The following is a 57,671-nucleotide window of genomic DNA, read 5'->3' as shown; positions in this document are numbered from 1 at the left end:
CAGCCGATCGCCTCGGACGACGTCGCCGACGTCATGGCCGAGGTGGCGCTCAGCACGCCTGTGAACGGCACGATCGAGATCGGCGGGCCGGAGAAAGTCCGCCTCACCGAAATCGTGACGAGTCTCTTCAAGGCGACGAATGATCCGCGGCAAGTGATGGCGGATCCGCATGCCCGCTACTTCGGCGTGGAGCTCGAGGACAATTCGCTCGTGACCGGCGCCAAGGCGCGGCTTGGCCAGATCCGCTTCGACGACTGGCTGAGCCGACAGCCGCCCCAGAAGAAGAGCGCCTGACACCGGGCGCCAGGCGACCCTTTCCCATCAACTGAGGAGACCAGACATGCTCAAAAAAATGATCTCGGCAGCAGCGCTTGCGATTGTCCTTGCCGCCGGCACTCAGGCTTATGCCGCAGGCGGCGACGCGAAGGTTCGCGTCGTTTTCGACCAGAAGCTTCCCAATGTTCCCGGCAAGAGCATGCGGGCCGTGCTCGTCGAATATGCACCGGGCGGCTCGTCGCCCGGCCATACGCACCCGGCCTCGGCCTTCATCTACGCCACCGTTCTCGAAGGGGCGATCACCAGCAAGGTCAATGACGGGCCGGAGAAGGTCTATAAAGCAGGCGAAAGCTTTCCCGAATTTCCGGGCGATCATCACGCCGTCAGCAAGAACGCCAGCAAGACAAAGCCGGCGCGACTGCTTGCGGTCTTCGTGCTGAACACCGACGAGACGGAACTGACGACCGACGACAAGTGACGTGACCCACGATGCCCGGCGCCCCGCCGGGCATCGATTTCTCCCGCCCCATCAGGCGCCCTGCAGCGCCAGTTCCAGATCCGCCACCAGATCATCCGGATGTTCGATGCCGATCGACAGCCGGATCGTCGATTCCAGAACGCCGATCCGCTCCCGGATATCGGCGGGCACGCCGGAATGCGTCATCGTTGCCGGGTGGCTTGCGAGCGATTCCGTGCCCCCGAGGCTGACCGCGAGCTTGAATATCTGCAGCGCGTTCAGGAATTTAAACGAGGCGGGCTGACCGCCGCGGATGTCGAAAGAGAAGGTGGAGCCCGCGCCGGTGCATTGCGCGATGAAGGTCCGGCCGGCCGGCGATTCCGGATCGTGGTAGGGCAGGTAGTGAACCTTCTCGACCTTCGGGTGATCACGCAGAAAGTCGGCAACGGCCCGCGCATTGCTGTTGGCCCGCTCCATGCGAAGCTGCAGCGTTTCCAGCGAACGGCCGAGCATCCAGCAGGAATGTGGATCGAGCTGCGTGCCGATCGCGCCGCGCAGGGCCTTGATCTGCTTGATCACCGCCTTGCGACCAAGAACGGCGCCGGCGATCAGATCCGAATGTCCACCGACATATTTGGTCAGCGAATAGAGCGAGATATCGGCGCCGTGCTCGATCGGCCGCTGGAAGACCGGTCCGAGTAGGGTGTTGTCGCAGACAATGATCGGCATATGGCCCTGTCTTGCACCAATCATGTCGGCCACGCGTCGGATCATCGCGACATCGACCAGACTGTTGGTCGGATTGGCAGGCGTCTCGATCAGGATGACGGAGACGCGGCCCTTGGCCATCGCCTCTTCCGCCGCCTTTTGCACCGATCCTTCGCTGACGCCGTCGGCAAATCCAATGGCGGCGACGCTGAAGTTCAGAAAAGTCTTGGCCAGCAATGTTTCGGTTCCCCCGTAGAGCGGCTGCGAATGCAGGATCGCATCCCCCGGCCGGACGAAGGCGAGCAGAGTAGTGGCGATCGCCGCCATGCCGGATGAAAACAGCACGCCGCTTTCCGTCCGTTCGAAGACGGCAAGCCTGTCCTCGACGATCTCGCTGTTGGGATGGTTGAAGCGTGAGTAGACGAGGCCGGCCCCCTTCCCCTCAGGCGGCTCGCGGCGGCCCGACACATAATCGAAGAAGTCCCGGCCATCCTCGGCGGTATTGAAAACGAAGGTGGAGGTGAGAAACACCGGTGGCTTGACCGCCCCTTCCGAAAGTTCGGGATCGTAGCCGTAATTCAGCATCTGCGTCTCGGGATGCAGCGCATGATTGCCGATATGAGTTTTGGAAGGATGCGGGGCGGTCATCATCGTCTCCTGTGTCGGGACTGCAGAAACGGCAGAATACATCAAAACCATATGAGAGGAGCAATCATCGCGGTCAGCTCACAGTCTTGCCCAGAGTGTCCGCGACATAGGCCCCGCGCGATCCCATCGGCAGCGGCGCTCCCGTCGTCGTGTCCTTCGCGGTCTGATGCTCCAGTTCGGCGTTCAGCTCCCCTCCGACGATGAGAATGACGACGGAAAGCCAGATCCAGATGAGGAAGCCGATCAGTGCGCCGAGCGTTCCGTATGTCGCGTTGTAATTGGCGAAATGATCCAGATAGTAGGAGAAGCCGAGGGACATGGCGGTCCAGGCGACCGTGGTCAGAGCCGCGCCCCACGTCATCCACCGGAGCTTGGCAGGCTCCCTGCTGGGGCCGAAGCGATAGACTGATGTAACGGCCGCCGCGACGACCAGCAGGAGCAGCGGCCATCGCATGAGAAGGGCCATGTGCTCCTTGAATTGATCGAGCCAGAGATAGGAGAGGACAATAGGCATGATCCCGACGAGCGCCACCATGACAACTGTCAAAAGCATCGCGCACAAGGTGAAGCAGAGGCCGATCAGGTTCAATCGGACAAGCCCCCGCTTCTCTTCCTCCTCATAGGCGACGTTCATCGCGTCGAAGATCGCCAGCGTACCGCTATGCGTGCTCCAGAGGGCAATGCCGAGGCCGACGAAGAAGGTGATGCCGAGCGTAGCGTCGCGCCGATCGACGAGTTCCTTGATCTGATTGGCAAGAAGATCGAACGCTCCTGATGGCATGAGGCCAGCCAATTCGCGAAGATGTTCGGATATGGTGGTCGGATCTGCAACCAGCCCGTAGAGAGAGACCAAAGCCGCCATGGCTGGAAACAGCGCCAGCAGCAGATAGAAGGTCACGCCCGCGGCAATCAGCGTGACCCGGTCGGCGAGGACCTCGTGGAAGACGCGCCAGAACACGTCGCGAAGGCCGCTGAACGGGATAGCCTCGGGCGTGCTGGCGCTGCGGCCATGATCGTCAGCTGCGCGGCGGGTATCCGCAGACGGGGCGACCGACCTCCGCTCAGTTGCCTGCATCAAGACAAATGCGCCAATCGCTGCGGCCATCACTGTCGCCGCAATGGGGAATCTCCTGAAGTGAAGCACATCTGGCATGAGGATGTTCTCCGATCTGGTGCGGAGATAACGCAGGGTGCCGCTAAAGGATGCAAGCCGTTGCTTTCCTGCGGACATTAAAGGTGAGCCGAGGTCAATCCGGTTCCCCCGGTCGGGTCAGGCAGTAGCGATTGGGAACGATTGAGGCCTCGTCAAGCCGCGCCGCCACTGCGCGCTCAGTATCGCTAAAGCCGCTAAAGCGCTAAAGGTAACTGGAGCAGATCTGGTGGCAGAAGGGATTCCTGTTTTTTGTGAATCATGATTCACTTCCTTTATGACGAAGCGCCGCCTCCCCATGGCCGAGCATGCCGACACGCTGTCGCTGAAGGCGCTGCGGGAGTTGGTGACTGGTCTGGTGGAGCGGGCTGATCGGGCAGAAATCCGGATCGAGAAGCTTGAGGCTGACAACCGAAAGCTTCGTGAAGACAACGACCTGCTCAGGGTAGAGAACACGCGGCTGAAGGTCGACAACCAGCTTCTGCGCGACGAGATTGCGCGGCTCAAAAACCTGCCGCCACGCCCACCCTTCAGGCCGTCGGGTATGGACCAGGCAACGAGTGACAAAACGGTTGCCGGCAGCCGAAAGCCTGCGCGGCGTCGCGGGCCGAAAGGCGACAAGAGCAGCGTCACGCGCGAAGAGGTGCTGCCTGCCAACGCACCACCCGGATCGCGCTTCAAGGGCTACAAGGATTGCGTGGTGCGGGATCTGGTTGTGCGGGCCGAAGTGGTGCGCTATCGCCGCGAATGCTGGGTGGCTCCGGATGGACGCACGATCGTCGCGCCGCTGCCTGCGGGGATAAAGGGCGGCTACGGCGCCAGTCTGCGTCGCTTCTGCCTGATGCTTCATAGCCATGGGCAGGTGACGACGCAGCGATTGACGACCTTGCTGAACGATGTCGGTATCGAAATTACAGCGTCATCGCTAGCGATGATCGCGACCAAACGCCAGGTCATCCGGTTTTTGACAGAGCGGCTGGATGGCTTTCATGCCGAGGATGCTGCCGTGCTGCATGCGGGCCTGATCTCGGCTCCCTTTGTCACGGTTGACGACACTGGCGCCCGTCATGCCAACCGCAATTTCCACACGACACAAATCGGCGGCGAACATTTCACTGCCTTCCGCACGGCGCCGTCGAAGTCGCGGCTGAACTTTCTGGCCCTGCTGCGCGGCAACTATCAGGACTATGTTCTCAACGATGCCGCCTTCACCTTTCTGGAAGACCGTCAGGTCGACCCCGCCCTTCTGGCGCGGTTGAAGACACGCCAACCGCGGCGGTTTGCCAATCAGGTTCCGTTTCTCGAGTATCTGGCCGCCAATGGTATCGACATCTTCGACAAAGAAATAATCCGCCCGTTTGCCGAGGCCGGCATCTGGGGCGCCATCCGCCATCATGGTCTGGTCGGCAATGCGGTGATTGTCTCCGACGATGCCGGACAGTTCCGCGTCGGCACCCATGCGCTGTGCTGGGTCCACGCCGAACGGTTGCTGCACAAACTGATGCCGGCGACACCCGGCCAAGTACGGCATGTCGAAACCCTGCGGGATCTCATCTGGCGCTTTTACAAGGCCCTGAAAGCCTATCAGCGAAGACCTGATCCGCGTGCAGCCCGGAGCCTTCAGGCCCGGTTCGATCGGATTTTCTCGCTGCGCACCGGTTATGGCGACCTCGACAAACTGCTGTTTCGACTGAGACGCCGCAAGGCAGAACTGCTGCGGGTTCTCGAGCGGCCTGAAACCCCGCTCCATACCAATGCGTCGGAAAGAGATCTGCGCGGATTTGTCATCAAGCGAAAGATTTCCGGCGGCACGGTCAGTCGCAACGGTCGCCAAGCGCGTGACAGCATGCTCGGCCTGATGAAGACCTGCCAAAAGCTCGGCCTGTCGTTCTGGCACTATCTCGGCGATCGGCTGGGGATCAGTGACGAAGATCATGCTGTTGCACCCCTCGCCTCCCTGGTTGCAGCTCGCGCCTGAACGCTCTCGGCCCTTCGAGCACCCTGCTCGGCGTCAGACATGCTGATTGTGTCGGCATGGCCACCAAATCAGCCCCGCTTACCGCTAAAGCAAGGAATACTAAGTGGTTTAAAAAATCACAAACCATTGATATTACTGAGATCGCCTCCTGCTACGGAAGCGAATCTGGACTTTAGTTTCGTTACTGCGTTGCTGGGTGTCTTTTTCGCAGGTCTACCGATAGAGCGGCTTGGCGGCCGCGAGGCGGCATATTGGCGCGCAGCTCGCATCGGGAGCGCGACTTGGACCTGAATTCCGCCTGCTGCCGTCCGATGCCGGAGACCGGCACCTGCAGTCGATGCGCTGTGCAGCAAGCCAACAAAACAATAGCGTCGGTGGCAACGGCCTGCAATAGCCGTTTGCGTTATCAACGGCAAATGCCGGGTTCGCCCTGCGAGCTTTTGCTCGGCGCCATGGCCAAGCGTCGTTGAGACCGAGACACTGCCCTGCCCCCGGACGCGATCTCGATGGCCATGGTGGTCGCTTGATAGCGTCTCGGCAATCGACAGTACGAGCATCACGATCGACCAAGTCGCAACGCGAAAGCAACTGCGCGGCAAGGCGGTGGTGACATGATGCGCGCTGCTCCGGACGTCGGCAAGCTCGCAGCTTGGCGTTATGTGCCATCGGCGGCCCCTCCCCCGGCCGTCACTGGAGCCGCTGCTTCAGCAGTTCATTGCTGGGCATCTCCAGCACCCCTTTCGAAGGCGCAGGATCATCTCCCGGAATATCGGCCGGGACTAACTAACGCAGGTCGTCCACCTTGCCTGAGAGCGAGGGGCTGCGCGTCATCAAATAACGTGCATCAATGACGGGCGCCGCCCCATCTGACATGGCGGCGAGGCCGTGGCGCCATGGGTGCATATCCCAGAACAGAACTGACCGGAGGCTACCGTTTCCACATATGCTCGGCTCGCTGCCGCAATCAGATCGGCGATAGCCGCCGCTGGGTCAGGTGCGCTTACGGACGGCCGATCTATATCTGTGGGCACCCCGTTCGCAATGGGCTGATGCACCCGAAGGATTCGGTCGTGAACCGCCGATCCTGCAGGATCGAAGGACGGCCCCTCCCCTTCCGCAAGATCCTTCGGCTCGGTCGCATGAAGAACCGAATGCGGATGACGGCAAGGCAGCCGCGTTGCCATCTGACTGCAGCACAGAAGCCGGCTCCATGGCGTTTGGGCAGCCGACTTCGTGCGCTATTTCAGGCGAATCCGTAAACCCCAATTGCAGGCCGAATGTCGTCTCACCGTGCCGTTGTCCGCGGACAACCGGATGATCAACGTGATAGCCGCCAGGTTGTTTTCACCCAAGCCGACCTCCGCAGCAATTGGCTACCGCGGCCGGGAAAATAACGCTGATATCGCCCCGCCGATGCCTGCCATGGACTTGCGGCATTACGGCGGCCCCGATGGCTCTGCCTGGTGTTGTAGAACAGCGGGTTCATGCGCGTTGCCGAATAGGCTTGGGCGTATTCGGCTCCAAGGGTTCCGAAGGGCTCCGTCGGGTCTGCCGACAGATCCGCGATGCCAAGAACCTGCTCCCCGTTTAGGGGGAGCGGAGCGCCGTCCATTCGAGGAGGGACTGCGGGCTGACGGCGCTGCGGCGTCGCTCACCGAAAGGGATCCGCGGCAAGGATGGCATGGCGCCGAGGCGGCGTCATCCCTCCTATTCTTGCGCCTCCTTGATGAGGCAATCGAGGCCGCCCGCCGCCCGGCTGAGATTGCTTGGCTGGCGGCTACGCTTCAGTCTTAACCCCGGGCAGATCTGGCAAGCGCGGCGCCGGACGGCCCCGTCCTTCGAGGTCTCTGGGGGGCTCTGGATGAGGCTGGGGAGAGGCGGCGCGTGATGGCGGCGAACCCAACCGCCTGTCAGTTTGCGGTGCATCGATCGGCTCGTCCGTCCAGTTATGCCGATTGGTCCTTCTTCCCGGGGTCTGTAGGCTAGAGGCCGATGCCTGTGATCATGCAGCGGATGGCTGAAAGCCGACGGCAGCATCCGCATGTGCTGTGGCGGATGGTTGGATGTTTTCGCCGCCATTGGTCATCGGCGCCAGATCGGCCAGAGTGGCGATTGCCTTGTTCGGTATCTGGGCCAATTCGGCCTCAGTCAGGTGGAGGCAAGCGAGGCCACGCCCTTAGGCGGGGAGGGATTGGGCAAGGCAGCTCCAGGGCGGATCGTCGTCGATCATTGAAGCAATCTCCATTCGTGCGCGCGGTTCTTGCTGCCCTATGCCCTCACCAATCATCTCCTGGTGGGGTAGATCGGCCCGCTGAAAGCTGTTGAACTTCCTTCACCATGATTGCCGCCCGGCAAGTTGTCCGCGGACAACCCCTCGCCTAGCCCTGATCGCGTGCGGGTGAAGGCCCGTCGTCTGCGACATCCTGCAACCGCCAGGCTTGAATTTGCCGCATTGCGGCATTACCTCGTGATGGACCGAAGCACTTCCCCTCCTAGCCGCTCCGGTCCGACGGGCAGCGCTTCTCCTCCCAGGCTGTCGGTCACTATCGAAGCCCGGCGCATCTCTCCCGCGCCGGGCTTTTGTCATTGTGGCAACCCGCGGCCGAACAGGCTACGCACCTCATTCACTCGTCTCGATCCGACCTCGCGAGACGTGTCGAGATCAGGGAGGCTTGAGCCGGCGATTGGTTGTCTGCGCCGTCGATTTGTGCCGCGACCGCCGCATCGCCTCCAGCAGGAGAGCCGCGCATACTTGTCTCGTGAGATCGCTGGCGAGCAAGCCATGCGCCGAGAGCGCCACTGACAGACGATGGCGCGGCCGCCGCCGCTTGCTGATCTCAGCCGCCGGTCTGTCGGCGCCTTCCAGGAGGAGGTGCCGAATGCCCTAGTCAGTCGCGCCGGCCTATCAGAGCCGATCAACTCAGCTGTTGCTGCGCCATATCTGACCTGCGCCGGCCGCTGCATTTCAACGCGCCGTCTGCGGCCAATCTCATCTTGATCTCAGTCGGTATGCCGTGGCTCCGATCCTTGGCGCGCGCTGAATCCGAGAGATGATGGATGTCGATTAACACGGCAGGCTCTCCGCACCGGGCAGGGAAGGGTGCCGGTGACGAGCCTGGGCTAAGCTTCGAGATAGCCAGATCCGAGGTCGGCGCTCAGTGTGTTGTCGTCCACGCCTTGCGCCGGATGTCTGAGGGTTGCGACGTCATCGTCGGTCAGAAGTGCGGCTAGCTGATCGCGCCGGTCGAAGGAGGGATGGTGTCGAGAACGTCAAGCTCTTCGGTGCCGCGGCGTGCTACGTCACTCCCGTTCCCCGCAGAGATGGGCGATCGGTGTTGCCGAGCCGGCGCGGATGGCTCAGACGTCGTCATAGCAGAGCGCCCATTGGTCGCCGATATACCAGCAGCGCCCTATCCGCGGCTCTGTCTTCCAGAGCAGGCTTTTGACGAACTCGATGCCGCCGCGCTTGAAGGCGGCGGTCAGCGCCTCGATCTCGTTATCGTCGATTGTCAATCCGCCGTTGGCGCAGACGAAATAGGCTGTGCTGATCCAGCGCGCCGCAAATCCACCCTCGCCGCGCTCGATACGAAGTGCAGCACCATGGGACGCATGACGGCCGCCTTTCGGCGGTCGGTCTTGGCGTGGTACGCCGAGTGGTAGCACCAGACGCCCTCCAGGTCGCAGCCCTTCGATCCAAGGTGCCGCCGGCCGCGCGACGGCGAAATTCACATAGATCCCATCCACCTCTTGCTGCGGCCATTGACTGCCGTCGGCGTTAACGACGCTGACATTGGCCCGATCAGCAAGCGCTGCTTGAGCGTGGGCAGCCAGATCGGGATCCATCTCGACGGCGTAGACATGACCGGAAGTGCCGACTAACTCTGCGAGAACGGCGCTGTAATAACCGGTGCCGGCGCCGATATGCGCGATGCGGTCGCCGATCTGTATGTCCAGCTCTGCCAGGAGTCGGGCATGCAGGGAGGGACTGCCATTGTTGACGCCCTTGTCGGACTGCAAGGCGAATAGCACGTCCTGATAGGCCAGAACCAAGTCGGAGGAGGGGAGGGGGCGATACCCGCCGCCCAGGTTGGCGATCTGCCATGGCGGCGCACCGAGGAATTTTTCACGCGGGACGGTGGCAAAGGCAGCTTCGATCCGTGGGTTCGTCGTTGCGGCGGTTGCCACCACCTGATGGGCGTAAGCGCGGCGGATCACCGCCAGTTCGTCGGCCGTGAACATCGCAGTCGGCATGGGCAAATCTCCGGGCATGGCTTTGACCTGTTCCTTTTTTACGTCTTTGTGGCTCCAAATCCATCTCTATCCCGATGCTTGACCCCTATGGATAGTGGATAGTCTTCTCGAAGAGGGAACTCATGACGGAAGCTAATTGCTGATTTGCTTCCATTACAGGAAAGTATGTTGTTTCTTCATGAGGTTAATATTCCCCAGGCTGCAAAATTTAACTTCGTCGCCGCACATCAAAGTGTGGCCTGCAAAGAGGCAGCACCGGCCTGTCGGTCCCCGACAGCGGGTGACGCTGAGCAAGGCTGAACCGGTCCGGCCCTTGGATGCCAGGCACTCCCACAGCGCCATCGACATGTTTCAGGCGTCGGGTATCGTGTGGTGCCTGGCGTCCACTCTGAAACGCTTCTTGATCCTGTCGACGGGTGTTCCGTCCTGAAGCGGAACCTGGACGAGCCGATCATAGGTCTCGAATCCCATCTTCGCGTAATAGCCAAGACCGCTGACGTTGTCGGCGCGAATGTTGGCATTGATGAATTCGAGCCCGAGCTCTTCCGCTGCCGCTCGGGTTGCGGGGAAGAGAGCGCTGCCGACGCCTGGGGTTCTTGGGTTCATGCGAGCAAAGGTCGCGATGTCGGCGAAGCCTTTCGGCGGATCGCCGTATAAGCTCAGCGACTGAAAACCGACGAGCGACTGCTCGTGCTCTGCAACATGGCAGGTAAGAGGAAACTCGCCATCGATGAACCAGTCCGCGAACTCGGCAGCCGAAAGCGGCGTCTCGAGTGCGGTTGTTCCGCCGGCCCGGATGATTTCGTTCAGGAGACAGCTCAGCTCCTCCGCGTCAGCAGAGACTGCCCTTCGAATGCGCATGTCCTGGCTACCTCGTCTTCGACCAACAGCCTATTGGCGAGATTAGAGAGTACAAGGCACTATTTGGTCTGCAAGGGCAAATTCCGGCTCCGCGTTCGACGAACCTGCTGACGCGCCTTATTCAGGCGCTCAAACGCTGCTGTGTCTCTCGGTCGAAGAAATGAACCTTGGCGGTTTCGAAAGAGAGCTTCACCCGCTGCTCCGGAACCAGGTCGACACGTTCGCGAACGACCCATGTCAGTTCCCTGCCTTCGAGCTCCACGGCGACATGGGTTTCCGATCCTGTCGGTTCGACTACCTTGACGACCGCATCCACGCCGTTCTCACCGCCGAAGCTGATGTCTTCGGGACGAATACCCAGCGTCAGCGGTCTGTTGGCGGAATTGGCCGGAGCCCGCGAGAGGGGCACGCGGGAACCGCCCGGCAGCGACATTAGAGGCGTCCCGGTACCGTCAATGGTCCCCTCGAGAAAGTTCATCGCGGGGGAACCGAGGAAACCTGCGACAAAGATGTTGCGTGGTCGATCGTAGAGTTCGAGCGGACTGCCGATCTGTTCGACGCGACCGCCGTGGAGCACGACGATCTTGTCAGCCATGGTCATGGCTTCGATCTGGTCATGGGTGACATAAACGATCGTGGTCTTCAGGCGCTGGTGCAGAGCCTTGATCTCCGCCCTCATCTTCACGCGCAGTTTCGCATCCAGATTGGAGAGTGGCTCGTCGAAGAGAAAGACTTTCGGATCTCGCACGATGGCGCGGCCCATCGCGACGCGCTGTCGCTGTCCGCCCGACAGCTGAGCCGGCTTTCGATCGAGAAGCGGCTGCAATCCGAGAATTGCGGCCGCCTCACCGACCTTCTGTTCGATTTCCGGTCGCTTGACTCCGGCGAGCTCGAGCGCAAATCCCATGTTCTGGGAGACCGTCATCTGCGGGTACAACGCATAGTTCTGGAAGACCATCGCGATATCGCGATCCTTCGGCTGCAGATTGTTTACGACCCGGCCGTCGATGCTGATCTGGCCGGCGGTGATATCCTCGAGCCCCGCAATCATGCGCAGCAATGTCGACTTGCCGCAGCCGGAGGGGCCGACGAGAATGGTAAATTCACCATCGGCGATCTCGACGTCGACACCATGAATGATGTCGACCGTGCCGAAGGATTTCTTGACGTTTCTGATGCTCAAGCCAGACATTTCGTACCCCTTGCCATCTTCTAGCGCTTCCTGCGCACGCGCAGAGCCTGGTATGGCTTGCGCGGGATCTTGACGCCGAAGGCAGCGTCCGGCTTGCCGCCGCGCACGACCGAGCCATGGCGCGTCGGATGCGGAACGGGCGCCTCCACCTTCTCGACCGGCGTGATCGTCATCTCCCACGTGTCGATGAGATCGACATCATAATCGTCGCCGTCGACGGGCAGGCCCGTGGACCAGATCACCGGCTGATGCTCGCCGAAATAGATCAGGCGAAAATCGCCGTCGCCGTCGCGGGCGCCCGACACGCGGGACCAGGGCCATTCGCCGATGATGCCGAGCGGCTCGAGGCCGTGCCTGACATCGGCTTCCAGGATGTCTCGGAGGAAGGCGATGCGCTTCCACGCTTCGCCGCGCAATTCCCCGCCCTTGGCCCACCAGATCAGATCCTCCGGATGGGAATAGGTTTCGCCATGACCGGCATAGCCGCCACGCGCCATGGTGATCCAGAAGCGATGCACGAGCTCCTGCGCGTTGAGATTGCCCCATGACTGCAGGATGTCGCCCTCATATTCCGGCTCGTCGTTGACGACAGGCTTGCCGTAGGCATCGCGCCATTCCTGCGTCCGCTTGACGTCAGGGTTCTGAATGCAGGTGTGCGTCACCCATGGCTTGCGATGGTCGAAATTCGCCGTCACGTCGCCATTATGGATGGAGCGCAGGTGCTGGTAAGGGTCGTTCTCTTCCAGGATGTGGAAGTAGCGATCCCACTGCTCCATCGGCTTCGTATCGATGAGGAAATCATATTCATTGGCAAGTGACCACCAGACGTTCCGGTAGGCGGCGAGACGAGCGGCCAGATATTCGACATAGCGAAAATCCTGTTCGGCCGACATGTCGGCATAGCCCCATCGGTCATAGGGGTGGAAGATGATGATATCGGCTTCGATCCCCAGCTGGCAGAGTCCTGCGACCTGCTTCTCGAAGTGCTGGAACGAGGCGGGGTTCGGGCGGTCGAAGTCTTCCTTCCCGTCCGCTCCGCGTTCGAAGCAGGCGTGCAGCGGCTCGTTGACGTTATAGGGATAATCCTTCGGAAACACGCCCATCCGCATCTTGTTGAAGCGGGCCTTCTTGAGGGTTTCGAGGGTCTGCTTCTGCATGTCGAGCGGCTGGTGCGTCCAGGCGTAGCAGGTCGTTCCGAAGGACAGGAACGGGGTGCCGTCCGCATAGGCGAAGTGGAATTTGTTGCGCACGCGCACCGGGCCGTGATTGCCGGCCGAAGGCTCGGTCGCGGTCAATGCGCCGGTCTTGCCGTCGAGTGCAGCAGTCTTGGAACGGGTCAGAAACGACCACTCGCCTTCGATGTCCGGCATGAAGCGGATACGGTAGGTGCCGTTGCCGTCATAGAAGCCCGGCACGCGGACTTCGCGGCTCTTATGGGTGAACACGGCATCGAATGCCACGTCGAGATAGGGATTGCCGCCGGAGGGTCCATCAAAGGAGGCCTCGAACACACCCCATTTTTCGACTGCTGCATCAGACATAGAATATTCTCCTCGTGAAATGCTTTTCGTGGCCCTAGCCTTTGACGGCGCCGGAGGTCAGGCCAGTGACGAAGTAACGCTGGAAGATGAGATAGACGATCGTCGCCGGCAGGACGGTCATCACTATGGCCGCATTGAGCTGGCCGTAATTGCTCGAGAACTGCCCCTGAAACGACATCAGGCCGAGCGGTAAGGTCCACATGTGCTGATCCTGGAGCAGCACCAGCGCCATGGCGAACTCGTTCCAGGTGGAGACGAAGTCGAGGATGAGCAATGCGGCGAGCACGGGCAGGCACACCGGCAGAAAGATCCGTCTGAAGATGATGAAGTGGCTCGCACCGTCGATCAGCGCTGCTTCCGACAGCTCCTTGGGAATGCTCTTGAAAAAGCCGTGCAGGATGAAAACCTGATAGGGAACCCCGAAGGCGATGTAGGGAAGGATGACGCCCGGATAGGTGTCGATCAGGCCGAGTGAATTCACCAGGGTAAAGAGCGGCGCAAGCATCACCTGGAAGGGGATCATCGTGCCGAACACCACAAGCAGCAGCAGGGCCTTGGTGATCTTCAGCTTAATCTTGGCAAGGGCATAGGCGGCCATCGCCGAAAGGAGCAGTCCGAGCGGCACCTTGATGATCGTTATGATGACGCTGTTGAAGAAGGAGCTTGCGAAGTTGCCCCGGCTCCATGCAGCGCTGTAGTTTTCGAAAGCGACCTCGGTTGGCGGCACGAAAGCGCCCGTGCCCGTCACCGCCGCCGGCGTCTTCAAGGAGGTGAAGACGATGAAGACGAATGGCGCGACCCAGACGAGCGCCACGACAACAAGCGTAATCCAGAGGCCGATCAGAATGGGATCCCGCTTCATCGACGATGGTTCGACCTGCAAATGCACTGCGGTCTGGTCGCTCGGCACTGCTGTCACGATTCAACCTCCTCGTGCTTCTGGGTCCATTTGAGATAGGGAATGACGACGGCCATGGTGATCAGCAGCAGCACGACCGAAATTGCCGCACCTCGTCCGAAATCGAAGATCTGCATCGCCTGCGTGAACGCCCAGAGCGCCAGCATCTGGGTAGACTGCGCCGGACCGCCGCCCGTCAGGCCGTAAACGATGTCGAAAGCCTTCAGGGACGAGATGACGGAAAGAACGAGGACGATCGTAATCGTCGGGCGCAATGCCGGCAATGTCACATGCTTAAACACCGCCCAGCGGCCGGCGCCATCGATGCGGGCGGCCTCCACGAGTGTTTGAGAGACATTCTGCAGGCCGGCCAGGAACAGGACCATCGAGAAGCCGACCGTCTGCCAGAGATAGGCGACGAAGACCGAATAAAGGGCGATATCCCGGTTGCCCAGCCAGTCCTTGATCCAGCCCTGCATGCCCCACGAGGTGAGCAGCTGGCTGAAAAGACCGAAGAATGGGTCGTACATCCATTTCCACATGGTGGCGACAGCAATCGGCGCGATGATGACCGGCAGATAGAAGATGGCCCTGAGGCCATTGCGGCCGAATATCTTCTGATTGAGACTGAGCGCCAGCAGCAGTCCGACCATCGGCGGAAAGATCAGGCTCATCGCGGTCCAGATCACGGTGTTGCGCAACGCAACCCAGAAAACCGGATCTCTCGTGAAAATCGCCGAGTAGTTTGCAAGCCCTACGAATTGCCGCTGCGGATCCAGCCCGTTCCACTTCTGGAAGCTCAAGATGACGACATTGAGCATCGGATAGAGGGCGAACACGGCGTAAATTGCCAGGGCCGGCACGAGCAGGATGAGCGCTTGGACGCGCGGATCATGTGTCGACTGTCGAAGTGACATGCTTTCCTCCTAGAGCGCCGTGCGTCCTCCCGGAACGCACAAACGACGTTCTAACTCTTTGAACCTAGGCATCATGCTTTCCAAAAATGGATTCCGATTTTCGGGCCGATGCGCTGGCAGTGAAGCCGCTGCCGGCTCATGAAAAGGTGTGCCAGCCGCCGACACGAGGATCGGCTGACTGGCGCCTTGGAGGAATCAGGTTCTGCTTGCTATGAAGCTCTGCAGCTGCTTGGCCGCGTCGGCCGGCTCGGTGTTGCCGGAGGCAACGTCGTTGATGACGCGGAAATACTCCGTCGTGACGTCGAGCGGGAACGCCTGGTCGCCGTTCATGTACACTTTGCCGTATTTCTGGAAGATACCCAACCATTCCGCCTCGAGCGGCTTCTGGTTGGCATATTGTACATTCTTGTTGACGGAGGTCGAACTCAGCTGGCCGAGCAGATCCTGCTGCACCTTGGTCGAGAGGAAGTAGTCGAGGAATTTCGCCGCTATGTCAGGGCTCTTGCTCTTGGTGCTGATGTAATTGTACTCGGCAAAGCCATAGAGGCGGTCGGTATTGGTCGGGAAGGGGAAAATGCCGTAGTCGTCGAGATTGGCGCCGGAGCCGTCGAGCTGACTGACCAGCCAGTCGCCTTCGAGCATCATCGCCGCACGACCCGCGGTGAAGAGGCTGTAGGACTGTTTGTTGTCGATACCCATGAACGGCTGCAGCGTATAGTCCTTCGTCCACTTGGCGAACTCCGCGAAGGATTCCGTCGCGCAGGGTTCCTTGGTCCAATCCAGCGTCATCGCCTTCAGCGCATCGTGCTTTTCAGCACCGCACTTCGTTTCAAGGATAACGTCCATAAGACGCATGACGTGCCAGTTGACCGTGCCGCCGAAGGTGAAGGCTGGAATGCCTGCAGCCTTCAGCTTATCGGCCGCGGCAAGGAATTCCTCGTAGGTCTTCGGCTCTTCCTTGATGCCGGCCTGTTCGAAAAGCTTCTTGTTGTAATAGACGGCCTCACCCTTGAAGGTGAAGGGGACGCCGTGCTTGCCGCCGGGATAGAGGTCGGCGAAAGCCGCTGCCGAAGGCAACAATTCGTCGTTCCACTTATACTCGGCATAGTACTTGTCGAGGGGCAGAGACAGACCGGCCTTCACATATTCGCCACCGAGGCCGAGGCCGGCCCAGCTGAAGTAAATGTCTGGCCCCTTGTCGGAGCCTGCAGCGACGCGCAGGGCCGTCTTGTGCTCGTCGACGGCACGCTGGACGATTTCGACATGCGTTCCGGGGTTTGCGGCTTCGAAATCTGTCGCCACCTTCTTCAGGGCCGTATTGGCAGCATTGTTGTCGAAGTTGAGGGTCCAGAGCGTGATGTCTTCAGCAAGAACCGGCGTGGCCGATAGTGACGCCACGGCGATCGCAACGAGGCTCGCAGTCTTCAATTTCGCGGAAAGGGTCAGCATTACCGTCCTCCTCTTGTAAAGCCGGGCCCCTTGTTGCAGATAGTCATCGACATGTCAACTGGTATGACGAGCTAACCATCACGACGCTGGGCGAATTTGGCCATCGCGGCGATGATGATGACGGCGGACGCGGCGCCGGGATCGATGTGCCCGATCACGCGGTCCCCCAATCGCGAAGCCCGTCCCTTGGCCGCCGTCATGTTGCTGGTCGCTTCACAGCCTGCGCGCGCTGCCCGCTCGGCCGCCCCGAAGCATTGGGGGAGGGGCTTTCCCGACTGCCGGGCATCGAGTGCTGCGTCAGCCGCGGGCTTCCAGGCGTCAACCATCGTCTTTTCACCGGGTTCGGCCTTTCCGCGTTCCTGGATTCCCCTTGCCATTGCCGCAAAGACGCTGAGGAAGTCGTCATCGCTCAATGTCTGCTTGTCTTTGGCGGCCGCTCCGGCGCGCATGAAGGCCGTGGCATATAGCGGACCGGAGGAAGCGCCGACCGCATTCAGGAATGCCTTTGCCGCGACGTTGAATGCGGTTGTCGGGGCAATCCCGGCGTCAAGTTCGCCGACCGCTTTCGCCGCGGCCTGGCAGCCTGCATCCATGGCAAGGCCGTGATCCCCATCGCCAATGGCACCGTCCAGCTCGCAGAGATGGTCGCTCTCTGCCGCAATATCCTCGGCAATCCCGGCAAACAAGCGCCGCAGATCTTCGGTCGTAAATGTCATCGATCACCTCGCAAACATGGCGCAATCACAGGGGTGGTCGATCAATCGCTGAAGCTCGTCGTCAAGATGCATGACCGTGATCGACGCGCCGGCCATTTCGAGCGAGGTGCAGTAATTCCCGACGAGCGACGTATGGATGACGAGCCCGGCATCGTCGAGCCGGGACTTCACGCGCCGCATCATGATGTAGAGTTCCATCATCGGGGTCGAGCCCAGCGAATTGACGAGTACCGCGACACGATCGCCCCGGTCTGCTTTCATTTCGCGAAGAATGCTGTCCATGAGTTCGTCGGTCACCGCGTCGGCCGGCCTCAGCGGCTCGCGCGCCACGCCAGGCTCCCCATGGATGCCCATTCCGATCTCCATCTCCCCTTCGCCGATCAGGAAATTTGGCCGGAGGGTCTGGGGCAGCGAACAGGGGGAAAGCGCCACACCCATCGTATAGGTTCGCGCATTGGCATGGCGGGCGACACGCTCGACGTCGTCAAACGAGTAGAGAAGATCGCAGGCTGCGCCGGCGGCCTTGAAGATGAAGACGTTGCCTGCCACGCCCCGTCGTCTTTCCCTCTGATCAGGAGGGGCGGACGCCACGTCATCCGTGGTCAGGACGGTACGTACCTCGATCTCGTCAAGCGCCAGCATCTCGGCAGCCATGTCGAAGTTCATCACGTCGCCGGCATAATTGCCATACATGAACAGGACACCGGCGCCACCGTCGACCGCCATGGCGCAGGCGACAATCGGATCGGGTGGCGGCGACGCGAACACATTGCCGATTGCGGCCGCGTCCGCCAGCCCCTTGCCGACAAACCCCAGAAATGTCGGTTCGTGCCCGGATCCACCGCCGATGACCAGCCCGACCTTACCCTTGCGTGGCCCGTTTCTGGCAATGATCGCGCGGGGCATGTCCTCTACCGCGTAGAGATGGCGCGGATGTGCTGCCAGGATACCCTGCAGCATCTCATCGACGGCATCTGCGCCGGAATTGATAAGCTTCTTCGTCTTCACATCGATCCTCCCGAGAGCGAGTTCCGATCGCATAGATGCAGCAGGACTGCTGGAGGTCAATCCGCCAGCACGTCGCGCTGCAGCGGCAAGACGGCGACAGCCAATGGGGAAAGCAGCAGATCCCCGCTTGAGTCCTTCCCGGTCGGCCAGCATGCGCCGCAATCGACCTTTCGTTCTTCGCTCGTCAGATTGACGACGTAAAGCCTGGCGCCCGTACTATCCCTTGCAACGAAAGACAGGACCTCGGAAGGAGAGGAGGAGACGCATTCCCGCCAGGTTGCACCAGCCAATCGACACAGTGTCCGCACGGTATTGAACAATGGGCGCCGGGCGCCTTGTTCGGCCGGTTCTCCCGGGCCGGCGATCAAACCGAACGGACCGTTCAGGGCCGATAGCGTCAGGCATTCCAGATCGGCATCCAGCACCCGTATCGCGTAACCGAGCGCGAAGGCCTCCGCGAAACGTCCATTGTGACGTGGGTCGCGATCGGCCATGGGGATGCGTGAGCCAGACGGATTGTCCATCGTGCGGCTGCCATAGGGGTTCTGCCGCATCGGGATCGTCGATGGGCCGATCCGGTAGGGCTTGTCGCCGTAGATCGCACGCACCGACCGCGTGATGAAAGGCAGCGCTTCCAATGTCTGCATGACGCTGAGATCATCGGCCGCGTGCACGATCGGGTTGGTGCAGTGGCTGACGAAATCGAGCTGTCCATCCGGGACGCGCTTCCGGTTGAGCTCGGTGAAATAGCTCAGCATACCGCCGCCGATGCGAATACCGGGAAAGGCGGCGCGGGCGGCGGCATAGACCTCATCCAAAGGCGGGCAATCCGGCCAGGTGCTGCCGGGCGGCGTCGACTGCCGGTCAACCGAAGGCGAGATCATGATTGCATCGGGCTTGAATTCCGCCAGCTGCATCTGGCGGGCGATCTCGGCGGTCTCGCTTGACGGCGACGATTTGCAGGGAAGGGCGATCTCTAGCGTCGAGCGGCCGTGATGGGCCGCGGCGAGTACGGCGAACTGCGCGAGCGCGTCAACGCCGTGCCCGGCACCCGGGTCGAAATGGAAGAGGAGTTCCTGGGGAGCGATCTCCGGCAGGACGGACTTTGCCGAGAGGGTCGCATCGGCTTCTTCGGGTGTAATGATCACGCCGATATCCGGCATGGTGCCGGTGCGCGCACCGAGTTCAAGTTTTAAGGCGCCGCCTGACACCCGAGGAGGATGCCGTGTCGAACCGCTGATATCCCTGATAACAAGCGACGTCTTTTGCCGGACAGGCTGATTGGCGGCAATCTGGTAGGGCCAGGGCAGGGCGAGCGGTCTGACATATGTCTTATAGGATGCGTCCGACCAGTTCCTTTGATCTTCCATTTCAAAAGTGTCGCCCTCCATCCGGCATTCCGCCTGAACGTCAGGCATGACCGCGTGGGTGATGGCGCGCATGTCCTTGAATGGCTGCCAGGGCTCGATGAGATCAGGAAACCGTGTCGCCACGATCTCCCCGTCGACATGCTCGACCGTCGCCGCTGAACCTGCTACGCCGACGATCGGATGCAGGATGCAGAAGCCGCAGCGGTTGGTCTCGAAGCCGGTCGGGGTGATGGCCTCAGCCTCGAAGTCGAGCCGATCCGCGCTTGCGGTGATGCGAACGTCGATGACAAGCCTCGTATCGTCCGGTCCCTCGCAGCGGGCGAGGTAGGCGACCTCGAAACGATCGTCATTCTGCTCGATCCGGAGGTCGGTGATATCAGGGCTGTACGTCCCCCAGTCCCGGTCGCGGACAAGGTAGGAGATCGCTCGCAGCACCTCGGTCCCATCGTAGCGGATGGTGCGGAGGTTGCCGTTGGCGAGATCGGCTTCCAGTTTTCCGGCTCTCAGCCGACCCGGCGACGGATCGACGAGACGAGTGCCGTAGAGCTGGAACGCATCGACCGTCATCGCAGCATCGCTCCGACATCGATCGTCTGTCCCCTGGCCGCACTGTCATAGGCGGCCTCGACGAGCGCGAAGGTTTTCAGATTGTCGGCCCCTGACGTCGAGTGTTCCGCGCCGCGCTCCAACTGGTCGACCCAATGCTGCTGGATCGCGTAGACGCTCTCCTGGATGTTGTGCCAGGGCCGCGAGGCCCATGACAGCAGCCTCGGAGACACGTCCGTGGTCGTGGTGCCCTTGGCGTTGGTGACCTGAAGGCAGTAGCCCTGGGTCAGGCGGATCGTGCCCTCCGAACCGTCGAGCTCGATCAAGGTCTCGGGAAACGGTTCCCTGGAAAGCTTGGTGGCGTAGCTGACGTCGACGACCGACGTGGCGCCGTTTTCATGGTCGAGCAGAATGGTCGCGACATCCTCGCCCTTGATGGCGGGATTGACTCGCTTCGTGCGGGCCGTGAGCGATCGAACGTCGCCAAGGATATAGCGGGCGATATCGAGCGTATGGATGCCGAGGTCTTCGATGATGAACCGCTCGCCCTCGGCCAGATAGGGCTGGCCGGAGAAGACGTCGTAGGCTGAGCGGAAGGAGAAGCGGCCCCAGAAGGGCGTGCCGATGGCATCCGCCTCCAGCGCGTTGCGCACCGCCTGGATCGGCGTCTGCCAGCGAAAGTTCTCGTGCACCATAAGGGGTATGCCGGCATTGCGACACGCCTCGACCATCGCCTTCGCGTCCGACAAGGTCTTGGCGAACGGCTTCTGGCAGATGGCCGGCACCTTGTTCCGAGCTGCCATTTCGACGAGAAAGCGGTGGCTTTGGACAGTCGTGGCAATATCGACGAAATCAAAACCGCCATCGGCGAACAACGCCTCGGCATCGCCATAGCGGCGATCAATGCCGAACTGATCGCCAACGACCTTCAGCCGTTCCGGGTCGCGATCGCAGATCGCGACAATGCCGGCACCCCGAACGTCGTTCCAGGCATGCATCTGGTTGACCGCAAAGAAGCCGCAACCGATCAAAGCCCCTTTCAATTCCGTCATCTCAACCTGCCTTTGCCATCTGCATGAGGGTAACGCGCTGCTGCAGGCGGCGCTGCGCCTGGTCGACGACGACGGCAATGATGATGACGAGACCCTTGATGACCATCTGCCAGAAGGAGGAAACGCCCATCATCACCAATCCGTCGGAGAGGATGCCGATGACGAAGGCGCCGATGATCGTGCCGCCGATCGTGCCGCGGCCGCCCGACATCGAGGTGCCGCCGAGCACGGCTGCGGCGATCGCATTGAGTTCGAAGCTTTCGCCGGTCGCGGGATGAGCTGCCATCAGTTCGGAGGAGATGACGACGCCGACGATAGCGGCGCACAGTCCGGAGAACATATAGACGAAGATCTTGACGACATCGACCCGGATACCCGACATGCGCGCGGCCCGCTCATTGCCGCCGACGGCGAAGATGTGACGGCCGATCGGTGTCGAGCGGGCGACATAGGCGGCCAGCAGGGCAAGCACGATCAGAATCCAGATCGAAACCGGCAGACCGAGGATGCGCCCCGCGCCGAAGAAATCGAAGCCAGTCGTTGCGTATTCAGGCCGGCCGACAAGGTTCGGAAATGTCTGGCCGTCCGACGACAGCAAGGCGAGACCGCGGGCGATATAGAGCGTGCCGAGCGTGGCGATGAAGGGCGCGACGTTGAGCTTGGTGATCAGCAGACCGTTGATCAGACCGACGAGCAGGCCGATCGACAGGGTGATCAGCACGATCTCGAAGAGGTTGAAAAAGATGGTGTAGCCGATCGGCAATTCGATGCCGTAAAGGATCAGGCCGCCGGCGACCATGCCGCAAAGCCCGACGATCGATCCGACCGAGAGATCGATGCCGCCGGTGATGATGACGAAGGTCATGCCCATCGCCAGGAAGGCGTTCAGCGCCACATGCTTCGACATCAGGATCATGTTCGCCGTCGAGGTGAAATTCGGGGCGAAGATCGCAAAGAAGATGATGACCGCGAATAACGCGATGAACGTCCTGAGCTTCATCAGCGTAAGCAGCGCCGAGCCGTTGGCGCCCTTTGGCGCGAGAGTGGTTGATGTAGCCGCCATCATGACGCGAGTTTCCCTTGATGTCCGTGTCCCCTAGCCGAAGCCGCAATGATGGCTTCTTCGGTGGCCTCGTTCCGGTCGAAGACGGCGACCAACTGGCCGTTGCTCAAAACCGCGATGCGATCGGAAAGCGCCATGACCTCTTCGAGGTCTGAAGTCGAAAACAGAATGGCGAGCCCGTTTGCCGCCAGCCGCCGCATGGTGCGGAAGACATCGGCCTTGGCGCCGACATCGATGCCGCGGCTCGGCTCGTCCATCAGAAGCACCTTCGGATTGGTCATCAACGCCTTACCGATGACGACCTTCTGCTGATTGCCGCCGGACATCGATGTCACCTCGAAATCCGGGTTCGGCGCCTTGATCGAGAGATCGCGGATCGCATCGCGAATGGCGTTCTTCTCCGCGCCTCTGTCGATATGGAAGAGCCGGGTGAAGCGGCCAAGGCTCGCCAGCGTCAGGTTGGAGGCGATGGAAAGCACCTGGACCAGGCCTTCGCGCTGCCGATCTTCCGGAATGAGCGCAAGGCCGCGGCGGATGCGCCGCGTGGTGTCGCGGGCGCGAACATGCTTGCCGTCGATGAAGATCTTGCCGGTCGAGTGTGTGTGACGGCCGATCACGCATTCGAAGAATTCGCTGCGCCCGGCGCCCATGAGACCGTAGATGCCGAGGATTTCGCCCGCCTTGACCGACAGGGAGACATCGTTGACCGAAAGACCGCCTGTCGGCCGTGGCAGGCTGATATTTTCGGCGCGAAAGACCTCGGCGCCAACGGCATGGGCGACGGATTTTGCAAAATCCTTGGCATCCGAGCCGATCATCGAGCGAACGATCCAGCGCGTATCGATGTCACGGACCATCGCCTCGCCGGTGACCTGACCGTCACGCAGCACCGTGATGTAGTCGCCGATCCGCATCAGCTCTTCGAGCCGGTGCGAGATATAGACGATCGCGACACCCTGGGTCTTCAGTTCCGCGATCACCTTGAACAGTATTTCGACTTCGGCCGCTGAAAGCGCCGACGTCGGCTCGTCCATGATCAGGATACGGGCATTCAACGACATCGCCTTGGCGATTTCGACGAGTTGCTGCTGACCGATCGGCAAGTCCTCGACCATCGTATCGGCCTCGATGCCGGCATCGAGGCGCTTCAAAAACGCATTGGCCTTTTGAACCTGTGCCTTGTGATCGATACCGAGGATGCCGCGCGTGATCTCGCGCCTGGCGAAGATGTTCTCGGCCACCGACATGTTGGCGAAGAGATTGAGCTCCTGGAAGATCATGCCGATGCCGTGCGCCTGCGCGTCTGCAGGGCTGTCGAAGGATATGGGCTTGCCATCGAGGATGATGTGGCCGAGCGTCGGACGCTCGACACCGGCGATGATCTTCATCAGGGTCGACTTGCCTGCACCGTTTTCGCCGACGAGGACGTTTACCGCCCCGCGGCGCAGCTCGAGATTGGCGCGCTTGACGGCGACGATACCCGAATAGACCTTCGACACCTCGTCGAGGCGCAGGATGATGTCGTCGTTTTGTGCCTCTGCCGCCGTCATGAGCCGACCTTCAGTTCCGAAGGTGTTACGAGCGGAAGCTCGCCGCTTTTCGGCAACGGAAAGGCGCCGATTGCGGTCACCGTCTTGCCGACCAGACCTTCGCGCGGGACGGCGGAGAGAAAGGCCGTATTGGCCTTCTCGTTGAAGGCTTTGCCGAATTGCGCCCACTCGATCTGGTTCTTGAATTCGTTGAAATTGACGAAATCCAGCGTGTCGCGCAGCGCGGTGCCGCGGAGAGCCGGCCCGATCTGGACCTTGGCATCGGCCTTGCCGTCGCCATCCGCGTCGACATCCAGCGTTGCCGCGCGCGAGGCCGTATCGGCCGCGACAACCTTGCCGGTGATCTTCACCGCATAGGTCCATGGCGAGCTACTCTGCTTGCGGGGATTGCCGTATTTATCGCCGGCGGCGTCGGGGCTGGAGGCGGAAAGCTGCATGACGTCCTTGAGGTCGCCGGCGCGCTTTTCGAAATAGGGCACCGCCTCGGACTGCCAGATCGCCTCGACCTTTGCATTCGGATCGAAGGCGGTCTTGGCCGCTGCCGCCGCCTTTTCCTCAGCCGTCGGCGTCTTGATGATTTTGCAACCGGGCAGGGCTGCCGCCACGACGGCAGCGAGCAGAGCGCCCTTCATTCTCAACATGCTCTAAACCTCGACGTCTTGCGAAATGCATTGTCGAGGGCGCAGCACTGCGCCCTCGGCAACTCGCGGCTGATCAGTTCGTCAGGGCGAAGGTCTCGAGCTTGCCGGAATTGTCGGCGTTGATGAGAACGCAATCCATCAACTGCTTCTCTTCCTTCGGCGTCGTCTTGTTCTTGATGTAGGCGTCCGCCTGTTCCACCGCGAGCTGAGCCTGGGCATAGGCCGGCTGCAGGACGGTCGCCTTGATGCCGCCCGCCTTGATGGAGTCGCGCACATCGTTGGAACCGTCGAAGCCGACGACGATCACATCCTTGCGGCCGGCCGCCTGCAGCGCCGCGATCGCACCCATGGCCATGGTGTCGTTGCCGGAGATGACGCCCTTGATATCGGGATTGGCCTGGAGAATGGTCTCCATTTTCGAATAGGCTTCCGTCTGGCTCCAGTTGGCCGACTGCTTGGCGACGGACTTCAGGTCTGGGTAGTCGTCGATGACATCATGATAGCCTTGCGAGCGGATGCCGGCATTGGTGTCGGACTCCTTGCCCACCAGCTCGACGTAGTTGCCCTTCTCGCCCATCAGCTTGACGAATTCCTGCGCCCCGAGCTGGGCGCCCTGGTAGTTGTTCGAGACGATCTGAGCGACGGCAACGCCGGTCGCGTTGATTTCGCGGTCGATCAGGAAGGAGGGAATGCCTGCATCCTTTGCCTTCTTGACGGCCGCGACGGAGGCGTCGGCTCCGGCATTGTCGAGGATGATCGCCTTGGCGCCGCGCCCGATCGCCGTATCGATCATTTCGGATTGCTTGTTGGCGTCGTCGTCATGCGTCATGAGGAGCGTTTCGTAGCCGAGTTCCTTCGCTTTGGCTTCGGCGCCGACGGCCTCGGCCTTGAAGAAGGGATTGTCATGCGCCGGCGTGATGATGGCGATGAGATCGGCCGAAAAGGCCGGAAGAGCCGTTCCAAGCGCCAGTGCGCCGGCAAAAGCTGCAAGTGTCAGTCTGCGCGTCAGTTTCATATTTTCCTCCCTGTTGTGAATGAAGCTCCGTCTCCCCGGAGCGGCTAGACCCCGTCTCCCCGGGGCAGTTGAGGGGGAGGACTTGCCTCCCCAAGACGGTTCAGGTGATGCGCCGGATGCTTTCGGCGATCTCCTGCGGTTCGAATACCTTTTTCCAGTCGTCGCGCATCAGCGCCGGGATGCCGAACTCGATCGCCTTGTTGCAGGCATCCGAGAACACGCCGTCGACTTCCTTGAAGATCACCGCGCCGAGCACGTTCATATGGCCGAGCAGGAAGTCGCGGGCGGCCTGTTCCGGCACGCCGCGTGCCACGCATTCGTCCATGGCCTGCCGCATGACGACGAGCAGCGATGCGCAGACGGTTTCCGACAAGCCCGGTTCGAGCATGGCAAGTTGGTCGACCGTGACCCGGTGCGAGCGCATGACCGGTGCCCAGATCAGCTTGGCGATTTCCTCACCGAGCGCATAGGCGCTTTCCGGGCCCTGCATCAGCGCCGAGACGATATGCTGTTTGGCGAAGAGGCCGCCGAAATGGTCCTTTTTCGCCTGCATGTCCGTCTCGTCATTGAAAATCGGCGGATGGCAGGGATGGGTGACGAAATAGGTAAGATCATCGCGCTTCGGCAGGTGGCCGGCAAAGGGAGCCGCAGCGTCCAGCGCGATCACCATGGTGCCTGACGTGAGCTTGTCGACGATGCCTGCCGCGACCTTGCCGATCGCCGTGTCCGGCACGGCAAGGATCACCACCTCAGCGCCGTCGAGCCCGATATCGACGGGCACGCAATCGACACCGAGATCATTTTTCAAACGGGCCTTGCCTGCATCGCTCACCTCGACATGGCGGACCTCGAAACGCGAGCCTTTGAGATTTTTGGCAAGCCGGTATCCCATTTTCCCGCCTGCACCGAAGAGGGCAATCTTAGTCATGTTTCCTCACCTTTTCCCGTTCTCGATAGGATCATATACTGGTATGATGAGTCAATCACCATATCACTAGTTAATTTGTTGGAGTCACGTTTTTCTGCGATCGCACGTTTCGGCCGATGCCGAAGGAAAACCATCAGTGCTTCCTTCCCTCGCGGATCTGGACGAAATAGCCGTCCGTCCCGACCTGGCCGCCTTTGAGCGCGATCTGCAGGCCGTTGGTCGGCTGATAGTCGCCATGCGCGAGGCAAAGCGGAGAACCCGGCGTCTGGGGAAGCGGAAGAAGTGTCGTCAGCGCGTCGATCTTCAACTGCCTGAGTGCATGACTGGACGTGTCGCCGCCGGCGACGACCGCACGCGAAAGCCCTTCGCTCTCGATCAGGCGGCGCAAGATCGTACCGAGCGCGCTCCCGAGCCGGTGACGCGCACCCGGAAGCCTGTCGATGTCGGCGCCGCGGTCTGCGGAAGGTCCAAGCGCCGTGTAGAGAATGACGCTCTTGCCTTGCCTGAGCTTCTGGATGCCCGCCTCTACCGCTGCATCCACCGCGCCTTCACCATGCTCCGAGACCAGCGCAAGCGGATCGAGCGCGATACTCTCGAAGCCGTTCTCGACAGCCGTCCGGATCTGGCGCTCGGTCGTCGGCGACACGCTGCCCGATACGACGGCGAGGCGGTCGACGGGGCCGATATCGGGAAACACGGCGCTGCTTCCGCCGATGAAGCCGTTCCGCCGCCATGCGCTGAGCAGGGCATATTCAACCCCCGACGAACCGGCGACGAAGCTTCCGGAACGGCCGGTGACACGAAGCAACTGCCGACCCGCGGCATCCTGCGTCGTCTCGGAGTCGACGTCGATGAGCAGGATACCTTCGGAATTCGACGCCAGCTCGTCGATCCGGGCATCGGCGTCGGTGCCGGTGATCGTGACAAGATCCGCGACGGCCACAGGCAGTCGGGTCTGTTTCGACAGGTGAACGGCAAGGTCCGCCTCGTCCATCGGGGTCACTGGATGGCGGCTCATGACGGGATGGCGATCGATGCGAAAGACCCGGCCCTGGTAAGCGGCAAAGAGGTTGCCGAATGCCGTGTAGCGCTTCAATTGCGGCGCGCCGACGATGACCGGCACCACGGATGGCCCGAAGACCGAGCGGCCGATTTCGATCGCCTTGCCGATATTGCCGATCTCGGGGCTGGAATCGAAGGTCGAGCAGACCTTGTAGTGGCAGATGGCGGCGCCAAGCGAATTCAGCCACTCGAAAGCGCGCACAAGGTGCTCTCCCATCCATAGGGGCGTCTCGCTGCGGCTTGTTCCGGCAATGCCGATTGCCCGGCAATCTCTAAAGCGCGCGAGCAGTTCCGGCGTGGGAACGTCGAGGAAGAGCACGGTCGACACACCGTTCGAGGCCAGCGCTTCCATGACATCGGTGGAGCCGGTAAAGTCATCGCCGTAATAGCTGACGAGAAGTCCATCCATCGCGGTCACGCGCCCTTGCCGTCGCTGAATTTTGCAATCGAGGCGGCGAGCTCCGGATGATCCTTTGCGTAGATCTCCAACGGGATGTCTGCGACTGCCGCCTGCCAGGCCTGCTGCACGGCGCGAACGCCGGCCGCCGGGCCGCCGGGGTGGCTGACGATGCCGCCGCCGCAGAGATAGAGAAGATCGACGGTGCGTCCGGTCCGCTGATAGGTCTCCGGAGCCTGCCCTCCCCACTGGCCCGAACCGGCAACCGGAAGCGGGCAATCGGAGGCATTAAACAGCGGCGTGCTGACCGCCTTGAAGGACGAGACGAAACTGTCGTCCGGCTCCCAGTATTTGACCCTAATACCGTTGATCTGAAACTGATCGACCCCGAGCAGCCGCCAGAATTGCTGGTAGACCTTGAAGTCCATGCCGGCTCCGGGGTCGCGCGTCAGCACGTCCCAGCCGTTTCGATGCGCGTGCAGCACCAGATCGGAGCGCTTGCGCAGAAAGCTCATGCCGCCCAAGCCGATCGAGTTGATATTGACGACGGCGCAGTTGCCGCCGGCCTTGGCGACGATGTCATGGTTGCGCATCATCTCGTCGGGGTCGGCATGCGAGATGCCGAAAGCATACATCACCTTCTTGCCGGTCTTCTGCTCGTGATCGAGAATGCGCGGCATGATCGCCGCAACGCGGTCCTTGAGCGGCGAATAGGCCGGGCTCATCAGTTTTTCGTCATCCTTGATGAAGTCGACGCCGGATGAGATCAGCTCGCCGACGAGTTCCGCCGTCTCGTGTGGTCTGAGGCCAAGGGCCGGCTTGACGATCGTTCCAATGATGGGGCGACCTTCGACGCCGGTGAGGCGGCGGCTTCCAGGAATGCCGAACTGCGGTCCGGGATGCGCGCTTTTGAAGGCGTCGGGCAGCGTCATGTCGACGATGCGGATGCCGGTCATGCCCTTGATGGAATAAACGCCGCCGATCGCAATGGTCATCAGTGCGGAGAGATCGGTCCCGATCGCCTCCAACGGAAAGGCAATGTCGACATCAGCACGATTGAGCGCCGTGCCGGGGGTGACCTCGGGCCAGGTCGGATGACGCGCATCTTCGAGTGGGCGGATCGCCAGCACGCGGGCGGCAACACGGGACTTCAGCTCTTCGGTTTCACCGGGAACGGGCACGAAGGTGCCGGTCGACTGGTCGCTCGCGATCTTTTCCGCCATCGCCTCGACGCTGCCGGGCGTTTCGATACGGTAGGTCAGGGTAATCATCATGAAACGGACGGTTGCTCCTCTCGCCCGGCAGATTGCCATGGCGTCAACTCATGATCTGGTATAATGAGTATTCCAACTCGTGAAAAGTAGAATCTTCGGATTCGCAAATTTTCGCCGACAGCTTTGTTCTCGACCCGGAAAACTGTTAGGAGGAAACATTTTGAGCCAGCGAGATGTGATGACCCAGCCCCTCGAACAAATCGTCCGCCGGAAACTCTCTGACGAAGTGTTTGATCGACTTGAACGAATGATTACCTCGGGCGAGCTTCAGCCAGGCGACGAAATGCCGTCTGAGCGCGTCCTGATGGAACGCTTCGGCGTCGGCCGGCCGGCGATCAGGGAGGCCATGCAGTCCCTTGCCAACAAAGGTCTTGTCAGCATTTCGCACGGCGAGCGGGCGAAGGTCCTCAGGCTGACGGCAAAATCGATATTCCGCCAGGTCGATCTCACTGCCAAGATCATGCTGTCGCAATCCTCGGACTCGTTGGAATATCTCAAGAGCGCGCGCATCTTCTTCGAGCGGGGCATGGCGCGGGAGGCCGCCCAGCGGGCCTCTGCAAATGATATCGCCGACCTCAGGAACATCATCGAACGCCAGCGAATGTCGCTTGGACGGGCCGAAGAGTTCATCGACGCGGACATGGAATTCCACACCCGCATCGCGCAGATATCAGGCAATCCGATCTACGTCGCCGTCAGCGAAGCGATGCTTGCCTGGCTGAAGGAATATCATACCGAGATGCTGATCTGGACCGGCAAGGAAAAATTCACGCTCGCCGAACACGACGAGATCGTCGATCGCCTGGCCGCAAATGACGTGGATGGCTCGGAAACGGCACTCCTCAAGCATCTCGAGCGGTCGCGAGCGCTTTACGCGAAATAGCTCGCGTGTGACGATCACCTCGTTTCCCCGCTCCTTTTCAAGCGTTGAACTCGGCTCCGTCTGCGGCTACGGGGCGTAAGGCATATTAGCAATAGCTGAGGAACAATGATGTGCCGGCGAGGTTGTGGATAGGCAATCATGCAAGATCCCAAGGAGGACATCAGGATGCGTATGAAACTTGTAGCAGCTTCGCTTTTCGCTATCGGCATGGCCACAACCGCTTTTGCCCAATCGAATCCAGCGCCGGCTGGCGCCACGATCGACAAAAATCAGGCGGATCAAGGCGGCGGCGCCACCAGCGACACGAAGGCCAAGAAGCCGATGGCAACGGACTCCACCACGACCAATTCCACGACCAGCGGCACGATGAAGATGGACAAGACCAAGTGCCCCAATCCGGTCAACAACTCCGCCAAACTCCAGACACAAGGCGGCACGAGCAACGCAACACCGATGGATGAGGCCTGCGCCGCGCATAATAATTGATCGGCCACTTCACGAAAAAACCTCGCTCCGTAAACTGATCCCTGAGGTTGGATGTCCAATTTTCTGGGGTCAGTTCACGGGGCGGATTTGTTCGTGAGGAACTCTAGGAAGCACGGCCGCCGAGGCGCTGACCGTCACCGGCGTGATGGTTTTAAGCGCTCCCTTCCTAGCGTTTGCGGACGACAGCGCGGCGCTCCGTGGGTTTCCTGTCGGTTGCCTCTTCTTCGGCGAGTGTTGCCTGCGGCTAGGGGAAGGATCGTGCTGCTTTGCTCACGCGATCAACTGCCGTAGGGGGCGATCTCATCGCGCTCGCCCGCGCGGAAGAAATCAGGTCGACCTGAAAGGCGACCGACCATCGAACTCCTCCATGATTTGGTCGGCCTCGGCCCACCGAGCGTGCTTAGTGATGATCCGAACGAGCCCCTATTTCCCGAGATCGGCTGCGTTCCACGCAAACGGTGGCAATCGCGGGCAGGCCCTGCAAGGGACGGCGGCTACGGTCCGGTATCGTACGGCAACGATTAGGACGTCCAGAACTTTCCTTTTCATCCAAGAGGAGAGAAAAATGACGTCTTTATCTGCAGTACACTCTGCTTCTCACAGCAAAGCAGCTTCCGCAATCGAACTAAAGATCGTTGAGCTGACGCCGGCATTACGCGCCTTCGCCAGAAGGTTCCTGCGCAACGAGGACGATATCGATGATCTCGTGCAAGAAACACTGATGAAGGCCTTAAACTCGCTCCATCTCTACCACCCAGGCACCTCGCTCAAGTCCTGGCTTTTCACGATTCTTCGAAACACGTTCTGCACCAATTATCGCAAGCAAAGACGGGAGCCGGCTGGAATGGAGGTGGCGATGGAACAGGTGTCAATCGCGCCAGCCCAGGAGTGGGCGCTACGGGAGCGGGAGTTGCAACAAGCACTAACTCTTCTTCCCGACGACAGGCGCCGCGCCCTAACGCTAGTGGCTGCCGGAACGAGTTACGTGGACGCCGCCAGGATGTGTGGGTGCCGAATCGGCACATTGAAAAGCCGCGTGAGCCGCGCCCGCGAGTCCTTGCTGTTGATGCTGGGAAACCAACTCCTTGACTAACCACGCTTGCAGCCAGGAGATTCGATCGGCGAGCTAGCGTCACCGAGGTTTTGCACTTCCAGGTGGGGCACCTCCTTATTCCACCCGAGGTTTGATGGTTCCGCACCACGCGTCTCCCAGAGCCCTCACGTGATGCTATCGGCTCCGTTGTATGCGAGGGCTGGCTGGGCTCAGTCGCCCGGGGGCCGGCCAGCCAAACAAAATGGCCTGTCCCAATGCGTGTTTCAAGCGCAATTCCGACGCGTTCGGCGGATTTGCCACTCCTTGTACGGCTTTAACATTTGTCCAGGGAAACGTCTTTCTATGGCGCTTTCGGTCAGAACGATTTTTGCGAAGTCTTCGTCATGAGGCGAAGGCTTAACCCAGGTTTCACTGCGGATTTCCAGATCAGCCATCATTGTGAAGAGCTCTTCATCCGTCATCGCCTCGAGAGCGGAGGCAAACGCTCGCTCCGCGACAGCCACAAAATATATCACAGTGCACCTCCTGCCGAGCACGGCGTCTGTGCCCTCAATGCACAGCACGCTCACGGCGGTTTGCTTCTCGGTTACTTTCCAGGAAAATCCTTTTCGGTCGTCGCAGCCGCCGGAAGCCTGTTCCCGACCCTTCTTTATCGGACGCTCGCAGAGGGGCCGTGGGCGCACTGGCGACATCGAGGCCGAGTCCGACAGCACCGAGTGCAACGACGAAAGTACCTGCGATGGCAGCGGCCGACCGCTGTCCATCCTGCTTGATCATCCCCAAGCCAATAGCAATTCCCAGGAGAGCTGCTCCGCCCGCTACTACAAAAAGCCAGAGGTAATTCATCGGCTCCACTCCAGATGTTCGGCCACCCAACCCTGAATGACGACGAAGGTTCCCGGCGATCTCACAAACGGCTGCCACCCTCAGGGTGGACGACTTCTTAGATATTCGTGTCTTGCGTTTATGCGGCGGATTGACGCACAACTCCCGCGATGATATTCATGTGCTAATTGGTCAGGCCAGTTGACCAGCTGCGCGGCTTGAGGAGAAGCCGCCGGGGAGGCTCACGATGTTTTCGCCTGTTGAATCACGCCGCCTTTATAGGCAGGTTGCCGATCAGATTCGCCTGATGATCGCGAGCGGCGAGCTTGCCGTCGGCCAGCGGCTGCCGGCTGAGCGCGACCTTGCGGAGCAACTGTCGGTCTCACGCCCGACCGTCCGCGAGGCACTGATCGTCCTTGAGGTCGAGGGCCTGGTCAAAATCCGCATGGGATCCGGCATCTATGTGGTGCGCCAGCATGCTGCGACCGTCGCTGGCGCCGAGCGCGAGCCGGTGGAGGGGCCCTTCGAGCTGCTGCAGGCACGTGCCCTCATCGAATGCGCCATAGCCGAAGAAGCTGCCGGTCGCGCAAAGCCGGACGATATCGCTCTGCTCGATGAAACGCTGACGCGCATGGGTGGCGTGGTCAACGATGCGATCGCAGTGCTCGATGCCGATCGCGCCTTCCACACCGGCATTGCCACCATCATTGGGAATGCGACATTGATCCGCGTCACGGGCGAGATGTTCGACATGCGCATGACCCCGTATTTCGCAAGGCTCGCCAGCCACTTCGAGGGGCCCACGACATGGCGCAGCGCGCTGGACGAGCATCGCGCCATTCGCGACGCGATCGCCGCCGGCGATGCCGCCGCCGCCAAGGCGGCCATGCGCGCCCATCTCACCATGTCGCAGAAGAGGTTTTCCGAGAGCTTCGGGGAGGAGTTTTCGGGGGAAGAGGAGCGCGGACGCAAGAAGCGGCCGTCGAAAGGAACATCCAAGACTTAACCCAAGCTCGGAGGAGAGAGCAATGAAAAGCAGACTGGCAACGATACTTTGCACCGCAGCCGCGATCATGGCGAGCAGCGCGATCGCGCAGGCCCAGACGGTGCTGAAATGGGCGCATGTCTATGAAACGTCTGAGCCCTTTCACACGGATTCCGTCTGGGCCGCGGAAGAGATCAACAAGCGCACCGACGGGCGTTACAAGATCGAGGTCTATCCGGCATCGCAGCTCGGCAAGGAAGCCGACATCAACCAAGGCCTCAAGCTCGGGACCGTCGACATCATCATCTCGGGATCGAGCTTCGCGGCACGCGACTACAAGCCGATCGGCGTGACTTACTTCCCTTATATCTTCCGCGGTCCCGATCACCTGATCGCCTACACCAAGAGCGATGTCTTCAAGCGTCTTGCCAAAGGCTATGAAGACAAGACCGGCAACCACATCGCCGCCGTCAGCTATTACGGCACGCGCCATACGACATCAAACAAGGCGATTACCAAATGCGCCGATATGCAGGGCTTGAAGATCCGGGTGCCTGACGTTCCGGCCTATCTCGCCATGCCGCGCGCCTGCGGTGCCAACACGACGCCGATCGCCTTTGCCGAAGTCTATCTCGCTTTGCAGAACGGCACGGTCGAGGCCCAGGAAAACCCGCTGACGACAATCGAGGCGAAGAAATTCTACGAGGTCCAGAAGAACATCATCCTCACCGGCCACATCGTCGATCACCTTAACACCGTGATCTCGAAGACGCGGTGGGCAAGCCTTTCCGACGAGGACAAGAAGATCTTCGGCGAGGTCATGCAGGAGGCCGCCGAGCGCACCAGCAAGACGATCGCCGGCAAGGAAAACGGTCTTATTGCGACCTTCAAGGAAAAGGGCCTGAACGTCGCCGAGGTCGACAAGGCCGATTTCGAAAAGGCCGTGATGGAAAAGGTCAAGTTCGAGGATTTCGGCTACGAGAAGGCCGATTGGGAAGCAATCCGCGCGATCCAGTAAAACTCGCGGCGCGGCGCCTTACAGCGCCGCGCGTCTTTCAGACGCGCAAAGACGCTGTAACACTTTGGTTGCTGCAGGCGCCGCGCTCCTTCATTCCGAACTGGAACAGGGCCGATCATGTCGCAAGAAATTCATACGCAAATCACGGCCGAAGAAATCGGTCACGAGTTCGAAGGGCACGCTCCGACCGCAAACGTCTCGGATTACGCCATTGAAGACTGGATCACGCTGATCGTCTTCTGGCTGATGGCGGGTTGCGTCTTCCTGCAGTTCTTCACGCGTTATGTGCTGAACGACAGCTACGCATGGACCGAGGAAATCGCGATCAATTGTCTGATTGGCGTCGTCTTTCTCGGTTCCGTCATGTGCGTGCGCACGTCGCGGCATATCCAGGTGGATGTGTTCTATCACTATATGCCTGCAAGCCTGGCGCGCGTGCTCGCCACTTTTGTCGATATCGTCCGCATCGGCTTCTTCGCCTATGGTTGCCATCTGATGTGGCGCTACGTCGACATCGTGGCGGACGAGCAGATGGTCACGATCGATCTGCCGCGCAACATCGTCTTCTATGCCGTTCTCGTCGCCTTCGCGCTGATGCTGATCCGCGCAGTCGTCGTCTTCATCGCCAATATGCGCCGCGGCTACTCCGTTCTGGAGCGCCCCGAAGAATTCCAGACCGTCGAGGGTTGATCCGATGCTACTTCTTCTTGGCTCGTTTCTGGTGCTGATGCTGGTCGGGGTGCCCGTTGCCATCTCGATGGCCGTCGCATCCGTGCTTTATATCGTCCTCTATGACGTCGCGCCCGACATCATCGTCGCCCAGCGCATGATCGCCGGGGTCGAAAGCTTCCCGTTGCTCGCCGTGCCCTTCTTCATCCTCGCGGGCAACCTGATGAACTCGGCCGGCGTCACCGGCCGCATCTATTCCTTTGCCGTTGCTCTCGTCGGCTGGATGAAGGGCGGTCTCGCGCAAGTCAACATCATCGGTTCGGTCATCTTCTCCGGCATGTCCGGCACGGCGCTGGCCGATGCAGCGGGTATCGGCACGATCGAGATCAAGGCAATGAAGGATCACGGCTATCCGGTCGAGGCAGCGGTCGGCGTAACGGCGGCTTCGGCAACGCTCGGTCCGATCTTCCCGCCGTCGCTGCCTTTCGTGATCTATGGCATGATGGCGAACGTCTCGATCGGCGCTCTTTTCATGGCGGGCATCCTGCCCGGCGTCGTCATGACGCTCCTGATGATGATCACTGTCGCCGCCTTCGCCTACTGGAAGCGCTGGGGCTCCGACGCGCCGTTCGATGTTAGACAGCTGCTGTCGGCGGGGATGGAAATCGTCGTCGTCCTCGCGGTGCCGCTGGCCATCTATCTGCTGATGCAGGCGGGCGTATCGATGAATGCTGCGGCGGGCATTGCCCTTGCCCTGCTTCTTGCTCTCGACTGGTATTTCCGCTTCTCGGCCGTCATGGCGTTGATGACGCCCGTCATCCTGATCGGCGGCATGACGATGGGCTGGTTCACGCCGACGGAAGCCGCCGTCGCAGCCGTCCTCTGGTCTCTGTTCCTCGGTCTGGTGCGTTACCGTACGATGACACCCTCGACGCTTGCCAAGGCAAGTTTCGATACGATCGAGACGACGGCATCCGTTCTCTTCATCGTCACCGCGGCATCGGTCTTCGCCTGGCTGCTGACGGTAAGCCAGGCGGCACAGCTGCTTTCCGATGCGATCCTCTCGATTACCGACAATAAATGGGTTTTCCTGATCCTCGTGAACCTGCTGATGCTCTTCGTCGGCTGCTTCCTGGACACGATCGCGGCCATCACCATCCTCGTGCCGATCCTTCTGCCGATCGTCCTGAAATTCGGGATCGATCCCGTCCAGTTCGGTCTCATCATGACGCTGAACCTGATGATCGGCCTGCTGCACCCGCCGCTCGGCATGGTGCTTTTCGTGTTGTCGAGGGTCGCGAAACTCTCCGTCGAGCGCACGACCATGGCGATCCTGCCCTGGCTGGTGCCGCTCTTCCTGGCGCTAATCCTGATCACCTTTGTCCCCGCCGTATCGCTGTGGCTGCCGCAGCAGCTTGGACTGTTGAGATAAGGATGGACACGATGCGGACACGTCTGGCACGGCTTTACCAAAAGGGCGATCTTAGGATCGAGACCGATACGGTTGCGGCCCCTGGTCCCGGCGAGGTGCTTCTCAAAATGGCGGCCGCAGGGATTTGCGGCTCCGACCTGCATTATTATCAGGACGGCGGCTTCGGGCCGGTCCGGGTTCGCGAGCCGATCATACCAGGCCATGAAGCATCAGGAATGGTAAGCCAAACAGGCGAGGGCGTCGATCTGAAGGCCGGTACGCTGGTGGCGGTCAATCCCAGCCAACCCTGCGGGCATTGCGAATATTGCCAGAAAAACATGCCGATCCATTGCCTGGAAATGCGCTTCATGGGCAGTGCGATGCGCCTGCCGCATGAGCAGGGCATGTTCCGGGAATGGTTGGTGGTGCCGGCCAGGCAGTGCTTTGAGGTTGGAGCCGCGACGACGGCAGCGGAAGCGGCTTGCAGCGAGCCGCTATCCGTGTGCCTGCACGCGGCATCGCGCGCAGGAGATATCACAGGCAAACGTGTGCTGGTCACCGGCGCCGGCCCGATCGGCGCCTTAGCGGTTGCCGTCGCAGCTTATTATGGGGCTAGCGAGATCGTGGTGACCGATCTCGCGGATGCTGCGCTGGACCGGGCAAAAGCGATGGGCGCCAGCCGCACGATCAATGTTTCCAAGGATGCCCCGGCGCTTGCGGAATACGAGGCAGGAAAGGGCTATTTCGATCTCGTCTTCGAATGCTCGGCCGCAGCTCCGGCCATCCGCGGCGCGATTGCCGTCATCAGGCCGCGCGGAACGATCGTGCAGGTCGGCGTCACAGGAGACGTCCCGATCCCTCTTAACGCCATCGTCGGCAAGGAGCTTCAACTCCACGGAACGCAGCGCTTCCACGAGGAATTCGCGACCGCCGTCGAGCTGATCTCCAGCCGCAAGATCGATGTGCGACCGATCATCAGCCATAGCCTGCCGCTCGAACAAGCCGACGCAGCCTTCATCCTCGCCGGCGACCGCGCGGCCGCCTGCAAGGTGCAACTGACTTTTTAGTCCAGGGCGGTTGCCGCTCCGTCGACGGAGCGGAGTAAGAGATTGGCTCCTGTTGATAGGCAATTAGGCGCCGCTTGATGATCGTGATTCAGCGCCTGCCTCTCGTGCGCGTCGCCAGAACATTGCGGATCGAGAAGCTGGAATGGATCCTGAGGACGCCGGGCAAGGTCGAAAGGATCTCTTTGTGGATCCGCTCGAACTCGCCCGCATTGGCGACCTCCACGCGTAGCAGGTAGTCCGAACCGCCCGTCATCAGAAAACATTCCCGGATCTCTGGATGCCGGCGGACCGCCGCCTCGAGGCGATCGAGATAGTCCTCCGTCTGCCGCTCTAGGGTGATGTTGATGATCACGGCGATCATCTCATCCGCATTGCCGGTGTCTACCAGCACCGTATAGCCACGGATCACGCCTGATTTTTCCATGATCTTGATGCGCCTGAGACAGGCCGATGGAGAAAGACCAATCTCGGCGGCGAGCTTGGCATTGCTCATGCGGGCATCGAGGCGCAGCAGTCTCAGGATATTGCGATCGATCGCGTCGAGAGCGGGCATGAGAGATCGTTCCAAATTTTCGTTGATTATGCGGTTAATAAGCAAATCACACAATAATCGACTATTAAATGATAGGCAATTTCGCTCATTATTTCATAAAATCCTTGAAATCGAGAAGGGGTGGACATGGATAGCGATATTTTGGTTTCCCGCACACCAACTGCCACGACCGCGCAGGGAGCCACGGGCTATCTGACGATCGATCTTGCCGCCATCGGCCGTAACTATCGCAAGCTCGTATCGATGCTTGCGCCGGTCCGCGCGGGCGCCGTCGTCAAGGCCGACGCCTATGGCCTTGGCGCCGAGCGGGTTGCGAGAAGGCTTTACAGGGAAGATTGCAGGCATTTCTTCGTCGCCCAATTTGTCGAGGCCGTGAGGCTCCGGCCGGCCCTTGCGCAGGACGCTCAGATTTTCGTGCTGAACGGTTTGCAGCCGGGCAACGAAATCGCCTGTGCTGAGATGGGCATTGTCCCGGTCCTCAATTCGCTGGCGCAGTGGCAGCAATGGTCAGCGGCCGCGCGCATTCTGAAGCGCTGCCTGCCTGCTGTCCTGCAGTTCGACACAGGCATGTCGCGGCTCGGTTTTCCCAGGGAAGAGCGAGCAGAGCTGGCGGCGGCTCTTCGCGATGGCACCAATGTCGAAATCCTGTTCATCATGAGCCATCTGGCTTCGGCCGATGACATCGACAGCGAACAGAACGGCGAGCAGTTTGCCGAGATGTCCCGCATTGCCGACGAATTTCCGGGCTTCGATATTTCCTTCGCCAATTCCGGCGGCGTTTTCCTGGGCGAGGCCTATCTCGGCGTGCTCGCCCGCCCGGGCATCGCGCTCTATGGCGGCGCTCCGAACGCCGGCGGGAAGAACCCGATGGAGCCGGTGGTCAGCCTCAATGTCGCCGTCGTGCAGACGCGCACCGTGCCGGCGGGGGCGAAAGTCGGTTATGGCGGCGCGCATGTCACGCAGCGGGAAACACGTCTCGCCACCATTGCCGCCGGCTATGCCGATGGCCTGCCGCGATGCCTGAGCGATCGCGGCGCCGTCTATTTCAAGGGCATCCGCCTGCCGATCGTCGGTCGCGTGTCGATGGACAGTGCGACCGTCGACATCACAGCACTGCCCGAAGGGGCGCTGACCTTCGGCAGCCTTGTCGAAGTGCTCGGCCGCCATCAGACGCTCGAGGACATTGCCCGCGACGCCGGCACCATTTCTTACGAAATCCTAACCGGCCTGGGCGATCGTTACGACAGGCAATATCGCTAAGAGCCGGCGGCTCCATCATTGGGAACATCATGAAGGTCATCGTTCTAGGAGCCGGCATTGTCGGCGTCACATCCGCTTATCAGCTGGCCAAGGCCGGCCATGACGTCACGGTCGTCGACCGGCAGTCGGGTCCGGCGCTGGAGACGAGCTTTGCCAATGCTGGAGAAGTCTCCTTCGGCTATTGCTCGCCATGGGCAGCGCCCGGCATTCCCACGAAGGCCATGAAGTGGCTGTTCATGAAGCACGCGCCGCTCATCCTGCGCCCGAAACTCGACATGGCCATGCTCTCCTGGATGGCAAGGATGCTGTCGAACTGCACGTCCGAGCGCTATGCGATCAACAAAAGCCGCATGCTACGCCTTGCCGATTATAGCCGCATCGCGCTGGCCGATCTTCGCGCCGAGACCGGCATCGCCTATGACGAACGCATGCAGGGAACCCTGCAGCTGTTCCGCACGCAGCAGCAGCTCGATGCCTCGGCAAAGGATGTCAAGGCGCTGGCTGCCGACGGCATTCCCTACGAGGTGCTCGACCGGGACGGCTGTGTCCGCTTCGAACCAGCATTGAGGCACGTGCGCGACAAGATTGTCGGCGGTCTGCTGACGCCGAAGGACGAAACCGGCGACTGCTTCAAGTTCACCAATGCGCTGGCGGCCAAAGCCGCGGCGCTCGGTGTCCGTTTTGCTTACGGGACAACGATCAAGGCGCTGGATGTCGAGGCCGGCCGGGTGCGCGGGGTCATCACCGGTCGTGAGCGGATGAGCGCGGAGGCCGTGGTGGTCGCGCTCGGCAGCTATTCGCCACTGTTGCTCAAGCCGCTCGGCATCCGGCTGCCGGTCTATCCGGTCAAGGGCTATTCGCTCACCATCCCGATCACCGATGCGTCACGCGCGCCGGAATCGACCGTGATGGACGAGACCTACAAGATTGCGATTACCCGGCTCGGCGACCGCATTCGCGTCGGCGGCATGGCTGAAATATCAGGCTATACTAACGACCTCGGCCTGGCCCGCCGCAGCACGTTGGAACACTCGGTCACCGATCTTTTCCCCGGCGGCGATATTTCCAAGGCCTCCTTCTGGTCCGGCCTGCGGCCGATGACGCCGGATGGCACGCCGGTCATCGGCCCGACAAAGATCGCCGGCCTCTTCCTCAATACCGGTCACGGCACGCTCGGCTGGACCATGAGCACCGGTTCGGCGCGGCTCATCGGCGATCTCGTCGGCGGCCGCCAGCCGGAAATCGACGCGAGGGATCTCGCAATCAGCCGCTACGGCTGAAACGCCCGGGCAATAAAGGGATGAACATGATTGCACAAATCCATTATCACTTGTGTACATCGTCTATCGAGGTCACGGATGTCCGTTAATTCTCATATACATAACAATGGCGGCTTCCCCGGAAATCTGGCGGCGCAGAGCATGCTATTTCGGGAAACGGCGCACAGCGGAACAGACCCGGACGAACTCTCGGAAATATTGTCGACGCCAAACTCCCGGATCAAGGTTGCGGCGGAAGGCAATATGCCGATTGCATACCGCTGCAATTTCGTCTCCGTGGGAGAAGAGGTAACCGTAGCCGACTGCACCTACGAAGGCACAATCCTGATCAGGCGCGAGGCGCCCAGCGACAGGATGATCGTTTTCCTACCGATGGAAGGGAACGCGTCTTTCGAAGGCATGCGGGAGCAAATATATTCGGTTCCCGCTCGTGGTACGATCCTTGAGGCAGGTCGTGCCGCAGGTGCCCGCCTGTTTGGGCCTCGCCGTCATTTCGGCCTGTTCGTCGATCAGGCGAAGATCGTCAGCCACCTCACGCACATGTTCGAACGAACGATCAGCGGCGACATCGATTTTCATCCTCACATCGATCTGACGACCGGTCCGGGGCTTGTATTGCAGCAACTTGTCTCGAGCCTCCATCGCGGCCTCAGCGGCAGCGGACCGCTGCAACGGTCGCCGCTGGCCGCCGGCTCGCTCTGCGACGCGGCGATCTATCTGCTTCTGGAGTCCTGCCCCAATCGCTATTCGAATGAGCTTGCGCTCCCTGCTCCGACACCGGCCCCACGCCACGTGAAATGGGCGATCGACTTCATGCAGGAACACATCGCCGAGCCGATTTCGCTCAACGATATCGCGATGGCCGCCAAGGTCAGCGTTCGGACTTTGCAACAGGGTTTCCGGCAGTTCAGGGATACGACCCCGATGGCCTATCTGCAGGAACTTCGCATGGCCGCCGCCCATCGCGATTTGCTCGCGTCTGACGCGAAGCAGGGCATCGCCGACGTCGCGCTCAGATGGGGATTTACGCATCTGGGGCGGTTTGCTGCCGAATACAGGAAACGTTTCGGCCAGTTGCCGTCACAGACCTTGAAGCGCTGAGCGCTCACCTGGTCTCACAGATCAGCCTGCCTGGAGCCGTCGACGAACAATCCCTGCGTGGAAGTTTGCTCCATGCGAGAGGCCGGCGTCGTTGAAGTCATAGGTCGGGTTATGGAGCGGCGGCGAGTGCTCGCCATTGCCCAGGAATACGAAACAGCCCGGCACCCGCGAGAGGAACTGCGCGAAGTCTTCGGATCCGGTCATCGGCTTGCGTGCAATGACGACATTCGAAGCACCGTAGAGATCGCGTGCCACAGTCAGGGCCTCCTCCGTCAAGACAGGGTCGTTCATGAGAGGCACGAATTCCCTGGTGTAGACGACATCGGCCTTGACGTTGTAGGTCATGGCCGTGCCCTCAGCGATCAGACGCATCTGCTTCTCGATCGTCTCGCTGATCTCCGAACGGAAGCTGCGGGCATCGCCCAGAATGCGGGCGAGGCCAGGGAGCGCATTCCTCGTGCCGTCGGTGATCAGTTCCGTGACGGACACGACGCCGATATCGGCCGGATCCAGCCGCCTGGAGACGATGGTCTGCAGGTTGGTCACGAGCGCGCAGGCCGCGACGAGAACCTCGTTGCCCCAGTGCGGTCGTGCGGCATGGCCGCCGACGCCCGTTAGCGTAATCTCGAAATTGTCCTCGGCCGACATGATCTCGTCAGGACGCGCTTGGAAGCTGCCGACGCCGATCCCCGGCATGTTGTGGATGCCGTAGATTTCGTCGAACGGGAATCTTTCGAAGAGCCCGTCGGCAATCATCGCCAGCGCGCCTTTACCCCATTCTTCGGCCGGTTGGAAGATGAAGTGCACGGTGCCGTCGAAACCGCCTTCACCGGCCAGGATCTTTGCTGCGCCGAGCAGCATCGTGGTGTGGCCGTCGTGACCGCAGGCATGCATGATGCCCGGATTTTGAGACCGGTGCGGGATGTTCGTCTGTTCGTTGATCCGCAGGGCATCCATATCGGCGCGCAGGGCAACGGCGCGATTGCCGCTGCCACGTTTCAACGTTCCGACGACTCCTGTGCCACCGACGCCCTCGATGACCTCGTCGAGCCCGAATTCCCGCAGTTTGGCGGCGACGAAGGCCGACGTCCGCTGCTCCTCGAAGCCGAACTCGGGGTGAGCGTGAAGATCGTGTCTCCACGCCGTCATTTCCGCATGAAGCGCGTGCCTGTCGATGGTCATGCCGGCAATCCTTCCGTGGCAAGCCGGCGAACGACGTCAAGCAGGATATTCGTGCCTGCGACGAGATCTTCGTCGGCGGTATATTCCTTCGGATTATGGCTGATGCCGCCGATGCTCGGCACGAAGATCATCGCCGACGGGGCGATCCTGGCGATCATCTGCGCATCGTGGCCGGCCCCGGAGGTCATCCGCCGGCAGGCGATACCGCGGTCCCGCGCCGCCTTTTCGACCAGCCTCACGATCCTCTGATCGAACTTCACAGGCTCGAACCTGGCAAGCCTTTCCATCGATACGCCGACCTGCTCTTCGGCCGATACCCCGTCCAGGAATGTTGCGAGCGCGGCTTCCTCTTCCTTCAGCCGATCCTCGTCCGGGTCGCGGAGATCGACCGTGAACGGCGCCCTCGACGGGATCACATTGATGACATCGGGTTCGAACCGCATGCAGCCGACCGTCGCGACCATCGGCGTGTTCGATGCCTGCGCCCGGTCGCGCAGGAAGGTGACGACCCGTGCGGCGGCATGGCCCGCGTCTCGGCGCATCGGGATCGGCGTGGTTCCCGCATGATTGGCGTCCCCCGTGATAACAACCCTCTGCCAGGAAATGCTTTGCAGATGTTCCACGGCGCCGACGAGAATGCCCTCGCGTTCGAGGATCGGCCCTTGCTCGATATGCAGCTCGATATAGGCATGTGGTCTGAGGAACCCCGGTTGATGCTCGCCGGCATAGCCTATCCGCTCGAGTTCATCGCCGAGCATCGTTCCATCGGTGCCGATGGTGGCAAGCGCCGTATCGACATCCAGGCCGCCCGCACAGACCAGGGATCCCATCATATCGGGTGCGTAGCGCACGCCTTCCTCGTTAGTGAAGGCCGCAACGACGATCGGCCGGGATGGCGTCAAGCCTTCCGCCTTCAGCGTTTCGATCACTTCAAGCCCGGAAAGCGTGCCGTAGCAGCCGTCGTAAATGCCGGCGCCGATGACTGTGTCGATGTGCGAGCCAAGCATGAGGGGCGCGGCGTCAACGGTACCTTCAGGCTTCCAGATGCCGAAGATATTGCCGATGCGATCGACGGCGACCTCAAGTCCTGCGCCCTCGATCCAGCCGGCGAACCGGTCGCGGCCGAGCTTCTCCGTATCGGAAGCCGCCAGCCGGATCAGCCGGCCGTCGGCATCCCGGCCAATCTCGCCGAGCGTCCGGATCCGTCCGAGCAGACGCGCCGCATCGATCGATTGTCCGGTCATGTCAGCGCTCCTTCACGGTTCTTGGCAACGACTGCTGCGGGCGACAGTCCGACGATCTCTTGATATTTGCCGGGATCGGTCGCGCCTTCTGTATTCACGACGAAGATGCGGGAGCGGCCGTCGATCGACAGGGCGGCCCTGACCGCCGGGTCGGCGACGGCCTTCATGGCCCCTGCGAGGCCGACACCGCCGCTTTCGCCGGCGACGACCGCGGGATCACCGGAGACCGGGTGGGCAAGGCGCTTCATGACGTCGGTCGCATCTGCCTCGTCCACCGTCATGAAGGCGTCGGCGGCGCGGGAGAGAACCCGCCAAGCGACGAGAGAGGGTTCGTAACATTCGAGCATGGCCATGACGGTCGGTTCGCCATGGGCGATTGTGACCGGACGTCCGGCGCGCGCCGTCTCGAACAGGCATGCAGCGCGGGCGGGATCGACGACCGTGAAGAGGGGACGACTTTCGCCGAGTGCAATTGCTAGGTGGCCGGCCAACGCTGCGGCAATTCCCCCGACGCCGGACTGGATGAACACATGGGTCGGCGGCTCCGGCATCTGCCTGAGAGCTTCCCTGACGAGGGCGGTATAACCTTGCATAACCAAACCGGGGATCCGCTCATAGCCCGGCCAGGACGTATCCGAAACGATGATCCAGCCGTTCGCCTCGGCCACGCGGGCCGCCTCCCGGACGGAGTCGTCATAGGTTCCCTGGACACGGATCATCTCGGCGCCGAGGCGGGCGATGGCGGCGACGCGTTCGTCGCTGACGCCTGAGTGTACGAAGATTGCGGCGCGCGCACCGACCAGCTGCGCTCCTTGGGCGACCGAACGGCCATGGTTGCCGTCGGTTGCGCAGGCGACCGTCATCGCCTGCGCAACGGCGCGGATATCAGGCGAATGCAGCTCCGCCATGTCGACGACGCGGCCGAGCCGCTGCTCGGCCTGTTCGAGGACAAGGCGGATCACCGCATAGGCTCCCCCGAGCGCCTTGAAACTTCCAAGCCCGAGGCGATGGCCTTCGTCCTTGACGTGGATCGCGGCGACGCCGATTTCGCTCGCCAATCCGGACAAAGCCACGAGCGGCGTTACCCCATGGTCCCTCCGGGAAGCGAGGTGGCGTTCCACCTCCACGGCGGCGGAGGCGTCGAGCGTTTTCTCATCTCTCGGGTCGAGTGCCAGACGATAGTCCGCTGTGGTGTTCAAAAGAAACATCGCGCACCTTTATGTGTGGTTTCGCTGAACTCTATTGCAGCACTTACGAAAAAGGCGCTGATATTTGACCGTTCATTTGCAATTTTGTTTCATTGGAGCATCGATTTGCGCAACCCCATTCAACAGCCGCATCTCGACGATTTCGACCGGAAGATCCTCGCCATTCTCCAGCGGGACAATATGACCCCGCAGCGAACGATCGGCGATGCGGTGAGCCTTTCCGCGCCGGCCGTTCAGCGACGGATCAAGCGAATGAGGGAGGAGGGGGTCATCCGGGCGGATGTTTCGATCATCGAGCCGCAGGCGGTTGGACAATCCATCACGATCTTCGTCGAGGTGGAGGTCATCAGCGAAACCGCCGAGCAGATCGAGCAGGCAAAGAGTGAGTTTGCGGCCGCAGCCGAAATCCAGCAATGTTACTACGTCACCGGCGAAGCGGATTTCATTCTGGTCATCATCGTGCCGTCGATGGCCGACTACGAGGCTCTGACGCGCAGGCTGTTCTTCGGGAACAACAACGTCAAACGCTTCCGGACCTTCGTCGCAATGGATCGGGTCAAGGTCGGGCTTGGGGTGCCTGTGGGATAGGAGGATGCGGCGGCTGGTTTACCGCCGCATCGGGAGCGGGCCTATGCGGCGCGCTTCAGCGCATCACTGAGCGTCGAGACGATCGTGTCGATCTGGCTTTTCTCGATGATGAGCGGCGGCGAGAGGGCGATAATGTCGCCGGTCACCCGGATCAGCAGGCCCTTGTTGAAGCAGTCGACGAAGATTTCGTAGGCGCGGGTTCCCGGCGCGCCGTCACGAGGAGCCAGTTCGACTGCGCCGACCAATCCGAGATTGCGGATGTCGACGACATGAGGCAGTCCATTCAGCGAATGGAGGGCCTCCTGCCAGTACTCGGCCAAATCGGCTGCGCGGGTCAGCAGGCCTTCCTCCTCGTAGATCTCCAGAGTAGCGAGCCCGGCGGCGCAGGCGACCGGATGGCCGGAATAGGTGTAGCCATGGAAGAGTTCGATCGTGTTATCAGGTCCGACCATCAGGCCGTCATAGACCTTGCGGCTGGCAAAGACCGCGCCCATCGGGATCGTGCCGTTGGTGATGCCTTTTGCCGTGGTGATCAGGTCGGGCACGACGCCGAAGTAGTCGGTCGCGAAAGGGGTGCCGAGACGCCCGAAGCCGGTGATGACCTCGTCGAAGATCAGTAGAATCCCGTGCTTGTCGGCGGTTGCGCGCAGTTTCTCCAGATAGCCCTTCGGAGGCAGGACTACGCCTGCCGATCCCGACATCGGCTCGACGATGACGGCTGCGATGGTTTCGGCGCCGTGCAGCTGCACCAGGCGCTCGAGATCGTCCGCCAGTTCCACGCCGTGAGGGGGAAGGCCCCTTGAAAATGCATTGCGCCCGATGTCGAGCGTATGGCGCATATGGTCGGCCGGTATCTGCGGGAAGACCCGCCGGTTGTTGACGAGACCGCCGACGGAAATGCCGCCGAACCCGACGCCATGATATCCCTTCTCACGCCCGATGATCCGTGTGCGGGTGCCCTGGCCGATCGCCCGCTGATAGGCGATGGCGATCTTGAGCGCCGTATCGACCGATTCCGAGCCCGAGCCGGTGAAGAAGATCCTGTCGAGCTTGGCTTCAGGGCCGCCCGGCGCATTCGCAGCCAGCTTCGAGGCGAAGTCGAAGGCGATCGGATGCCCCATCTGAAAGGTTGGCGCATAATCCAGTGTTGCAAGCTGTCGTTCGACGGCCTGGGCGATCTTCTTGCGGCCGTGGCCGGCATTGCAGCACCAGAGGCCGGCCGTGCCATCAAGCACCTGATTTCCATCGATGTCGGTGTAGTACATTCCCTCGGCTGCTGCGAGAAGGCGCGGGGTGGCCTTGAATTGCCGGTTCGCGGTGAACGGCATCCAGAAATTTTCAAGTACGGGCGCGTTCGTTTTGCTGAGCTGGTCCATCCTGGCCTCCTTTGGGATGGCGCCGAGAATGGCAATTTCTCTCTTTCAAACAAGTCCTTTTCTTTGTCTGTGCAAGCGATTGAAATTCAACAAATGGAAAGATATGATTTTGGATATTCTGGACAACATAAACGAACCGCATCATGTCAGTCGATATCGGCAACCGTCTTCGCCATCTCCGCATCGCCCATAAGCTTTCCCAGCGTGAGCTCGCCAAGCGCACCGGAGTGCCCAATTCGACGATCTCGCTGATCGAATCGAACGCCTCCAATCCCTCGGTCGGGGCCTTGAAGCGAATTCTGGACGGCATCCCCATCGGCCTGGCGGAGTTCTTCGCCTTCGAGCCCGAGCGTCCGAGGAAGGCCTTCTATGCGGCCGAGGAGCTGGTGGAGATCGGCAAGGGCGCCATCTCCTACAGGCAGGTTGGGGAAAACCTCTTCGGACGCAGCCTGCAAATCCTCAAGGAATGCTACCAGCCGGGCGCCGACACCGGAAAGGTTCCCCTTGTTCACGAGGGGGAAGAAGGCGGGATCGTGCTATCAGGAAGGCTCGAGGTGACGGTCGATGACGAGCGGCGGATCCTCGGGCCGGGTGACGCCTACTATTTCGAAAGCAGGCGCCCTCATCGCTTCCGCTGCGTCGGACCGGTGCCCTGCGAGGTCATCAGCGCCTGCACACCGCCGACTTTCTAGGCCGTGAACTCATAAATCGGCTGAACTGATAGCCTGACAGAGTCCGCTATGCCCCAATGGCCGACGCGTTGCCGCGTAGCAGCGAAACGACGCTATGTGCCAAAGCGGAATTGCCGATCAAGCAGGTTTGCGGCTGCCGGCTTACCAGCCGAGATCACCAAAACTCAAGGCATCACCGATCATGGCATCCTGCCGTTCATATGACCATTATGCCGATCCGGTCTTGCCGCGTTTGTCTGCAGGGAACATACCTAACCCTCACAAAGCGGTATTTTCAACGGATGTTGGATTAGAGGAGCCCATGAAATGGATCTGCAGCTCACTGGCAAAAAGGCACTGGTAACCGGCTCGACTCGGGGGATTGGGCTTGCCATCGCTGAGCGTCTTGCGTTGGAGGGAGCCGACGTCGCGATTTGCGCCCGCAGCGGCGACGCTGTTGAGGACGCGGTCAAGGCACTAGAATCCAAGGGAGGCAAGGCCTGGGGCCGGTCCGTGGACGTCAAAGACCCAGCAGCACTTCGGAGCTGGGTTGAAAGCGCTGCGGCGGCGCTTGGCGGTGTCGACATTTTGGTGGCAAATGCCAGCGCCCTATCTTTCGGCCTTAGTATCGAGGCGTTCCAGTCGGCCTTCGACGTCGATCTGATCCACACTGTGACGGCAGTTGAGGCGGTTATGCCGCACCTTGAGCGATCACGGGCGGGGAGCATCGTCGCTATTGGCTCGATTGGGGGAGTCGAGGATTCAGAACTCAATGCTTACACAGAGGTGTCCTATGGCGCCATAAAGGCTGCGCTGCACTTTTACATCAAGTCGCTCGCCCGGACCGTCGCACCCAAGGGTATCCGAGCCAATGTCGTCAGCCCCGGTTCGACGTTCTTTGACGGTGGCGCCTGGGATCGGATCAAGAGCGAGCAACCCGAACATTTTCGCAATGCGGTTGCCATGATCCCGATGGGCCGCATGGCGAGGCCCGAGGAGATCGCCAACGTCGTCGCATTCACGGCGAGCCCAGCGGCGAGCTACGTCACCGGCGCCAATCTGGTGGTTGACGGCGCCTTCACGCGACGCATCTAAGAACGTGTCACACGTGGAATTGGAGGCCGGTAGGCCATGGACCGCCACGCTGCCGCTAGCGCCAATGTCGCTGTTGGGTCATTCGCGACCGGGCCGAAGCAGCAAGTCTGGCCATGTCCGTTATTGGGCCGGAACCGAACTCAGCGATTATGAATGGACCGCCATCAAGCCGATGCTGCCCAACAAGCCGCGCGGCGTTCGGCGGGTAAATGACCGCCGCGTGCTCAATGGCATATGGCTCGCCATCAATGAGCATGGGCGAACATCCCACCGAAACGAAATCGCAAAGACCCGATCTGCTTCAGCCCCTATCTCTATCCCGCACGCAACCTGATCGAACCGTCAAAGTCGCGGCCAACTATCTGGCGTTCGTCAAACTCGCATCAATCCGAATTTGGCTACGCGCTAATGAGTCCACGCCTAGTTCCTGCCCTCGATCCGGGCAAGTACGCCGTCGAGTGCGACCGTCAATGCGGCAAGGCCGCCCTTCTTCTCGAAGTCTGAGAAAACCTGCTCGTTCAGTCCGCCCTTGGTAGCGAATTCGCGGCTCAGCGCGCTGAACGGTTCGTTGCCGGGGCTGTTCGCTTTCTGCGCAAGGCTTGCAAAGAGCGGGGCAATATAGGCCTGTCCCTTCGCCTTTTCGAGGCCGCTTCTCTCCAGCCAGACGGCAATCTGCTCCATGATGCCGAAATAGGTCGACATCATTGCGCTCGCTGCTGCGAGTAGATCATATTCCTTCCTCGACTGGCATTGGACAGCCGTTCCGAGCGCATCGAAAAGCGCTGCGACGGCGGTATCGGGCGGATAGATGGCGGTGACGCCTTGCCGGCCTGCGACGAAGGGCAGAGGAATCGCCTGCACGAGATGCACATCGGCGGCGATCCATTCGGAGAGGGCCTGGCGCTCCGTCGCCGCAACGAGGCTGACGACCATTTGGCCATCCCTGAACGATAGCGCGCGCACGACCTCCTCGGCGACCTGCGGCCGTATCGCCAGGAACACCAGGTCGCTGCGCTCGACGACATCCTGATTGTCCTTGGCAATTCTCACGGCGGCGAATTCGTCTGCCAGCGTCGCGGCGATGTGAGCGCTTCGTGGAGACACGTGAATTTCGGAGGCATAGGCCGGTTCGGCCAGAAGGCCGCGAACCATGGCCTCGGTAATCGCGCCGGTTCCGACGAATCCGATATTGTCGATTTTCATTTGATTACTCCGCAGCCCGCAGCGGGCCTAACGCGACATCCGTCGTGTAGTTCTCGCGCATGAAATTGATGAAATTGTCCTGGAACTGGCGCGTATGGGCGTGAGCGAGTTCGTCGGCGAGATCCACGTTTTTGTCCCTGACGGCATTGAGCATGAGCGTGTGCTCGTCGGTCAGGAGATAGCCCTCATGCGTCCGCTCCAGATATTCGAAATGCAGGTGGAGCATGCGTTGCCCCTGCGACAGCAGCTTCTCGTAGAATGAGGCCAGGTACTGGTTTTTCCCGGCATGGGCGATTGCCATGTGGAATTCCTTGTTGGCTTCCGACATGGCGAGGTGATTGCCGGTTTTCACCGCCGCTTCGAACGACTTCAGCCGCTTGGCGATGATCTTCAGGTCCGCTTCGGTCCTGAGCGCGGCGGCAAGCCGCGTATTCATGCGCTGTGCGATGTCGAGCGCCTCCACATATTTGGGAAACGTCGCCACTTCGATGGGCGCTACGATCGTGCTCCGGTTCGAAAGCGTCACGACCAGCTCGTCGGCGCCGAGCCGGATCAGGGCTTCACGCACCGGCGAGCGCGACATGTCGAAGCGTTCGGCAAGCGTCATCTCATCGAGAAGCTGACCGGGCGGCAGAGTGAGCGCCAGGATCTCGTTGCGAAGCGTCTCGTAGACGTTCTTCCAGCCAGTCCCGCGGATTCGTTTCACTTCCGATTCATCAGACACTTAGGTCCCTTTCTCTCGACGCGGGTCGCATTGGGCCAGAAAAGCAGCGTGTCGGCAATGTAATTTTTCCGCTTGACTTTGTCGACACGCTGTTGACATATCTTTCTCAGTCGACACGCAGCCGACACGAAAATAACAGAAACGGCTAGAGCCGACGAGTGGAACCGCGCGCTTCGCGCATAGCAAAGAGGAATGCCGATGCTTTCGAAGTTGATAACGTCCGCCTTGCGGGCGCTGCCCGCGCTAGCTCTCATGGGAGGTCTTTCCGCCCCCGCCGCACAGGCTGAGACCGCTGAGGGATATTGGCAGGGTGTGCAGAAGGCGGGCGTGTTGCGCTGCGGCGCAGCCGTTGCCCCGCCCTATGTCATGCGCGATCCGGCGACCGGAGAATATTCCGGCTTCTTCGCCGATCTGTGCAAGGAATTTGCCGAAGTCCTGAAGGTGAAACCCGAATTCGTCGATACGACCTGGGACAATATCGTCGCCGGCCTGCAGGCCGGCAAATGGGACCTTTCGCTGGCGCTGAACCGGACGCCGACGCGCGCCATGGCCGTGCAGTTCTCGATCCCGGCGATGGAGTACCAGATCTCGCTCGCCTATAACAAAAACAACCCGAAAATTTCGGCCGGTGCCGCCTCGGTGGGGGATATCGACAAAGCAGGCGTGACGCTTGCCGTCATGTCCGGCACGGCGCAGGACAAGGCAATTTCCGCATCGGTGAAGAACGCCACGATCATGCGTCTTCCCGGCAACGACGAGACCCGCCTGGCGGTAACTTCGAAGCGTGCCGACATCCTGGTCGACGCCTCCGACACCAACCAGCTCTTCACCCAGTCGAACCCGGACTGGGCGGTGGCGATCAACCCGACGCCGGCGCTCGCCAAACAGGGCGTCGCTTTCGGCCTGCCGCACAATCTTTCGGCCGCTGACGTCGAGGTGGTCGATATCTTCCTCGAAGAAAAGGTCGCGACCGGTCACGTCGATGAGCTGATCAAGAAGGCGGTGGACGAAGTTCTCAAGGGCGCAAAGTAACCTCGCCGGGCCGGTGCGAGAATCGCGCCGGCTCTCTCCAGCTTCGATATCCGAGAGTGGCCATGACCATGTCCTTCAGCCTTCCCCTCGTGAAAATGCAGGCGCTCCACAAAAGCTATGGCAACGGAGCCATTCAGGTGCTGAAAGGCATCGACATCGAAATGAAGCCCGGCGAACGCGTCGTCGTCATCGGCCCCAGTGGTGGCGGCAAGAGCACGCTGCTCAGGGTGATGATGGGGCTGGAGCAGATCGACAGCGGGTCGGTCAGTTTCGACGGGAAGGCGTATATTTCTTCCGAAGCCGTGGGCCGGAAGACCCAGATCGACACCAATGTCCGCCGTTCGATCGGCATGGTCTTTCAGCACTACACGCTGTTTCCGCATCTCAACGTCATTCAGAACCTGGTTCTCGCTCCCTGCAAGGTGCGTGGGGAAGCCAAGGCGAAGGCCGTGGCCCGAGCCCAGGCGCTGCTCGAGCGGTTCGGGCTCGGCGCCAAGTCCAATGCCTATCCGGCCCAGCTTTCCGGCGGACAGAAGCAACGCGTCGCGATCGCACGCGCGCTGATGCTCGACCCGAAGTTGATGCTGTTCGACGAGGTCACTTCGGCTCTGGACCCGGAACTCGTCAGCGAGGTGGAGCAGGTCATCCTGCAGCTCGCCGCCCAGGACATGCCGATGATGATCGTGACGCATGACATGTGGTTCGCCAAGAACATCGCCTCTCGCGTCATCTTCTGCGCGAGCGGCGTGGTCGTCGAGGACGGCCCTCCCGAGCAGGTGCTCGGCGCCCCACGCGAGGAGCGGACGAAGGAATTCATCGACCGCGTCTTCCACATCAAGCAGTAGGCCACATCAAGCAGCAGGGAGAGCATCGTGAACTACACGTTCGACTTCAATGCCGTATCCATCGCTCCGCTTCTGCAGGGGCTGTGGGTTTCGCTGGAGCTGACGGCTGCGGCCAACGTCATCGGCATCGTGCTCGGCTTCGCGCTCGCCCTTCTGATCATGAGTCCCTACCGGGTCGTGCGGCTGCCGTTCATGCTGTTCGTCGAATTCTTTCGCTGCACGCCGGCCATCGTCCAGATCGTCTGGATATTCTACTGCGTGCCGATGCTGTTCGACGTCTTCCTCGACCCGGTGACGATGGGCATCCTGGCGCTTGGGCTTAATCTGATGGCGTTCAACGCGGAGGCTTACCGGGCGTCCATCCAGGCGGTTCCACGCGAACAGCTCGACGCCGGCATCGCGCTCGGCCTCAATCCGCTGCAGCGGGTACTCTACATCGTGTTCCCGACGGCGTTCCGCGCATCGATCCCCGTGCTTCTGACCAACGGTATCGTCATCTTCCAGCAGAGCGCGCTGGTCGCGATCGTGGCGATCCAGGACCTGATGTACCAGGGCAAGACGCTGGCCACCGAGACCTACCGCCCCATCGAAACCTTTACCGTCGTGGCTCTCATCTATTTTGCCGTGTCCTTCCCGATAACCCAGATCGTCGGCCTGCTCGAGCGCCGCCGCCAAATCCTTGTCAGCTAGGAGGCCAGAATGACACTCGACTTCTCGATCCTGCTGCGCTTCGAGCACGCACTCCTGCTCGGTCTGTGGATGACGATCAAACTGACGGTCATCTGCATCGTGCTCGGATGCTCTTTCGGCTTTCTAGTCGGTCTCCTCAGGACGTCGCGCAACCTCGCACTTCGCGCGATCTCCAGCATATATGTCGAATTCTTCCGCGGCACGCCGGTGCTTATCCAGCTCTTCTGGATATTCTTCTGCCTGCCGCTCATCCTTGGCGTCGAACTCTCGAACCTGGCGTCGGGGGTCATCGCGCTGACGCTCTATATGGGGGCGATCACCAGCGAGACCTTCCGGGCGAGCCTCAAATCCATCGGCCAGGAGCAGTTGGACGCCTGCGTCGCCCTCGGCCTGCCGCGCAGGAGCCAAGTGATGAACGTCGTGTTGCCGCAGGCCGTGCTGCGCGCAATCCCGACGCTGCTGTCGAACTGCGTCAGCCTCTTCAAGGAGAGCGCCCTGGTCTCTGCCGTCGGCATGGCGGATCTGATGTTCGTCGGCCAGAACATCTCGAACAACACGGCCCGTCCCGTCGAAGTGCTGACGGTCGTCGCCCTCATTTACTTCGTGATCGCCTTTCCTCTGACGCGGGCCGTCTCGCTCGTGGAAGGCCGGATCCTGAAGAAACTCGCAATCTGAAGATAGTCGTTCCCAGACAGGAGAATTCCCATGAAACTTTCCGGCGTCATGCCCGCGCTCATCACTCCCTTCGACGCGAACAACAAGATCGACTTCAAGGCGTTCGAAAAGCACCTGACGGCGCTGCGTGCGGCAGGCGTCACGGGCTGGGTTCCGATGGGTTCGACCGGCGAATATTTCTCCCTCTCGAACGAGGAGCGCGACGAGGTGCTCAAGTTCGTCAAGGACTTCGCCAATGACGATGAGATGCTGATCGCCGGCACCAACGCGCCGGCCACCCGCGAGGTGATCGAGAACACGGCGCGCGCCAGGGAGATCGGCTATGACACGGTTCTGCTCGCCACACCCTTCTACACGCGTCCGACGCAGGACGAACTGCTCGCACACTACCGCGCCGTGCTTGACGCTACGGGTGTCAATCTCATCCTTTACAACTATCCTCCGAAGGACGGCATCGAGATCTCTTTCGACCTGATGGATGCGCTCGCCGACGATCCGCGGGTGATCGGCATCAAGGAGAGCTCGGGCGTTCTGCAGCGCGCCGTAGACATCCATTCGCGCTACAAGGGTCGCATCGACCTCGTCTCGGGTTCCGACGATATCGCGCTGGACTTCATGTTTTGGGGGGCGGATTCCTGGATCTGCGGTCCGGCCAACTGCATGGCGAAAGCGTGCTGCGACCTCGACCGGACGTTCCGGTCCGGCGACCTCGAAAAGGCCCGCGAGATGATGACGGTTCTCTACAGAGCGCTGAACATCCTCGAGAGCGGAAAGTTCGTCCAGAAGATCAAATATGGCTGCGAGCTCCAGGGCACGCCGGTCGGCACCTGCCGCGCGCCGCTCGGCGAACTGACCGAGCAGGAGAAGGCCGAATTCAAGGCGGCGATGCAGCCGATCCTCAACTGGTAACAGACCTCGACTGGAAAAAGTTGCGGGGCGGCCAAGCTGCCCCGAACCCACTGAAATTGCGAGGTTCGCCGTGTCATCCATCGTGGTCGTCGGCGCCGGCATTATCGGCACCACAATCGCTTATGAACTGCAGCGCCGGGGAAAGACCGTCACTTTGCTCGACAAGGCGGCGCCGGGCCGAGGCGCATCCTATGGCAACATGGCGAGCATCGCCGTCACCGAATTCATGCCGGCATCGCGTCCGGGCGTCTGGGCACAGATGCCGAAATGGCTGCTCGATCCGGAGGGGCCGGTCCGCATCCGGCCCGGCTATCTGCCGAAACTAGTGCCCTGGTTCCTGCGATTCCTGGCTGCAAGCCGCCCCTCGAAGCTGAGGGAACTGGAGGCAGCCGGCGCCGTGTTATGCCGGCGCGTCTATGAAGACCTAAACGCGCTCCTGAAGGAGACCGGCCTCGGACACATGCTGACCGCCGAGGGATGCCTCAGCCTCTATGCCGATGACGCCGAGTTCAAGGCCGATCGGGAGCATATGGAAATCCTGGAGCGCTTCGGCTTCAGGCACGAAATCCTTGGCAGCAACGCCATCCGGGATCTCGAGCCTGTTTTGACGTCGAAGATCGGCAAGGCGGTCCTCTTTCCCGACAACCGGTCGATTACCGACCCGTACAGGCTTGTCTTTGCCCTTTCGGAAAGGTTCGGGCGGCTCGGCGGCAGGATCGTTCAGGGTAATGTCGTCGATTTCGAGCAGGGCGACGCGGGCGTCTCCGCGCTTCGATTGGCAGATGGGCGCACCATTGCGGCGGACAGGGTGGTGCTCGCGGCCGGCGCCTTCACCGCCCGGCTTTCCGCCCTGTTGCGGGAGCATATCCCGCTCGAAACCGAACGCGGCTACCACACGCAGATCATGGAGCCTGGCATCTCGATGCACCATTCGATCATCTGGCCTGCGCGCGCCTTCATGGTCACGCCGACGGCGGGCGGCATCCGCGTCGGCGGCACGGTCGAGATGGCCGGTCTCGACGCGCCACCCGATTATCGGCGCGCGAAGATCCTGGTGAAGCGGGCTCAGGAGGCATTGCCGGATCTGAAGGTCCGGCAGGCGACGGAGTGGATGGGGCATCGCCCGGCGCTGCCCGACACCGTCCCGGTGATGGGCCGATCCGCCAAGCGCCGCAACGTCTGGTACGCGACCGGCCACGGACATCTCGGCCTCACCTATGCGGCGACGACCGGCCGCCTGATGGCCGATCTCATCACGGGCGTCGAACCGCCCGTAGACATGAAACCCTATCGCGTCGACCGCTTCTGAGAGCGTCGGCGCAAGGCGAAGGAAGTGACTATGCGAAGCGAACTCTATATCGACGGACAATGGGTGAAACCGGTCAAGGGCGGAACCTGCGAGGTGATCAATCCGGCGACCGAAGAGGTGATCCACAGGATCGCCGCCGCAACGGCCGAAGACGTTGACCTCGCCGCGACGGCCGCCCGCCGCGCCTTCGACAGGGATGGCTGGCCGAAGCTGACGGGGGCCCAGCGCGCCGGATATCTCCGCGCCATCGCGGACGGCATCCGCGCCCGTCAGGCCGAGATTGCACGCCTCGAAGTTCTCGACAACGGCAAGCCGTTTCCGGAGGCCGATTGGGACGTCGCCGATGCGGCGGGCTGCTTCGACTTCTATGCGGGACTGGCCGAACAGCTCGACAACAATCCCGAGGAGGCGATCGCGCTTCCCGATGCGCGCTTCACCTCCAAGGCCGTGCGTGAGCCGATCGGGGTGGCCGGCGCGATCATTCCCTGGAACTATCCGCTTTTGATGGCAGCATGGAAGGTCGCCCCGGCGCTCGCCGCCGGCTGCACCGTGGTGCTGAAGCCCGCCGAATTGACATCGCTGACGGCGCTCGAGCTGGCGGCGGTTGCCGACGAAGCCGGGCTGCCTGCTGGTGTCCTCAATATCGTGACCGGGGCAGGTTCGATCGCCGGGCAGGCGATCATCGATCACAGGCAGGTCGACAAGCTCGCCTTTACCGGCTCCGGGCCGGTCGGCTCGAAGATCATGGCTGCGGCTGCCCGCGACATCAAGCGCGTCAGCCTGGAGCTCGGCGGCAAGTCGCCCTTCGTCGTCTTCGAGGATGCCGATATCGACAAGGCCGTCGAGTGGATCATGTTCGGCATCTTCTGGAACCAGGGCCAAGTCTGCTCTGCCACATCCCGCGTTCTTGTGCACGAAGCAATCTATGGCCGTCTGCTCGAACGGCTGATCGAAGAGACGAACAGGATCAAGATCGGCAATGGTCTCGACGAGGGAACCCTTCTCGGCCCGCTCGTCTCGAAACGCCAATATGACCAGGTCGTCGCGGCGATCGAAGGCGCCCGGAAGGCCGGCGCCACTGTCGCCTGCGGCGGCACGCGCCCGCAAGGATTCGACAGAGGGTTCTATCTCAGGCCGACGGTGCTGACAGACGTGCCCCTCGAAAGCGACGCGTGGAAGGAGGAGATATTCGGGCCGGTGGTCTGCATGCGCTCCTTCAAGACCGAAGAGGAAGCCGTGGAGCTCGCAAACGACTCCCGCTTCGGTCTGGCCGCGGCTGTCATGTCGAAGGACGATACCCGTGCCGAGCGCGTTGCCGCCGCCTTCCGCGCCGGCATCGTCTGGATCAATTGTTCGCAGCCGACATTCACCGAAGCGCCC

General features: G+C 61.2%; 53 protein-coding genes (2 of these 53 cut by a window edge). 24 read left to right on the top strand and 29 right to left on the bottom strand.

Annotated elements, in window-relative coordinates; all coding sequences use genetic code 11:
- A protein-coding gene (locus U5G49_RS27105) for an SDR family oxidoreductase (RefSeq protein WP_193444947.1) crosses the window boundary here: on the top strand, positions 1–294 show its 3' portion. 471 nt of this gene lie to the left of the window's left edge; only the last 294 of its 765 coding nucleotides appear in the window; its start codon lies beyond the left edge, outside the window; the stop codon is at positions 292–294.
- 46 nt (positions 295–340) lie between these two features.
- A complete protein-coding gene (locus U5G49_RS27100) occupies positions 341–754 on the top strand; it encodes a cupin domain-containing protein (RefSeq protein WP_018245469.1) in 414 nt (137 codons plus the stop codon).
- 51 nt (positions 755–805) lie between these two features.
- Here U5G49_RS27100 and U5G49_RS27095 read toward each other — a convergent pair whose 3' ends face one another.
- Positions 806–2,089 (bottom strand): cystathionine gamma-synthase family protein, encoded by a 1,284-nt coding sequence (locus U5G49_RS27095; RefSeq protein ID WP_193444951.1) that lies wholly within the window; start codon positions 2,087–2,089, stop codon positions 806–808.
- A gap of 73 nt (positions 2,090–2,162) precedes the next feature.
- Entirely contained in the window at positions 2,163–3,242 is a 1,080-nt protein-coding gene (locus U5G49_RS27090; protein ID WP_193444948.1) for a YihY/virulence factor BrkB family protein, read from the bottom strand.
- Positions 3,243–3,516: 274 nt separating this feature from the next.
- Here U5G49_RS27090 and U5G49_RS27085 point away from each other — a divergent pair, with 274 nt between their 5' ends.
- Entirely contained in the window at positions 3,517–5,217 is a 1,701-nt protein-coding gene (locus U5G49_RS27085; RefSeq protein ID WP_322790953.1) for an IS66 family transposase, read from the top strand.
- 2,002 nt (positions 5,218–7,219) lie between these two features.
- Here U5G49_RS27085 and U5G49_RS27080 read toward each other — a convergent pair.
- From U5G49_RS27080 to oiaX, 19 genes are all read right to left on the bottom strand, one after another.
- Positions 7,220–7,354: a hypothetical protein gene (locus tag U5G49_RS27080; protein WP_281365577.1), complete on the bottom strand. Its 135-nt coding sequence runs from the start codon at positions 7,352–7,354 to the stop codon at positions 7,220–7,222.
- Positions 7,355–8,574: 1,220 nt separating this feature from the next.
- Positions 8,575–9,486, bottom strand: coding sequence for a protein-L-isoaspartate O-methyltransferase family protein (locus tag U5G49_RS27075; RefSeq protein ID WP_193445270.1), 912 nt, complete (start codon positions 9,484–9,486; stop codon positions 8,575–8,577).
- 333 nt (positions 9,487–9,819) lie between these two features.
- Positions 9,820–10,329, bottom strand: coding sequence for a GNAT family N-acetyltransferase (locus U5G49_RS27070; RefSeq protein ID WP_193445269.1), 510 nt, complete (start codon positions 10,327–10,329; stop codon positions 9,820–9,822).
- A gap of 121 nt (positions 10,330–10,450) precedes the next feature.
- Positions 10,451–11,521 (bottom strand): ABC transporter ATP-binding protein, encoded by a 1,071-nt coding sequence (locus U5G49_RS27065; protein WP_193445268.1) that lies wholly within the window; start codon positions 11,519–11,521, stop codon positions 10,451–10,453.
- Positions 11,522–11,541: 20 nt separating this feature from the next.
- A complete protein-coding gene (locus U5G49_RS27060; RefSeq protein WP_193445267.1) occupies positions 11,542–13,062 on the bottom strand; it encodes a DUF5060 domain-containing protein in 1,521 nt (506 codons plus the stop codon).
- 34 nt (positions 13,063–13,096) lie between these two features.
- Positions 13,097–13,981, bottom strand: coding sequence for a carbohydrate ABC transporter permease (locus tag U5G49_RS27055; protein ID WP_193445266.1), 885 nt, complete (start codon positions 13,979–13,981; stop codon positions 13,097–13,099).
- The gene (locus tag U5G49_RS27050) at positions 13,978–14,877 is read right to left on the bottom strand and encodes a carbohydrate ABC transporter permease (RefSeq protein WP_193445265.1); all 900 of its coding nucleotides are present in this window, start codon (positions 14,875–14,877) and stop codon (positions 13,978–13,980) included. The genes U5G49_RS27055 and U5G49_RS27050 overlap by 4 nt, the downstream gene beginning before the upstream one ends.
- A 195-nt stretch (positions 14,878–15,072) precedes the next feature.
- Positions 15,073–16,326 carry an ABC transporter substrate-binding protein gene (locus U5G49_RS27045; protein ID WP_193445264.1) on the bottom strand — a complete coding sequence of 418 codons (1,254 nt, stop codon included), beginning with the start codon at positions 16,324–16,326 and terminating at the stop codon, positions 15,073–15,075.
- A 71-nt stretch (positions 16,327–16,397) separates the two neighbouring features.
- Positions 16,398–17,042, bottom strand: coding sequence for a dihydroxyacetone kinase subunit DhaL (gene dhaL / locus U5G49_RS27040; protein WP_193445263.1), 645 nt, complete (start codon positions 17,040–17,042; stop codon positions 16,398–16,400).
- Positions 17,043–17,045: 3 nt separating this feature from the next.
- Entirely contained in the window at positions 17,046–18,050 is a 1,005-nt protein-coding gene (locus U5G49_RS27035) for a dihydroxyacetone kinase subunit DhaK (protein WP_193445262.1), read from the bottom strand.
- A gap of 56 nt (positions 18,051–18,106) precedes the next feature.
- A complete protein-coding gene (gene apnL, locus U5G49_RS27030; RefSeq protein ID WP_193445261.1) occupies positions 18,107–19,987 on the bottom strand; it encodes a D-apionate lactonase in 1,881 nt (626 codons plus the stop codon).
- The gene (locus U5G49_RS27025) at positions 19,984–21,018 is read right to left on the bottom strand and encodes a Gfo/Idh/MocA family protein (protein ID WP_193445260.1); all 1,035 of its coding nucleotides are present in this window, start codon (positions 21,016–21,018) and stop codon (positions 19,984–19,986) included. Before U5G49_RS27025 ends, apnL begins: the two co-directional genes overlap by 4 nt.
- 1 nt (position 21,019) lies before the next feature.
- The gene (locus tag U5G49_RS27020; RefSeq protein ID WP_193445259.1) at positions 21,020–22,084 is read right to left on the bottom strand and encodes an ABC transporter permease; all 1,065 of its coding nucleotides are present in this window, start codon (positions 22,082–22,084) and stop codon (positions 21,020–21,022) included.
- The gene (locus tag U5G49_RS27015) at positions 22,081–23,631 is read right to left on the bottom strand and encodes a sugar ABC transporter ATP-binding protein (protein ID WP_193445258.1); all 1,551 of its coding nucleotides are present in this window, start codon (positions 23,629–23,631) and stop codon (positions 22,081–22,083) included. The genes U5G49_RS27020 and U5G49_RS27015 overlap by 4 nt, the downstream gene beginning before the upstream one ends.
- Positions 23,628–24,272 (bottom strand): DUF2291 family protein, encoded by a 645-nt coding sequence (locus tag U5G49_RS27010; protein ID WP_193445257.1) that lies wholly within the window; start codon positions 24,270–24,272, stop codon positions 23,628–23,630. Before U5G49_RS27010 ends, U5G49_RS27015 begins: the two co-directional genes overlap by 4 nt.
- Positions 24,273–24,345: 73 nt before the next feature.
- Complete coding sequence (locus U5G49_RS27005) at positions 24,346–25,287, bottom strand: D-ribose ABC transporter substrate-binding protein (protein ID WP_131606230.1); 942 nt, start codon at positions 25,285–25,287, stop codon at positions 24,346–24,348.
- 100 nt (positions 25,288–25,387) lie between these two features.
- Positions 25,388–26,215 carry a phosphogluconate dehydrogenase C-terminal domain-containing protein gene (locus U5G49_RS27000; protein ID WP_130657118.1) on the bottom strand — a complete coding sequence of 276 codons (828 nt, stop codon included), beginning with the start codon at positions 26,213–26,215 and terminating at the stop codon, positions 25,388–25,390.
- Positions 26,216–26,348: 133 nt separating this feature from the next.
- Positions 26,349–27,686 (bottom strand): four-carbon acid sugar kinase family protein, encoded by a 1,338-nt coding sequence (locus U5G49_RS26995; protein WP_131606345.1) that lies wholly within the window; start codon positions 27,684–27,686, stop codon positions 26,349–26,351.
- 5 nt (positions 27,687–27,691) lie between these two features.
- Complete coding sequence (oiaX, locus tag U5G49_RS26990; protein ID WP_131606231.1) at positions 27,692–28,948, bottom strand: 3-oxo-isoapionate-4-phosphate decarboxylase OiaX; 1,257 nt, start codon at positions 28,946–28,948, stop codon at positions 27,692–27,694.
- 178 nt (positions 28,949–29,126) lie between these two features.
- Between oiaX and U5G49_RS26985 the strand changes: the two genes are divergently transcribed.
- The 3 genes from U5G49_RS26985 (at position 29,127) to U5G49_RS26975 (ending at position 31,410) form a co-directional block, all read left to right on the top strand.
- A complete protein-coding gene (locus U5G49_RS26985) occupies positions 29,127–29,831 on the top strand; it encodes a transcriptional regulator NanR (RefSeq protein ID WP_027686165.1) in 705 nt (234 codons plus the stop codon).
- 165 nt (positions 29,832–29,996) lie between these two features.
- On the top strand, positions 29,997–30,317 hold the full coding sequence (locus tag U5G49_RS26980; protein WP_131606347.1) for a hypothetical protein: 321 nt from the start codon (positions 29,997–29,999) through the stop codon (positions 30,315–30,317).
- A 565-nt stretch (positions 30,318–30,882) separates the two neighbouring features.
- On the top strand, positions 30,883–31,410 hold the full coding sequence (locus tag U5G49_RS26975) for a sigma-70 family RNA polymerase sigma factor (protein WP_131606233.1): 528 nt from the start codon (positions 30,883–30,885) through the stop codon (positions 31,408–31,410).
- Positions 31,411–31,634: 224 nt separating this feature from the next.
- Here U5G49_RS26975 and U5G49_RS26970 read toward each other — a convergent pair whose 3' ends face one another.
- The gene (locus U5G49_RS26970; RefSeq protein ID WP_245510144.1) at positions 31,635–31,886 is read right to left on the bottom strand and encodes a hypothetical protein; all 252 of its coding nucleotides are present in this window, start codon (positions 31,884–31,886) and stop codon (positions 31,635–31,637) included.
- 557 nt (positions 31,887–32,443) lie between these two features.
- Between U5G49_RS26970 and U5G49_RS26965 the strand changes: the two genes are divergently transcribed.
- The 5 genes from U5G49_RS26965 to U5G49_RS26945 all read left to right on the top strand — a co-directional run bounded on the left by U5G49_RS26965 (position 32,444) and on the right by U5G49_RS26945 (position 37,346).
- A complete protein-coding gene (locus tag U5G49_RS26965) occupies positions 32,444–33,202 on the top strand; it encodes a FadR/GntR family transcriptional regulator (RefSeq protein WP_193445256.1) in 759 nt (252 codons plus the stop codon).
- A gap of 22 nt (positions 33,203–33,224) precedes the next feature.
- Positions 33,225–34,199, top strand: coding sequence for a sialic acid TRAP transporter substrate-binding protein SiaP (locus tag U5G49_RS26960; RefSeq protein WP_018516944.1), 975 nt, complete (start codon positions 33,225–33,227; stop codon positions 34,197–34,199).
- Positions 34,200–34,316: 117 nt separating this feature from the next.
- Positions 34,317–34,889, top strand: coding sequence for a TRAP transporter small permease (locus U5G49_RS26955; protein ID WP_018516945.1), 573 nt, complete (start codon positions 34,317–34,319; stop codon positions 34,887–34,889).
- A 4-nt stretch (positions 34,890–34,893) separates the two neighbouring features.
- Complete coding sequence (locus U5G49_RS26950) at positions 34,894–36,300, top strand: TRAP transporter large permease (RefSeq protein ID WP_193445255.1); 1,407 nt, start codon at positions 34,894–34,896, stop codon at positions 36,298–36,300.
- An 11-nt stretch (positions 36,301–36,311) separates the two neighbouring features.
- The gene (locus U5G49_RS26945) at positions 36,312–37,346 is read left to right on the top strand and encodes an L-idonate 5-dehydrogenase (RefSeq protein WP_131606239.1); all 1,035 of its coding nucleotides are present in this window, start codon (positions 36,312–36,314) and stop codon (positions 37,344–37,346) included.
- An 88-nt stretch (positions 37,347–37,434) separates the two neighbouring features.
- On the opposite strand, the gene U5G49_RS26940 is transcribed toward U5G49_RS26945, so the two are convergent.
- Entirely contained in the window at positions 37,435–37,899 is a 465-nt protein-coding gene (locus U5G49_RS26940; RefSeq protein WP_003550368.1) for an Lrp/AsnC family transcriptional regulator, read from the bottom strand.
- A gap of 126 nt (positions 37,900–38,025) precedes the next feature.
- Between U5G49_RS26940 and alr the strand changes: the two genes are divergently transcribed.
- The 3 genes from alr (at position 38,026) to U5G49_RS26925 (ending at position 41,540) form a co-directional block, all read left to right on the top strand.
- The gene (gene alr, locus U5G49_RS26935; RefSeq protein ID WP_193445254.1) at positions 38,026–39,159 is read left to right on the top strand and encodes an alanine racemase; all 1,134 of its coding nucleotides are present in this window, start codon (positions 38,026–38,028) and stop codon (positions 39,157–39,159) included.
- Positions 39,160–39,188: 29 nt separating this feature from the next.
- A complete protein-coding gene (locus tag U5G49_RS26930) occupies positions 39,189–40,439 on the top strand; it encodes a D-amino acid dehydrogenase (RefSeq protein WP_193445253.1) in 1,251 nt (416 codons plus the stop codon).
- A gap of 78 nt (positions 40,440–40,517) precedes the next feature.
- On the top strand, positions 40,518–41,540 hold the full coding sequence (locus U5G49_RS26925) for a helix-turn-helix transcriptional regulator (RefSeq protein ID WP_131606245.1): 1,023 nt from the start codon (positions 40,518–40,520) through the stop codon (positions 41,538–41,540).
- Between the two features lie 21 nt (positions 41,541–41,561).
- On the opposite strand, the gene U5G49_RS26920 is transcribed toward U5G49_RS26925, so the two are convergent.
- From U5G49_RS26920 to U5G49_RS26910, 3 genes are read right to left on the bottom strand one after another with little or no spacing between them, the layout of a single operon-like run.
- The gene (locus tag U5G49_RS26920; protein WP_131606247.1) at positions 41,562–42,722 is read right to left on the bottom strand and encodes a M20 aminoacylase family protein; all 1,161 of its coding nucleotides are present in this window, start codon (positions 42,720–42,722) and stop codon (positions 41,562–41,564) included.
- Entirely contained in the window at positions 42,719–43,966 is a 1,248-nt protein-coding gene (locus U5G49_RS26915) for a Zn-dependent hydrolase (protein ID WP_193445252.1), read from the bottom strand. The genes U5G49_RS26920 and U5G49_RS26915 overlap by 4 nt, the downstream gene beginning before the upstream one ends.
- On the bottom strand, positions 43,963–45,174 hold the full coding sequence (locus U5G49_RS26910; RefSeq protein ID WP_131606251.1) for a diaminopropionate ammonia-lyase: 1,212 nt from the start codon (positions 45,172–45,174) through the stop codon (positions 43,963–43,965). Before U5G49_RS26910 ends, U5G49_RS26915 begins: the two co-directional genes overlap by 4 nt.
- Positions 45,175–45,354: 180 nt before the next feature.
- Here U5G49_RS26910 and U5G49_RS26905 point away from each other — a divergent pair, with 180 nt between their 5' ends.
- Positions 45,355–45,762 (top strand): Lrp/AsnC family transcriptional regulator, encoded by a 408-nt coding sequence (locus tag U5G49_RS26905; RefSeq protein WP_407693062.1) that lies wholly within the window; start codon positions 45,355–45,357, stop codon positions 45,760–45,762.
- Positions 45,763–45,803: 41 nt separating this feature from the next.
- Here U5G49_RS26905 and U5G49_RS26900 read toward each other — a convergent pair whose 3' ends face one another.
- Entirely contained in the window at positions 45,804–47,138 is a 1,335-nt protein-coding gene (locus U5G49_RS26900; protein WP_193445251.1) for an aspartate aminotransferase family protein, read from the bottom strand.
- Positions 47,139–47,281: 143 nt separating this feature from the next.
- On the opposite strand from U5G49_RS26900, the gene U5G49_RS26895 reads away from it, so the two are divergent.
- Positions 47,282–47,830 carry a cupin domain-containing protein gene (locus U5G49_RS26895; RefSeq protein ID WP_018245416.1) on the top strand — a complete coding sequence of 183 codons (549 nt, stop codon included), beginning with the start codon at positions 47,282–47,284 and terminating at the stop codon, positions 47,828–47,830.
- 306 nt (positions 47,831–48,136) lie between these two features.
- Entirely contained in the window at positions 48,137–48,904 is a 768-nt protein-coding gene (locus U5G49_RS26890) for an SDR family NAD(P)-dependent oxidoreductase (protein ID WP_193445250.1), read from the top strand.
- A 420-nt stretch (positions 48,905–49,324) separates the two neighbouring features.
- Here the strand turns inward: U5G49_RS26890 and U5G49_RS26880 are convergent, their stop codons facing one another.
- Entirely contained in the window at positions 49,325–50,107 is a 783-nt protein-coding gene (locus U5G49_RS26880; protein WP_193445249.1) for a pyrroline-5-carboxylate reductase, read from the bottom strand.
- Positions 50,108–50,111: 4 nt separating this feature from the next.
- Positions 50,112–50,831: a GntR family transcriptional regulator gene (locus tag U5G49_RS26875; protein ID WP_064250419.1), complete on the bottom strand. Its 720-nt coding sequence runs from the start codon at positions 50,829–50,831 to the stop codon at positions 50,112–50,114.
- 198 nt (positions 50,832–51,029) lie between these two features.
- Between U5G49_RS26875 and U5G49_RS26870 the strand changes: the two genes are divergently transcribed.
- The 7 genes from U5G49_RS26870 to U5G49_RS26840 form a co-directional block, all read left to right on the top strand.
- Positions 51,030–51,863: a substrate-binding periplasmic protein gene (locus U5G49_RS26870; protein WP_131606261.1), complete on the top strand. Its 834-nt coding sequence runs from the start codon at positions 51,030–51,032 to the stop codon at positions 51,861–51,863.
- Positions 51,864–51,925: 62 nt separating this feature from the next.
- Positions 51,926–52,708: an amino acid ABC transporter ATP-binding protein gene (locus U5G49_RS26865; protein ID WP_131606263.1), complete on the top strand. Its 783-nt coding sequence runs from the start codon at positions 51,926–51,928 to the stop codon at positions 52,706–52,708.
- 27 nt (positions 52,709–52,735) lie between these two features.
- A complete protein-coding gene (locus U5G49_RS26860) occupies positions 52,736–53,398 on the top strand; it encodes an amino acid ABC transporter permease (protein WP_029874517.1) in 663 nt (220 codons plus the stop codon).
- A gap of 9 nt (positions 53,399–53,407) precedes the next feature.
- Positions 53,408–54,073, top strand: a complete 666-nt coding sequence (locus tag U5G49_RS26855) for an amino acid ABC transporter permease (RefSeq protein ID WP_131606264.1) — start codon at positions 53,408–53,410, stop codon at positions 54,071–54,073.
- 30 nt (positions 54,074–54,103) lie between these two features.
- On the top strand, positions 54,104–54,982 hold the full coding sequence (dapA, locus tag U5G49_RS26850; RefSeq protein WP_131606266.1) for a 4-hydroxy-tetrahydrodipicolinate synthase: 879 nt from the start codon (positions 54,104–54,106) through the stop codon (positions 54,980–54,982).
- 70 nt (positions 54,983–55,052) lie between these two features.
- On the top strand, positions 55,053–56,291 hold the full coding sequence (locus tag U5G49_RS26845) for an NAD(P)/FAD-dependent oxidoreductase (protein ID WP_131606268.1): 1,239 nt from the start codon (positions 55,053–55,055) through the stop codon (positions 56,289–56,291).
- Between the two features lie 30 nt (positions 56,292–56,321).
- Positions 56,322–57,671: the 5' portion of an aldehyde dehydrogenase family protein gene (locus U5G49_RS26840; RefSeq protein ID WP_131606270.1), read on the top strand. 141 nt of this gene lie beyond the right edge of the window; only the first 1,350 of its 1,491 coding nucleotides appear in the window; it begins with the start codon at positions 56,322–56,324; the stop codon falls past the right edge of the window.

It is taken from the genome of Rhizobium indigoferae, assembly GCF_034554815.1.
Taxonomy (GTDB): domain Bacteria; phylum Pseudomonadota; class Alphaproteobacteria; order Rhizobiales; family Rhizobiaceae; genus Rhizobium; species Rhizobium leguminosarum.
Note: the sequence above shows the minus strand (reverse complement) of the source record. Positions and strands in the feature narration are given on the sequence as shown.

Excerpts from the sequence above, each read along its gene's own strand:
- U5G49_RS27100 (WP_018245469.1), top strand. The coding sequence starts at position 341 with ATGCTCAAAAAAATGATCTCGGCAGCAGCGCTTGCGATTGTCCTTGCC.
- U5G49_RS27095 (WP_193444951.1), bottom strand. The coding sequence starts at position 2,089 with ATGACCGCCCCGCATCCTTCCAAAACTCATATCGGCAATCATGCGCTG.
- U5G49_RS27090 (WP_193444948.1), bottom strand. The coding sequence starts at position 3,242 with ATGCCAGATGTGCTTCACTTCAGGAGATTCCCCATTGCGGCGACAGTG.
- U5G49_RS27085 (WP_322790953.1), top strand. The coding sequence starts at position 3,517 with ATGACGAAGCGCCGCCTCCCCATGGCCGAGCATGCCGACACGCTGTCG.
- U5G49_RS27075 (WP_193445270.1), bottom strand. The coding sequence starts at position 9,486 with ATGCCCGGAGATTTGCCCATGCCGACTGCGATGTTCACGGCCGACGAA.
- U5G49_RS27070 (WP_193445269.1), bottom strand. The coding sequence starts at position 10,329 with ATGCGCATTCGAAGGGCAGTCTCTGCTGACGCGGAGGAGCTGAGCTGT.
- U5G49_RS27065 (WP_193445268.1), bottom strand. The coding sequence starts at position 11,521 with ATGTCTGGCTTGAGCATCAGAAACGTCAAGAAATCCTTCGGCACGGTC.
- U5G49_RS27060 (WP_193445267.1), bottom strand. The coding sequence starts at position 13,062 with ATGTCTGATGCAGCAGTCGAAAAATGGGGTGTGTTCGAGGCCTCCTTT.
- U5G49_RS27050 (WP_193445265.1), bottom strand. The coding sequence starts at position 14,877 with ATGTCACTTCGACAGTCGACACATGATCCGCGCGTCCAAGCGCTCATC.
- U5G49_RS27045 (WP_193445264.1), bottom strand. The coding sequence starts at position 16,326 with ATGCTGACCCTTTCCGCGAAATTGAAGACTGCGAGCCTCGTTGCGATC.
- dhaL (WP_193445263.1), bottom strand. The coding sequence starts at position 17,042 with ATGACATTTACGACCGAAGATCTGCGGCGCTTGTTTGCCGGGATTGCC.
- apnL (WP_193445261.1), bottom strand. The coding sequence starts at position 19,987 with ATGACGGTCGATGCGTTCCAGCTCTACGGCACTCGTCTCGTCGATCCG.
- U5G49_RS27025 (WP_193445260.1), bottom strand. The coding sequence starts at position 21,018 with ATGACGGAATTGAAAGGGGCTTTGATCGGTTGCGGCTTCTTTGCGGTC.
- U5G49_RS27020 (WP_193445259.1), bottom strand. The coding sequence starts at position 22,084 with ATGATGGCGGCTACATCAACCACTCTCGCGCCAAAGGGCGCCAACGGC.
- U5G49_RS27015 (WP_193445258.1), bottom strand. The coding sequence starts at position 23,631 with ATGACGGCGGCAGAGGCACAAAACGACGACATCATCCTGCGCCTCGAC.
- U5G49_RS27010 (WP_193445257.1), bottom strand. The coding sequence starts at position 24,272 with ATGTTGAGAATGAAGGGCGCTCTGCTCGCTGCCGTCGTGGCGGCAGCC.
- U5G49_RS27005 (WP_131606230.1), bottom strand. The coding sequence starts at position 25,287 with ATGAAACTGACGCGCAGACTGACACTTGCAGCTTTTGCCGGCGCACTG.
- U5G49_RS27000 (WP_130657118.1), bottom strand. The coding sequence starts at position 26,215 with ATGACTAAGATTGCCCTCTTCGGTGCAGGCGGGAAAATGGGATACCGG.
- U5G49_RS26995 (WP_131606345.1), bottom strand. The coding sequence starts at position 27,686 with ATGGATGGACTTCTCGTCAGCTATTACGGCGATGACTTTACCGGCTCC.
- oiaX (WP_131606231.1), bottom strand. The coding sequence starts at position 28,948 with ATGATGATTACCCTGACCTACCGTATCGAAACGCCCGGCAGCGTCGAG.
- U5G49_RS26985 (WP_027686165.1), top strand. The coding sequence starts at position 29,127 with ATGACCCAGCCCCTCGAACAAATCGTCCGCCGGAAACTCTCTGACGAA.
- U5G49_RS26980 (WP_131606347.1), top strand. The coding sequence starts at position 29,997 with ATGCGTATGAAACTTGTAGCAGCTTCGCTTTTCGCTATCGGCATGGCC.
- U5G49_RS26975 (WP_131606233.1), top strand. The coding sequence starts at position 30,883 with ATGACGTCTTTATCTGCAGTACACTCTGCTTCTCACAGCAAAGCAGCT.
- U5G49_RS26965 (WP_193445256.1), top strand. The coding sequence starts at position 32,444 with ATGTTTTCGCCTGTTGAATCACGCCGCCTTTATAGGCAGGTTGCCGAT.
- U5G49_RS26960 (WP_018516944.1), top strand. The coding sequence starts at position 33,225 with ATGAAAAGCAGACTGGCAACGATACTTTGCACCGCAGCCGCGATCATG.
- U5G49_RS26955 (WP_018516945.1), top strand. The coding sequence starts at position 34,317 with ATGTCGCAAGAAATTCATACGCAAATCACGGCCGAAGAAATCGGTCAC.
- U5G49_RS26950 (WP_193445255.1), top strand. The coding sequence starts at position 34,894 with ATGCTACTTCTTCTTGGCTCGTTTCTGGTGCTGATGCTGGTCGGGGTG.
- U5G49_RS26945 (WP_131606239.1), top strand. The coding sequence starts at position 36,312 with ATGCGGACACGTCTGGCACGGCTTTACCAAAAGGGCGATCTTAGGATC.
- U5G49_RS26940 (WP_003550368.1), bottom strand. The coding sequence starts at position 37,899 with ATGCCCGCTCTCGACGCGATCGATCGCAATATCCTGAGACTGCTGCGC.
- alr (WP_193445254.1), top strand. The coding sequence starts at position 38,026 with ATGGATAGCGATATTTTGGTTTCCCGCACACCAACTGCCACGACCGCG.
- U5G49_RS26930 (WP_193445253.1), top strand. The coding sequence starts at position 39,189 with ATGAAGGTCATCGTTCTAGGAGCCGGCATTGTCGGCGTCACATCCGCT.
- U5G49_RS26925 (WP_131606245.1), top strand. The coding sequence starts at position 40,518 with ATGTCCGTTAATTCTCATATACATAACAATGGCGGCTTCCCCGGAAAT.
- U5G49_RS26920 (WP_131606247.1), bottom strand. The coding sequence starts at position 42,722 with ATGACCATCGACAGGCACGCGCTTCATGCGGAAATGACGGCGTGGAGA.
- U5G49_RS26915 (WP_193445252.1), bottom strand. The coding sequence starts at position 43,966 with ATGACCGGACAATCGATCGATGCGGCGCGTCTGCTCGGACGGATCCGG.
- U5G49_RS26910 (WP_131606251.1), bottom strand. The coding sequence starts at position 45,174 with ATGTTTCTTTTGAACACCACAGCGGACTATCGTCTGGCACTCGACCCG.
- U5G49_RS26905 (WP_407693062.1), top strand. The coding sequence starts at position 45,355 with ATGACCCCGCAGCGAACGATCGGCGATGCGGTGAGCCTTTCCGCGCCG.
- U5G49_RS26900 (WP_193445251.1), bottom strand. The coding sequence starts at position 47,138 with ATGGACCAGCTCAGCAAAACGAACGCGCCCGTACTTGAAAATTTCTGG.
- U5G49_RS26895 (WP_018245416.1), top strand. The coding sequence starts at position 47,282 with ATGTCAGTCGATATCGGCAACCGTCTTCGCCATCTCCGCATCGCCCAT.
- U5G49_RS26890 (WP_193445250.1), top strand. The coding sequence starts at position 48,137 with ATGGATCTGCAGCTCACTGGCAAAAAGGCACTGGTAACCGGCTCGACT.
- U5G49_RS26880 (WP_193445249.1), bottom strand. The coding sequence starts at position 50,107 with ATGAAAATCGACAATATCGGATTCGTCGGAACCGGCGCGATTACCGAG.
- U5G49_RS26870 (WP_131606261.1), top strand. The coding sequence starts at position 51,030 with ATGCTTTCGAAGTTGATAACGTCCGCCTTGCGGGCGCTGCCCGCGCTA.
- U5G49_RS26865 (WP_131606263.1), top strand. The coding sequence starts at position 51,926 with ATGACCATGTCCTTCAGCCTTCCCCTCGTGAAAATGCAGGCGCTCCAC.
- U5G49_RS26855 (WP_131606264.1), top strand. The coding sequence starts at position 53,408 with ATGACACTCGACTTCTCGATCCTGCTGCGCTTCGAGCACGCACTCCTG.
- dapA (WP_131606266.1), top strand. The coding sequence starts at position 54,104 with ATGAAACTTTCCGGCGTCATGCCCGCGCTCATCACTCCCTTCGACGCG.